Source organism: Pseudomonas sp. FIP_A4, assembly GCF_036701605.1.
GTDB lineage: Bacteria > Pseudomonadota > Gammaproteobacteria > Pseudomonadales > Pseudomonadaceae > Stutzerimonas > Stutzerimonas phenolilytica.
On the sequence record NZ_JAYDXP010000126.1, the window covers coordinates 340,087 to 395,704 of the forward strand.

The 55,618-nt window shown below is 66.2% G+C and carries 54 protein-coding genes (2 of these 54 running past the window's edge); 29 read left to right on the plus strand and 25 right to left on the minus strand.

Translation table 11 applies throughout. The features are described from left to right. Positions 1 to 125 carry the 5' end (the start) of a xanthine phosphoribosyltransferase gene (locus U8L64_RS14775; protein ID WP_008568395.1) on the minus strand. 448 nt of this gene lie to the left of the window's left edge, so the window shows 125 of its 573 coding nt (coding positions 1-125); it begins with the start codon at positions 123 to 125; its stop codon lies beyond the left edge, outside the window. Positions 126 to 319: 194 nt separating this feature from the next. On the opposite strand from U8L64_RS14775, the gene gap reads away from it, so the two are divergent. Both gap and U8L64_RS14785 read left to right on the plus strand, forming a co-directional pair. Beyond that, positions 320 to 1,330: a type I glyceraldehyde-3-phosphate dehydrogenase gene (gene gap / locus U8L64_RS14780; RefSeq protein WP_234303193.1), complete on the plus strand. Its 1,011-nt coding sequence runs from the start codon at positions 320 to 322 to the stop codon at positions 1,328 to 1,330. A 104-nt stretch (positions 1,331 to 1,434) separates the two neighbouring features. Beyond that, positions 1,435 to 2,601 carry an iron-containing alcohol dehydrogenase gene (locus U8L64_RS14785; protein ID WP_077682720.1) on the plus strand — a complete coding sequence of 389 codons (1,167 nt, stop codon included), beginning with the start codon at positions 1,435 to 1,437 and terminating at the stop codon, positions 2,599 to 2,601. A gap of 39 nt (positions 2,602 to 2,640) precedes the next feature. Here U8L64_RS14785 and trhA read toward each other — a convergent pair whose 3' ends face one another. Together trhA and rep are read right to left on the minus strand one after the other, a co-directional pair. Then, positions 2,641 to 3,258 (minus strand): PAQR family membrane homeostasis protein TrhA, encoded by a 618-nt coding sequence (trhA, locus tag U8L64_RS14790; RefSeq protein ID WP_333398142.1) that lies wholly within the window; start codon positions 3,256 to 3,258, stop codon positions 2,641 to 2,643. Between the two features lie 175 nt (positions 3,259 to 3,433). Continuing rightward, entirely contained in the window at positions 3,434 to 5,443 is a 2,010-nt protein-coding gene (gene rep / locus U8L64_RS14795) for a DNA helicase Rep (protein ID WP_054094426.1), read from the minus strand. A 205-nt stretch (positions 5,444 to 5,648) separates the two neighbouring features. Between rep and U8L64_RS14800 the strand changes: the two genes are divergently transcribed. Then, a complete protein-coding gene (locus U8L64_RS14800) occupies positions 5,649 to 7,301 on the plus strand; it encodes a putative bifunctional diguanylate cyclase/phosphodiesterase (RefSeq protein WP_333398143.1) in 1,653 nt (550 codons plus the stop codon). Between the two features lie 19 nt (positions 7,302 to 7,320). Here U8L64_RS14800 and U8L64_RS14805 read toward each other — a convergent pair whose 3' ends face one another. The 3 genes from U8L64_RS14805 to U8L64_RS14815 all read right to left on the minus strand — a co-directional run bounded on the left by U8L64_RS14805 (position 7,321) and on the right by U8L64_RS14815 (position 11,204). Next, a complete protein-coding gene (locus U8L64_RS14805; RefSeq protein WP_156716124.1) occupies positions 7,321 to 9,294 on the minus strand; it encodes a BCCT family transporter in 1,974 nt (657 codons plus the stop codon). Between the two features lie 117 nt (positions 9,295 to 9,411). Beyond that, a complete protein-coding gene (locus tag U8L64_RS14810) occupies positions 9,412 to 10,908 on the minus strand; it encodes a YifB family Mg chelatase-like AAA ATPase (RefSeq protein ID WP_043297881.1) in 1,497 nt (498 codons plus the stop codon). Positions 10,909 to 10,943: 35 nt separating this feature from the next. Beyond that, positions 10,944 to 11,204 (minus strand): accessory factor UbiK family protein, encoded by a 261-nt coding sequence (locus U8L64_RS14815; protein ID WP_008568387.1) that lies wholly within the window; start codon positions 11,202 to 11,204, stop codon positions 10,944 to 10,946. Positions 11,205 to 11,589: 385 nt separating this feature from the next. Between U8L64_RS14815 and glnK the strand changes: the two genes are divergently transcribed. The 4 genes from glnK (at position 11,590) to sutA (ending at position 14,249) form a co-directional block, all read left to right on the plus strand. Further along, a complete protein-coding gene (gene glnK, locus U8L64_RS14820; RefSeq protein WP_003096476.1) occupies positions 11,590 to 11,928 on the plus strand; it encodes a P-II family nitrogen regulator in 339 nt (112 codons plus the stop codon). Between the two features lie 41 nt (positions 11,929 to 11,969). Then, positions 11,970 to 13,286, plus strand: coding sequence for an ammonium transporter (locus tag U8L64_RS14825; protein ID WP_043297882.1), 1,317 nt, complete (start codon positions 11,970 to 11,972; stop codon positions 13,284 to 13,286). A 127-nt stretch (positions 13,287 to 13,413) separates the two neighbouring features. Then, complete coding sequence (locus U8L64_RS14830) at positions 13,414 to 13,839, plus strand: secondary thiamine-phosphate synthase enzyme YjbQ (protein WP_043297883.1); 426 nt, start codon at positions 13,414 to 13,416, stop codon at positions 13,837 to 13,839. Between the two features lie 74 nt (positions 13,840 to 13,913). Continuing rightward, complete coding sequence (sutA, locus tag U8L64_RS14835) at positions 13,914 to 14,249, plus strand: transcriptional regulator SutA (RefSeq protein ID WP_008568368.1); 336 nt, start codon at positions 13,914 to 13,916, stop codon at positions 14,247 to 14,249. A gap of 47 nt (positions 14,250 to 14,296) precedes the next feature. On the opposite strand, the gene U8L64_RS14840 is transcribed toward sutA, so the two are convergent. The 6 genes from U8L64_RS14840 to lptM form a co-directional block, all read right to left on the minus strand. Beyond that, positions 14,297 to 15,001 (minus strand): HAD family hydrolase, encoded by a 705-nt coding sequence (locus U8L64_RS14840; RefSeq protein ID WP_333398144.1) that lies wholly within the window; start codon positions 14,999 to 15,001, stop codon positions 14,297 to 14,299. Further along, positions 14,998 to 15,897: a tyrosine recombinase XerC gene (xerC, locus tag U8L64_RS14845; protein ID WP_333398145.1), complete on the minus strand. Its 900-nt coding sequence runs from the start codon at positions 15,895 to 15,897 to the stop codon at positions 14,998 to 15,000. The genes U8L64_RS14840 and xerC overlap by 4 nt, the downstream gene beginning before the upstream one ends. Before the next feature lie 63 nt (positions 15,898 to 15,960). Beyond that, complete coding sequence (locus U8L64_RS14850) at positions 15,961 to 16,656, minus strand: DUF484 family protein (RefSeq protein ID WP_054094430.1); 696 nt, start codon at positions 16,654 to 16,656, stop codon at positions 15,961 to 15,963. Next, positions 16,653 to 17,483 carry a diaminopimelate epimerase gene (dapF, locus tag U8L64_RS14855; RefSeq protein ID WP_043297887.1) on the minus strand — a complete coding sequence of 277 codons (831 nt, stop codon included), beginning with the start codon at positions 17,481 to 17,483 and terminating at the stop codon, positions 16,653 to 16,655. Before dapF ends, U8L64_RS14850 begins: the two co-directional genes overlap by 4 nt. A 10-nt stretch (positions 17,484 to 17,493) precedes the next feature. Further along, entirely contained in the window at positions 17,494 to 18,741 is a 1,248-nt protein-coding gene (gene lysA / locus U8L64_RS14860; protein WP_333398146.1) for a diaminopimelate decarboxylase, read from the minus strand. Positions 18,742 to 18,753: 12 nt separating this feature from the next. Then, a complete protein-coding gene (lptM, locus tag U8L64_RS14865; RefSeq protein WP_037020009.1) occupies positions 18,754 to 18,894 on the minus strand; it encodes an LPS translocon maturation chaperone LptM in 141 nt (46 codons plus the stop codon). A gap of 168 nt (positions 18,895 to 19,062) precedes the next feature. Here lptM and cyaY point away from each other — a divergent pair, with 168 nt between their 5' ends. Then, entirely contained in the window at positions 19,063 to 19,395 is a 333-nt protein-coding gene (gene cyaY / locus U8L64_RS14870; protein WP_043297889.1) for an iron donor protein CyaY, read from the plus strand. A 130-nt stretch (positions 19,396 to 19,525) separates the two neighbouring features. Then, on the plus strand, positions 19,526 to 19,933 hold the full coding sequence (rnk, locus tag U8L64_RS14875; RefSeq protein ID WP_008568359.1) for a nucleoside diphosphate kinase regulator: 408 nt from the start codon (positions 19,526 to 19,528) through the stop codon (positions 19,931 to 19,933). A 22-nt stretch (positions 19,934 to 19,955) separates the two neighbouring features. On the opposite strand, the gene U8L64_RS14880 is transcribed toward rnk, so the two are convergent. The 6 genes from U8L64_RS14880 to argH form a co-directional block, all read right to left on the minus strand. After that, complete coding sequence (locus U8L64_RS14880; protein ID WP_333398197.1) at positions 19,956 to 22,796, minus strand: class I adenylate cyclase; 2,841 nt, start codon at positions 22,794 to 22,796, stop codon at positions 19,956 to 19,958. A 129-nt stretch (positions 22,797 to 22,925) separates the two neighbouring features. Next, positions 22,926 to 23,171, minus strand: a complete 246-nt coding sequence (locus tag U8L64_RS14885; protein WP_043297890.1) for a TIGR02647 family protein — start codon at positions 23,169 to 23,171, stop codon at positions 22,926 to 22,928. A gap of 112 nt (positions 23,172 to 23,283) precedes the next feature. Continuing rightward, entirely contained in the window at positions 23,284 to 23,718 is a 435-nt protein-coding gene (locus U8L64_RS14890; protein WP_175415069.1) for a hypothetical protein, read from the minus strand. A 62-nt stretch (positions 23,719 to 23,780) separates the two neighbouring features. Then, a complete protein-coding gene (locus U8L64_RS14895; protein WP_043297891.1) occupies positions 23,781 to 24,308 on the minus strand; it encodes a hypothetical protein in 528 nt (175 codons plus the stop codon). An 83-nt stretch (positions 24,309 to 24,391) separates the two neighbouring features. Next, complete coding sequence (locus U8L64_RS14900) at positions 24,392 to 25,543, minus strand: NnrS family protein (RefSeq protein ID WP_333398147.1); 1,152 nt, start codon at positions 25,541 to 25,543, stop codon at positions 24,392 to 24,394. Positions 25,544 to 25,589: 46 nt separating this feature from the next. Next, the gene (argH, locus tag U8L64_RS14905) at positions 25,590 to 26,984 is read right to left on the minus strand and encodes an argininosuccinate lyase (protein ID WP_333398148.1); all 1,395 of its coding nucleotides are present in this window, start codon (positions 26,982 to 26,984) and stop codon (positions 25,590 to 25,592) included. A 195-nt stretch (positions 26,985 to 27,179) separates the two neighbouring features. Between argH and U8L64_RS14910 the strand changes: the two genes are divergently transcribed. From U8L64_RS14910 to U8L64_RS14950, 9 genes are all read left to right on the plus strand, one after another. Beyond that, entirely contained in the window at positions 27,180 to 28,229 is a 1,050-nt protein-coding gene (locus U8L64_RS14910; protein WP_054094434.1) for a sensor histidine kinase, read from the plus strand. A gap of 5 nt (positions 28,230 to 28,234) precedes the next feature. Continuing rightward, entirely contained in the window at positions 28,235 to 28,981 is a 747-nt protein-coding gene (locus U8L64_RS14915; protein ID WP_333398149.1) for a LytR/AlgR family response regulator transcription factor, read from the plus strand. A 157-nt stretch (positions 28,982 to 29,138) separates the two neighbouring features. Next, positions 29,139 to 30,077, plus strand: a complete 939-nt coding sequence (gene hemC, locus U8L64_RS14920) for a hydroxymethylbilane synthase (protein WP_333398150.1) — start codon at positions 29,139 to 29,141, stop codon at positions 30,075 to 30,077. Continuing rightward, positions 30,074 to 30,844, plus strand: a complete 771-nt coding sequence (locus tag U8L64_RS14925) for a uroporphyrinogen-III synthase (protein ID WP_043297898.1) — start codon at positions 30,074 to 30,076, stop codon at positions 30,842 to 30,844. The genes hemC and U8L64_RS14925 overlap by 4 nt, the downstream gene beginning before the upstream one ends. Positions 30,845 to 30,860: 16 nt before the next feature. Further along, positions 30,861 to 32,018 carry a uroporphyrinogen-III C-methyltransferase gene (locus U8L64_RS14930; RefSeq protein ID WP_333398151.1) on the plus strand — a complete coding sequence of 386 codons (1,158 nt, stop codon included), beginning with the start codon at positions 30,861 to 30,863 and terminating at the stop codon, positions 32,016 to 32,018. Further along, on the plus strand, positions 32,015 to 33,235 hold the full coding sequence (locus tag U8L64_RS14935) for a heme biosynthesis HemY N-terminal domain-containing protein (RefSeq protein WP_333398152.1): 1,221 nt from the start codon (positions 32,015 to 32,017) through the stop codon (positions 33,233 to 33,235). Before U8L64_RS14930 ends, U8L64_RS14935 begins: the two co-directional genes overlap by 4 nt. A gap of 118 nt (positions 33,236 to 33,353) precedes the next feature. Continuing rightward, positions 33,354 to 33,845 (plus strand): disulfide bond formation protein B, encoded by a 492-nt coding sequence (locus U8L64_RS14940; protein ID WP_077682707.1) that lies wholly within the window; start codon positions 33,354 to 33,356, stop codon positions 33,843 to 33,845. Between the two features lie 289 nt (positions 33,846 to 34,134). Further along, positions 34,135 to 34,599, plus strand: coding sequence for an Rsd/AlgQ family anti-sigma factor (locus U8L64_RS14945; protein WP_043297902.1), 465 nt, complete (start codon positions 34,135 to 34,137; stop codon positions 34,597 to 34,599). A gap of 110 nt (positions 34,600 to 34,709) precedes the next feature. Next, positions 34,710 to 35,414 carry an AlgP family protein gene (locus U8L64_RS14950; protein WP_333398153.1) on the plus strand — a complete coding sequence of 235 codons (705 nt, stop codon included), beginning with the start codon at positions 34,710 to 34,712 and terminating at the stop codon, positions 35,412 to 35,414. Here U8L64_RS14950 and U8L64_RS14955 read toward each other — a convergent pair. Next, complete coding sequence (locus U8L64_RS14955) at positions 35,390 to 35,869, minus strand: TIGR02444 family protein (protein WP_054094440.1); 480 nt, start codon at positions 35,867 to 35,869, stop codon at positions 35,390 to 35,392. The genes U8L64_RS14950 and U8L64_RS14955 overlap by 25 nt on opposite strands. Before the next feature lie 65 nt (positions 35,870 to 35,934). On the opposite strand from U8L64_RS14955, the gene U8L64_RS14960 reads away from it, so the two are divergent. The 5 genes from U8L64_RS14960 to U8L64_RS14980 are packed head-to-tail and all read left to right on the plus strand — an operon-like array spanning position 35,935 to position 40,340. After that, complete coding sequence (locus U8L64_RS14960; protein WP_333398154.1) at positions 35,935 to 37,845, plus strand: ATP-binding cassette domain-containing protein; 1,911 nt, start codon at positions 35,935 to 35,937, stop codon at positions 37,843 to 37,845. Next, positions 37,842 to 38,426, plus strand: coding sequence for a mechanosensitive ion channel family protein (locus tag U8L64_RS14965; RefSeq protein WP_333398155.1), 585 nt, complete (start codon positions 37,842 to 37,844; stop codon positions 38,424 to 38,426). The genes U8L64_RS14960 and U8L64_RS14965 overlap by 4 nt, the downstream gene beginning before the upstream one ends. A 6-nt stretch (positions 38,427 to 38,432) precedes the next feature. Further along, positions 38,433 to 39,194, plus strand: a complete 762-nt coding sequence (locus tag U8L64_RS14970; RefSeq protein ID WP_043297906.1) for a TerC family protein — start codon at positions 38,433 to 38,435, stop codon at positions 39,192 to 39,194. A 46-nt stretch (positions 39,195 to 39,240) separates the two neighbouring features. Continuing rightward, positions 39,241 to 39,873, plus strand: coding sequence for a LysE family transporter (locus U8L64_RS14975; protein ID WP_234303210.1), 633 nt, complete (start codon positions 39,241 to 39,243; stop codon positions 39,871 to 39,873). 11 nt (positions 39,874 to 39,884) lie between these two features. Next, positions 39,885 to 40,340 carry a YaiI/YqxD family protein gene (locus U8L64_RS14980; protein ID WP_333398198.1) on the plus strand — a complete coding sequence of 152 codons (456 nt, stop codon included), beginning with the start codon at positions 39,885 to 39,887 and terminating at the stop codon, positions 40,338 to 40,340. A gap of 24 nt (positions 40,341 to 40,364) precedes the next feature. Here the strand turns inward: U8L64_RS14980 and U8L64_RS14985 are convergent, their stop codons facing one another. Both U8L64_RS14985 and elbB read right to left on the minus strand, forming a co-directional pair. Next, a complete protein-coding gene (locus tag U8L64_RS14985; RefSeq protein ID WP_043297908.1) occupies positions 40,365 to 40,829 on the minus strand; it encodes a thioesterase family protein in 465 nt (154 codons plus the stop codon). Positions 40,830 to 40,970: 141 nt separating this feature from the next. Beyond that, entirely contained in the window at positions 40,971 to 41,636 is a 666-nt protein-coding gene (gene elbB, locus U8L64_RS14990; protein WP_043297909.1) for an isoprenoid biosynthesis glyoxalase ElbB, read from the minus strand. A gap of 293 nt (positions 41,637 to 41,929) precedes the next feature. Between elbB and hemB the strand changes: the two genes are divergently transcribed. Both hemB and ppk1 read left to right on the plus strand, forming a co-directional pair. Further along, positions 41,930 to 42,943, plus strand: a complete 1,014-nt coding sequence (gene hemB / locus U8L64_RS14995) for a porphobilinogen synthase (RefSeq protein ID WP_333398156.1) — start codon at positions 41,930 to 41,932, stop codon at positions 42,941 to 42,943. Between the two features lie 16 nt (positions 42,944 to 42,959). After that, positions 42,960 to 45,167: a polyphosphate kinase 1 gene (ppk1, locus tag U8L64_RS15000; RefSeq protein ID WP_234303212.1), complete on the plus strand. Its 2,208-nt coding sequence runs from the start codon at positions 42,960 to 42,962 to the stop codon at positions 45,165 to 45,167. Between the two features lie 48 nt (positions 45,168 to 45,215). Here the strand turns inward: ppk1 and ppx are convergent, their stop codons facing one another. Continuing rightward, on the minus strand, positions 45,216 to 46,721 hold the full coding sequence (gene ppx, locus U8L64_RS15005) for an exopolyphosphatase (protein WP_043297911.1): 1,506 nt from the start codon (positions 46,719 to 46,721) through the stop codon (positions 45,216 to 45,218). A 177-nt stretch (positions 46,722 to 46,898) separates the two neighbouring features. Between ppx and trxA the strand changes: the two genes are divergently transcribed. The 4 genes from trxA to U8L64_RS15025 all read left to right on the plus strand — a co-directional run bounded on the left by trxA (position 46,899) and on the right by U8L64_RS15025 (position 51,349). Further along, positions 46,899 to 47,225 (plus strand): thioredoxin TrxA, encoded by a 327-nt coding sequence (gene trxA, locus U8L64_RS15010; RefSeq protein WP_003283463.1) that lies wholly within the window; start codon positions 46,899 to 46,901, stop codon positions 47,223 to 47,225. Positions 47,226 to 47,453: 228 nt separating this feature from the next. Then, a complete protein-coding gene (rho, locus tag U8L64_RS15015; RefSeq protein WP_008568325.1) occupies positions 47,454 to 48,713 on the plus strand; it encodes a transcription termination factor Rho in 1,260 nt (419 codons plus the stop codon). A gap of 122 nt (positions 48,714 to 48,835) precedes the next feature. Beyond that, on the plus strand, positions 48,836 to 50,302 hold the full coding sequence (ubiD, locus tag U8L64_RS15020; protein ID WP_273526884.1) for a 4-hydroxy-3-polyprenylbenzoate decarboxylase: 1,467 nt from the start codon (positions 48,836 to 48,838) through the stop codon (positions 50,300 to 50,302). Between the two features lie 75 nt (positions 50,303 to 50,377). After that, positions 50,378 to 51,349 carry a CDP-6-deoxy-delta-3,4-glucoseen reductase gene (locus U8L64_RS15025; protein WP_043297914.1) on the plus strand — a complete coding sequence of 324 codons (972 nt, stop codon included), beginning with the start codon at positions 50,378 to 50,380 and terminating at the stop codon, positions 51,347 to 51,349. A gap of 57 nt (positions 51,350 to 51,406) precedes the next feature. Here the strand turns inward: U8L64_RS15025 and U8L64_RS15030 are convergent, their stop codons facing one another. The 3 genes from U8L64_RS15030 to U8L64_RS15040 form a co-directional block, all read right to left on the minus strand. After that, on the minus strand, positions 51,407 to 52,078 hold the full coding sequence (locus U8L64_RS15030) for an SPOR domain-containing protein (protein ID WP_043297915.1): 672 nt from the start codon (positions 52,076 to 52,078) through the stop codon (positions 51,407 to 51,409). Further along, on the minus strand, positions 52,079 to 53,818 hold the full coding sequence (gene argS, locus U8L64_RS15035; RefSeq protein WP_043297916.1) for an arginine--tRNA ligase: 1,740 nt from the start codon (positions 53,816 to 53,818) through the stop codon (positions 52,079 to 52,081). A 102-nt stretch (positions 53,819 to 53,920) separates the two neighbouring features. Beyond that, a protein-coding gene (locus U8L64_RS15040) for a primosomal protein N' (protein WP_234303217.1) crosses the window boundary here: on the minus strand, positions 53,921 to 55,618 show its 3' portion. It continues 525 nt past the right edge of the window; 1,698 of the gene's 2,223 nt are visible here — the last part of the coding sequence; its start codon lies beyond the right edge, outside the window — the gene reads right to left on this strand; its stop codon occupies positions 53,921 to 53,923.

Here is a 55,618-nt window from a genome sequence, read left to right on the forward strand (position 1 = left end):
AATTCCTGGCCGATCTGCTGCATCAGTCGCGGATCGATCTGGTGATTGAGAAAGGCGTCGACCTTGAGCACGCGCTCGGACAGAACGATGCCTTCGCTGCGGATTTTCTGTTTCAGTAGTTCCACGTACGTGCTACCTCGAAAGGGCCTCGGGCAGGCCTGGCCGGGTCCCGAGCGGGGCGGCGCAGCCTGGAAAGCCGCGCATTTTCGCGCAATCCTGGCGGGCAGTGCAAAAATCCGACATGCGCCTAAATGACTGAACACCTGTAAGGATAAGCCGCCTAAGCTGGAAGGCCATTTCAACCAGCGGGGAATCACGCATGTTGCGTATTGCTATCAACGGGTATGGACGAATCGGTCGTGCGGTCGTGCGGGCCTTGTTCGAGCGTGGCCTGCAGGAGCAGGTGCAGATCGTCGCCATCAACGATCTCAGCGAGCACGGCACGCTGGTGCACCTGACGCGCTTCGACTCGACGTTCGGTCGCTTTCCGCAGCCGGTGGAGCTGCAGGGCGAGGCGATGGTCGTCGGCGGTCAGAGCATCCGCCTGCTCGCCGAGCGCGAGGCGAGCCGGCTGCCGTGGGGCGAGCTGGGCGTCGACGTGGTGCTCGAATGCACCGGCAAGTTCAAGCAGCGCGTCCTGGTCGAGCAGCACCTGCAGGCCGGTGCGCGCCGGGTGTTCGCCTCGCATCCGCTGGATGGCGCCGACCTGACCGTGGTCTATGGCGTCAACCACCAGCTGCTGGGCGACCAGCAGGTGATCTCCAATGCTTCCTGTACCACCAACTGCCTGGCACCGCTGGCCAAGGTGCTGCACGAGGCGGTGGGCATTCGCCAAGGGCTGCTGAACACCGTGCACTCCTACACCAACGACCAGAACCTGCTGGACAAGGCCCACAAGGACCTCTACCGCGCGCGCGCCGCGGCGCTGTCGATGATCCCGTCGACCACCGGCGCGGCCAAGGCCATCGGCCTGGTGCTGCCGGAGCTGGCCGGGCGGCTGGATGGCCTGTCGGTGCGGGTGCCGACGCCGAACGTCTCGCTGGTGGACCTGACCTTCGTCGCCGACCGTGCGCCGCAGGGCGTCGAGGCGATCAACCGCATCCTGCGCGAGGGCGCGCAGCGGCTGCCGGCCGGCGTGATGGAGTGCACCGAGGAGGCGCTGGTGTCCTGCGACTTCAACGGCTATCCGGCGTCCTGTGTGGCCGACCTCAGCCATACCCGCGTGCAGGGCGAGCTGGTCAAGGTATTGGCCTGGTATGACAACGAATGGGGCTTCTCCAACCGCATGCTCGACGTGCTGCTGCACTGGAACCCGCAGCCGGCCGCCTGAGCGGATACCACACCCGCCGTCCGCTCGCGACGCCGCGGCGGGCGGCTGGGTGGTGCTGTCTATACTCGCTGAACCCCAGCGCCATTAACTGCCGGAGAGAGCCCATGAGTCATCGCATCGTCCTGCCGCGCCTGATGGAAATCGGCGCTGGCGCCAGCCAGCAGCTTGCCGTCGTGCTGCGCAGCCTGGGCTGCAGTCGCCCGCTGATCGTCACCGACCGCATGATGGTCGAGCTGGGCTATGTCGATCGCCTCGAAGAACAGCTGCGGGCCGCGGGAATCGCCAGTCAGTGCTTCGCCGACACGCTGCCGGAGCCCACCGCCGCGTCGATCCGCGCCGGCGTGCAGATGGTTCGCGACGGTGACTTCGATTCCATCGTCGCCCTCGGCGGCGGCAGCCCGATCGACTCGGCCAAGGCCATCGGCATCCTCGGCCGCTACGGCGGCGAGATGCGCGACTATCGTTTCCCGCGCGATGTGTGCGAGCCAGGTCTGCCGCTGATCGCCATCCCCACCACCGCCGGCACCGGCTCGGAAGCGACGCGTTTCACCATCATCACCGACGAGACCAGCGACGAGAAGATGCTCTGCGCCGGTCTCGGTTTCATGCCGGTCGCCGCGCTGATCGACTACGAGCTGACCCTTTCGCTGCCGCCACGGGTCACCGCCGATACTGGTCTGGACGCGCTGACCCACGCCATCGAGGCGTACGTCAGCCGCAAGGCCAGCGGATACAGCGATGCCCAGGCCCTGCAGGCCATGCGGCTGCTGGCGCCCAACCTGCGTACTGCCTTCCACGAAGCGGGCAACCGTGCCGCGCGCGAGGCGATGATGCTCGGCGCGACGCTGGCTGGCATCGCCTTCTCCAACGCCTCGGTGGCGCTGGTGCACGGCATGAGTCGGCCAATCGGTGCGTTTTTCCATGTGCCGCACGGGCTGTCGAACGCCATGCTGCTGCCGGCGGTCACCGCCTTCTCGATTCCTGCCGCGCCCGAGCGCTACGCCGATTGCGCCCGTGCGATGGGCGTTGCGGCACAGACCGACAGCGTCGAGGCCGCCAACCAGCGGCTGCTGGCTGAGTTGCAGGCGCTGAACCGTGAATTGCAGGTGCCGAGTCCCGGCCAGTACGGCATCGCCCGCGAGCGCTTCTTCGCATTGCGCGAGACGATGGCGCAGCAGGCGCTGGCGTCCGGTTCGCCGGGCAACAACCCGCGCGTGCCGACGCAGGCGGAAATCGTCGAGCTGTACGAGACGGTCTGGAACCAGGCGTGAACGCCGGCGCCGCGCGGCGATCGTGGCCGTCGGCGCCGTTCACAGCACGTAGAACAGCACCGCGATGAAGTGCAGCAGGCTGCCGCCCATCACGAACAGGTGCCAGATGCCGTGCCAGTGGCGGAAGCGCTCGTCGAAGACGAAGAACACGATGCCCACCGTGTAGCAGATGCCGCCGGCCAGCAGCCAGGCGAAGCCCGCGCCGCCGAGCGCGGCGAGCAGCGGCTTGACCGCCACCAGGACGATCCAGCCCATCACCGCGTAGATCACCAGCGAGAGAATCCGCGCTTCCGAGCGTGGCTTGATCTCCTGCAGCATGCCGAGCAGCGCCAGGCTCCAGACCACGCCGAACAGCGTCCAGCCCCAGGGACCGGCCAGCGTGACCAGGCAGAATGGCGTATAGCTGCCGGCAATCAGCAGGTAGATCGACAGGTGATCGAGCTTGCGCATGATCACCTTCGCCCGCCCGCGCAGGCTGTGGTAGAGGGTGGAGATGCTGTAGAGCAGCACCAGGCTGAGGCCGTAGATCGCCACGCTGACTATCTCGGCGAGCGATCCGCCGAGCGTGGCCAGCACTTGCAGCCAGATGGCGCCCAGACTGGCGAGTACGGCACCGACCAGGTGCGTCCAGGCGTTGAAGCGTTCGCCGTGGTACATCGGGGGGTCTCCGCGCAGATGCGACAGGCCCAGCATGCCGCGTCCGCATGACCGGATACAGTCAAATCGATGAACGATCAGCGAAATGGACGAGATGGCGGCGCCGCGTTGTGCCCGCGCGAGGGCTTCGTTGCTCCGTCGACGCGCGGCTGCGCCGACCTCGCGCCGCCTGTCGTCAGCGCTTGAGCATCGCCCGCATCGCTGCCAGTGCGTCGTTGCCACGCGCGGCCTTCACTTCCACCGGCGCGTCTTCCTGGCCTTCCCATTCCAGGTCTTCGGGCGGCAGTTCGTCGAGGAAGCGGCTGGGCATGCATTCGATGATTTCGCCGTACTGCTTGCGCTTGGCGGCGAAGGTCATCGCCAGGTTCTGCCGCGCGCGGGTGATGCCGACATAGGCCAGGCGGCGTTCTTCCTCGATGGTGTCGGCTTCGATGCTGGAGCGGTGCGGGAGGATTTCCTCCTCCATGCCCATGATGAACACGTAGGGAAACTCCAGACCCTTGCTCGCGTGCAGGGTCATCATCTGCACGCCCTCGGCGCCTTCTTCCTCTTCCTGCTGGCGTTCGAGCATGTCGCGCAGCACCAGCTTGGCGATGGCCTCCTCGATGGTCATCTCGCCTTCCTCGTCGCGCTCCAGAGTGTTCTTCAGCGCGTCGATGAGGAACCAGACGTTGCCCATGCGGAAGTCCGCGGCCTTGTCGCTGGAGGTCTGGCTGCGCACCCAGGTCTCGTAGTCGATGTCCATGACCATGCTGCGCAACGCGGCGATGGGGTCGTTCTGCGCGCACTGCTGGCGCAGGTTGTCCATGTAGCGCTTGAAGCGCGCCAGGCGGTCGGTGAAGCGGCTGTCCATCAGCTCGCCGAGGCCGATCTCGTCGCAGGCGGCGTACATGGAAATCTTGCGCGCGCTGGCGTAGTTGCCGAGCTTTTCCAAAGTGGTCGAACCGATCTCGCGGCGCGGCACGTTGATCACCCGCAGGAAGGCGTTGTCGTCGTCCGGGTTGACCAGCAGGCGGAAGTAGCTCATCAGGTCCTTCACTTCCTGGCGGCTGAAAAAGCTGGTGCCGCCGGACAGCCGATAGGGTATCTGGTGATGCTGCAGCTTCAGCTCGATCAGCTTGGCCTGGTAGTTGCCGCGGTAGAGGATGGCGAAATCGCTGTAGGGCCGCTGGGTTCGCAGATGCAGCGTGAGGATTTCCATCGCCACGCGCTCGGCCTCGGCTTCTTCGTTGCGGCAGCGGATCACGCGGATCGGGTCGCCATGGCCCATTTCCGACCACAGCTGCTTCTCGAAGGCGTGCGGGTTGTTGGAGATCAGCACGTTGGCGCATTTGAGGATGCGGCTGGTGGAGCGGTAGTTCTGCTCCAGCATCACCACCTTCAGCGAGGGAAAGTCTTCCTTCAGCTGCATCAGGTTTTCCGGCCGCGCGCCGCGCCAGGCATAGATCGACTGGTCGTCGTCGCCCACCACGGTGAAGTGCGCGCGTTGCTGCACCAGCAGTTTGACCAGCAGGTACTGGCTGGCGTTGGTGTCCTGGTATTCGTCCACCAACATGTAGCGCACCTTGTTGCGCCACTTCTCCAGCACCTCGGGGTGGTCCTGGAAGAGCTTCACCGGCTGCATGATCAGGTCGTCGAAATCCACCGCGTTGTACGCCTTGAGCGTGCGCTGGTAGTGGGTGTAGACGACGGCGGCGGTCTGCTCCTTGGGGTTGCGCGCGCTGGCCAGCGCTTCCTCGGGGGTGACCAGGTCGTTCTTCCAGCTGCCGATGTAGTGCTTGATCTCGTCTACGCCGTCATCGCCGGCGTATTCCTTCTGCATGATGTCGCTCAGCAGCGCCTTGATGTCGCCTTCGTCGAAGATCGAAAAGCCCGGCTTGTACCCCAGATGGACATATTCCTTGCGGATGATGTTCAGGCCCAGGTTGTGGAAGGTCGATACCGTCAGGCCCTTGCCTTCGCCGCCGCGCAGCAGGCTGCTGACGCGCTCCTTCATCTCGCGCGCGGCCTTGTTGGTGAAGGTTACAGCGACGATGTACTGCGCGCGGATGCCGCATTGCTGGATCAGGTAGGCGATCTTGCGGGTGATCACGCTGGTCTTGCCGGAGCCGGCGCCGGCGAGCACCAGCATCGGGCCGCCGACGTAGTTCACGGCTTCCTGCTGCCGGGGATTGAGTCGGGACATGGACGTTCGGGTTGTGGAAGGCGGGGCGCGAGTTTAGCAGGCCAGCGCCGGGAAGCGGCTCGCTCACGACCGATCGGCGGCCGATCGGCTGGCGGGCCTTGGTAAATGAGATTATTCCTTTATCTTGTCGAGCCGGCCCGCTCGCGCAGGCTGGTCCGACAGCGGACGTTTCCTGCGTCCATCTCACCACGCTCCGGGAGGCTGCTTGTCCGCGCCCATCGCACCCCTGTCACTGTTGCTGCTGGCCGAGCGCCCCGAGTGGGCGGCACAGCTGCGTGGCTGCCTGGAGCAGTTGGCGGATGCGCCGGCGCTGCTGGTTGCCCCGGACTGGGCGGCGGCGCGGGCCACGCTGGACGATGGCGCCCGCGGGCTGCTGCTGACGACGCCAGCCTGTCGGCCGCCCGCGCACGAATGCCCCTGGCCGGTGATCCTGCTGCTCGACGCCGAGCCGGCCGAAGCGCCGGAAGGCGTGCTCGACTGGCTGGTGCGCGACCAGTTCAGTGCTGACGTACTGCGCCGCTGCCTGCGCTATGCGCGCGAGCGCTGCCGGCTGCAGGGCTCGCTGCAGCGCCTGAGCGAGTACGACCCGTACACCGGTGTGGTCAATCGCCAGGGCTTCCAGGCCTTGCTGATGGCGGCGCTGGCCGAGCATCAGGGGCGCGGGCTGGTACTCGGCTATCTGGATCTGGACGACTTTCGCCACGTCAACGATTCGCTCGGCCATCAGGCGGGCGATCGGTTGATGTTGCAGATCGTCGCGCGCCTGCAGGCGCAGCTGGAGGAAGGCGATGCCCTGGGGCGGCTGGGTGGTGACGAGTTCGCCCTGCTGCTGGACGTGCGCGAACGGCCGCGGCGCACCGCCGAGATGGCCGATCGCCTGGTCGAAGCGCTCGCTGAGCCCTACTGGGTCGACGGTGAGAGCTTGATGCTCGGCTGCAGCCTGGGCCTGGCACCGGCGCGCCCGGGCATCGGCGCCGACCCGCTGATGTGGCATGCGCAGAGCGCCATGCGCCAAGCCAAGTCGCGCCAGGGCTGCACCTGGCAACTGTACGACGAGCACGCCAGCCGCGGCGCGCGCAGCCTCGCCGAGCTGGAGAGCGAGCTGCGCCAGGCCCTGCGTCGTGGCGAGCTGGAGCTGCACTACCAGCCGCGCCTGTGCCTGAGCAGCGGACGGATTCTCGGGCTGGAGGCGCTGGTGCGCTGGGCACACCCGGAGCGCGGCCTGCTAACGCCCGAAGCGTTCATTCCGCTGGCCGAGGAGAGCGGGCTGATCGTGCCGCTCGGCTACTGGGTCATCGCCCGCGCCCTGCATGACCTGCAGGCCCTGCGCGCGCAGGGGGGCGATGCGCTGCACATGGCGATCAACCTGTCGTTCCGCCAGTTCCAGGACAGCCAGCTGCTGGCCACGCTCAGCCGGCTGATCGAGGAGTGCGGCATCGATCCGCACTGGCTGGAATTCGAGCTGACCGAAACGGCGGTGATGCGCCGCAGCGAGCAGGTCCGGCGCACCATGGAAACCCTGCGCAAGCTCGGCGTGCGGTTTTCCCTGGACGATTTCGGCACCGGCTTCTCGTCGTTCGTGCACCTGTCCAGCCTGCCGATCGCGCTGTTGAAGATCGACAAGAGCTTTGTCGCCGGCATGGAGGGCAATCGCCGGCTGGTGCATGCGATGGTCAACCTCGCCCGCGACCTGCAGCTGGAAATCGTCGCCGAGGGGGTGGAAACCGCCGCGCAGCTGGAGCAGCTCAAGCGCTTCGGTGCGCACCAGATCCAGGGTTATCTGGTCAGCCGGCCGTTGCCGCTGGCCGAACTGGCGGTCTTCATGCGCGGCGAGCGCCGCGCCGGGCTGGCGCACTGAGCCAACCCGACGCCTTGCGTCAGCGCACCATGTGCAGGAAGTGCATGTGTTTCTCGTACTGGTCGAGGATGTCGCCGATCACGCCCTCGCGGCTCCAGCCCATCACGTCGTAGTCCTGGCCGCCTTCCTTGAGGTGCACCTCGGCGCGGAAGTACTTGCGCTCGCCGGGCTCGTCGTCCTCGCTGCGCGGCACGAAGCTGGGCATCACGTAGGCGCGTGGCCGCACCTCGTAGAGGAAGTCGGGCTCGCCCTCGTGGACGATTTCGATGCGGATGCGCTGGTCCTCGCCCTCGCTGACCGTGGCGCCGTAGCCCTGCTTGCGAATTTCCTCGGCAACCGCCTCGCAGGCGGGACGCACCACTTCGGCAATGAAGCGCACCACATGGCGGCGGCGCGGAAACATCGTCAGATTGCGCAGGCGGCGCTGCCAGTCGCTGTAGGCGCGCGGCGTGGCCGGCGAGGTGGTGATCGCCTGGTAGCGCAGACCTTGCTTGGTCGCATCGATGCGCAGCGCCTTGAGCAGGCCCCACATCGAGCAGAGCAGGGCGAGCGCAAAGGGCAGCGCGCTGGCGATGGTGGCGGTCTGCAGCGCGGTGAGGCCGTCGGCCAGCAGCAGCGCAATGGCCACACCGGCCATCAGCATGGCCCAGAAGATGCGCTGGCGCGCCGGGGTGTCGTCATTGCCGCCGGAGGCCAGCATGTCCACCACCATGGCGCCGGAGTCCGCCGAGGTGACGAAGAACACCACCACCATGACGATCGCCAGCAGCGACAGCAGCCCGGAGAAGGGGAAGCGCTCAAGGAAGGCGAACAGCGCCAGCGAGCTGTCGCGCTCGATGGCTTCGCCGAGGCTGCTGACGTTTTCCCAGAGGATCATGTGGATCGCCGTGTCGCCGAACACCGTCATCCACAGCAGGGTGAAGGCAGTCGGCACCAGCAGCACGCCGGCCACGAACTCGCGGATCGTCCGCCCGCGCGAGATGCGCGCGATGAACAGGCCGACGAAGGGCGACCAGGCCAGCCACCAGCCCCAGTAGAACAGCGTCCAGCCGCCGATCCAGTCGTTCGGCTCGTAGGCATACAGGTTGAAGGTCTTGTTGACGATGTCCGCCAGGTAGCTGCCGGTGTTCTGCACGAAGGTCTGCAGGATGAACACCGTCGGCCCGACGATCATCACCAGCACCATCAGCAGCACCGCCAGCGACAGGTTCAGCTCGGACAGCCGGCGCACGCCCTTGTCCAACCCGCTGACCACCGAGAGGGTGGCCAACGCGCTCGTCGCCAGAATCAGGCCGATCTGCACCGGCAGCGAGATCGGCAGACCGTAGAGGTGGTTCAGGCCGGTGTTGATCTGGGTGACGCCCAGGCCCAGCGAGGTGGCCACGCCAAGTACGGTGCTGATGATCGCGAAGGTATCTACCGCATGTCCGATGGGGCCGTGGATGCGCTCGCCGATCAGCGGATACAACGCCGAACGCAGCGCCAGCGGCAGACCGTGGCGGTAGGCGAAGTAGGCCAGGATCATCGCCACGATGGCGTAGATCGACCAGGCATGCAGGCCCCAGTGGAAGAAAGTGATCTTCATCGCCTCGCGCGCGGCGAGCACGCTGCCGCCTTCACCGACCGGTGGCGAGAGGAAGTGCATTACCGGTTCGGCGACGCCGAAGAACATCAGGCCGATGCCCATGCCGGCGGAAAACAGCATGGCGAACCAGGTGGTACGTGAGTAGTCGGGTTCGCTGTGGTCGGGGCCAAGCTTGATGTCGCCGTAGCGGCTGAGCGCCAGCAGCACCACCATCAGCAGGATCAGCGCAACGGCGAGGATGTACAGCCAGCTGAGGTGGGCGACGATCCACGCCTGGGTCGTGCTGAACAGCGACTGCGCGTGTTTCGGCAGGGCGACGCTGTAGATCACCAGCGCCAGGATGATGAATGCCGAGCTGTAGAAGACCGGCGGATTGATGGTTGTAGCGGAAGACCTTCTTGCCTCCATGCTGCGCTCCTTCGTGGGTCTGGGGAGTGGCCGCCTGTGGCGAAAGCGCACCAATCTAACATAGACAACGAAACGGCCCCGGTGTCTACGGCGCGCTTGCCGGCGCCGCGCAGCGTGTCAGGCCTGGGCGGCGGGGCGGTATTGCAGCGCTTCGGCGAGGTGCTGACGGGAGATTTCCGCCGTCGCGTCCAGGTCGGCCAGCGTGCGCGCTACCTTGAGCAGGCGGTGCGCGGCGCGCAGCGACAGGCCGAGGCGTTCGCAGGCGTGCTCCAGCCACTGCTGGTCGACGCCGTCCAGCCGACAGTGCTGGCGCAGGCCGGCGAGGTCGAGAAAGGCATTGGCGCAGCCCTGACGACGCAGCTGCAGCTGGCGTGCGGCCGCCACCTGAGCGGCCACTTCCGCGCTGCTCTGGCCATGCTGCGCGGGTGCATTCAGCGAGGTGGTTTCGCGCGCGACCGTCAGGTGCAGGTCGATGCGATCGAGCAGCGGGCCGGACAGTTTGCCGCGGTAGCGCTGGATCTGCTCCGGGGTGCAGCGGCAGCGTCCGCCGGGATCGCCGAGATAGCCGCAAGGGCAGGGGTTCATCGCCGCCACCAGCTGGAAGCGCGCTGGGAAGCGCACCTTGTCGCGTGCACGGGCAATGACGATCTGCCCCGATTCCAGCGGCTCGCGCAGCACCTCCAGCACCTTGCGATCGAACTCCGGCAGCTCGTCGAGAAACAGCACGCCCTGGTGCGCCAGGGTGATCTCGCCAGGCTGCGGCCGGCTGCCGCCACCGACCAGCGCCGGACCGGACGCGCTGTGGTGCGGCTGGCGAAACGGCCGCTGCGGCCAGTGCGCCAGAGGGCCGTGGCTGGCTACCGACTGGATCGCCGCGACTTCCAGCGCTTCCTGCTCGTCCAGCGGCGGCAGCAGGCCGGGCAGACGGCTGGCCAGCAGTGTCTTGCCAGTGCCGGGCGGGCCGGAGAACAACAGGTTGTGTGCACCCGCCGCGGCGACCAGCAGGCCGCGCTTGGCGGCGAGCTGGCCTTGCACGTCGGCCAGGTCCGGGTAAGGCAGCACCTGGCGCAGCAGGCCTTGAGCGACATAGGGCGTCAGCGGCGTGGTGCCGCTGAAATGCGCCGCGACTTCCAGCAGGTGGTCGGCGGCATACACGGTCAGGCCGGACGCCAGGCTGGCTTCCTCGGCATTGGCCCGCGGCACCAGCAGCGCGCGGCCGGCGGCGCGAGCGGCAAGCGCGGCGGGCAACACGCCCTGCACCGGACGCAGCGCCCCGGAAAGCGCCAGCTCGCCCAGGCATTCGAGCCCGTCCAGGCGCTCGGCCGGCAGTTGACCGCTGGCCGCGAGAATGCCCAAGGCAATGGCCAGGTCGAAACGACCGCCGTCCTTGGGCAGGTCGGCGGGTGCGAGGTTGAGGGTGATGCGTCGGGCAGGGAAGTCGAAACCGGAGGTGAGGATGGCGCTGCGCACGCGATCCTTGCTTTCCTTCACTGCGGTTTCCGGCAGCCCGACCAGCGCCAGCGAGGGCAGGCCATTGGCTAGATGCGCCTCGACGGTCACCGGCGGCGCTTCGACGCCGCTCTGTGCGCGGCTGTGGACGATGGCCAGGGACATTCGATCACTCCTTGATCGTGTCGCGGCCCGGTCGGTCAGGACACGGGCGGCGTGAGCTTTTCTTCCAGTTCGGCGACCTTGGCTTCCAGCGCCTCCAGGCGCGCGCGGGTGCGGGCGAGCACCACCATCTGGCTGTCGAATTCGTCGCGGCTGACCACGTCGAGCTTGTTCAGCGCGCCCTGCACCACGGCTTTGAGCTGGGCTTCGAACTCGGGGCGCGGCAGCGGGGTGTCGCCGTTGAACAGGCGCGAGGCCTGGGAACCGAGGGCGTCGAGGAAAGCTTTGGGTGGCAGCATGACAGGTACCTGCATTTGAACGGCCGGCAGTGTAGCACGCGCGTTTTTGTGCAGGCCGTGCCCGAGGCTGCACAGGATTTGCGCAGGCCCACCGGCCTCCGTGCGCCATTCTGGTGCATCGCTGTGCTGCCTTTTCCCCTGCGGGCGCATGCTCGCGGCGCCTGGCGCCTTGCCGGGCGGGCGTTTCGTCAACCTGGCATCGATTCTGCTTTGACCCTCTCGACGCATGCACCAGTGCGGCGCCCGGTTGGATCGCACAACGGACGGGCACGCAGTCGGACCTGCGCCTGGCAAGCAGTCCGGGCGTTACAAGAGCCGGACACCAGCTTAGACTTGCTGCGGGTTCGTACTTCTGGGGCAAGTCCACCTAAACGGGAGAAGTTTCATGAAACTAGTCACTGCCATCATCAAGCCGTTCAAGCTGGACGACGTGCGCGAGTCGCTGTCCGAAATCGGCGTCCAGGGCATCACCGTCACCGAGGTCAAGGGCTTCGGTCGTCAGAAGGGGCACACCGAGCTGTATCGCGGTGCTGAATACGTCGTCGACTTCCTGCCAAAGGTGAAGATCGACGTGGCCATCGCCGACGATCAGCTCGATCGCGTGATCGAGGCCATCACCAAGGCGGCCAACACCGGCAAGATCGGCGACGGCAAGATCTTCGTCGTCAATCTGGAACAGGCCATTCGCATCCGTACCGGCGAAACCGATACCGACGCGATCTAACGCACCCCCAAACGAACCCCTCACGCCCCAGGAGTAACACCATGACTCTGCGCAAATTCGCAGGGCTAGGAGCCCTATTGTCCCTGCTAAGCCCCGGCCTCGCGCTGGCACAGGACGCGACGCTGGATTCAGGCGATACGGCATGGATGCTCACCGCCACCGCGCTGGTGCTGTTCATGACGATCCCTGGCCTGGCACTGTTCTACGGCGGCATGGTCCGCTCGAAGAACATCCTCTCGGTGATGATGCAATGCTTCGCCATCACCGGCCTGATGAGCGTCCTGTGGATGGTCTACGGCTATAGCCTGGCCTTCGACACCACCGGCATGGAGGCGGGAGTGACCAACTTCAGCTCCTTCGTCGGCGGCCTGGAGCGCGCCTTCCTCAGCGGCCTGACGGTCGACAGCCTGGTCGGCGCCTTCCCCGAAAGCGTATTCATAACCTTCCAGATGACCTTCGCCATCATCACCCCGGCGCTGATCGTCGGTGCCTTCGCCGAGCGCATGAAGTTCTCAGCGATGCTGATCTTCATGACCGTCTGGTTCACCCTGGTCTATGCGCCGATCGCGCACATGGTCTGGGGCGGCGACGGCGGTCTGATGTGGGACTGGGGCGTGCTGGATTTCGCCGGCGGCACCGTGGTGCACATCAACGCCGGTATCGCCGGTCTGGTGGCCTGCGTGGTGCTGGGCAAGCGCAAGGGCTTCCCGGTCACGCCGATGGCCCCGCACAACCTCGGTCTGACGCTGATGGGGGCGGCCATGCTGTGGATCGGCTGGTTCGGCTTCAATGCCGGCTCGGCGGCCGCCGCCAACGGTACTGCCGGCATGGCCATGCTGGTGACGCAGATCGCCACCGCCGCAGCGGCCCTGAGCTGGATGTTCGCCGAGTGGATCACCCACGGTAAGCCCAGCGCACTGGGCATCGCCTCGGGCGTGGTTGCCGGTCTGGTCGCCATCACTCCGGCTGCGGGCACCGCCGGTCCGATGGGCGCACTGATCATCGGTCTGGCTTCGGGCGTGATCTGCTTCTTCTGCGCCACCAGCCTCAAGCGCAAGCTCGGCTACGACGACTCGCTGGATGCTTTCGGCGTGCACGGCGTCGGCGGCATCGTCGGCGCGTTGCTCACCGGCGTGTTCGCGGCGCCGGCGCTCGGTGGCTTCGGCGAGGTGGAGAACATCGCGCTGCAGCTGTGGATCCAGTTCAAGGGTGTGCTGTTCACCGTGGTCTACACCACCATCGTCACCTTCGTGATCCTCAAGGTGATCGACGCGGTGATGGGCCTGCGGGTGAACGACGAAGAGGAAACCGTGGGCCTGGACCTCAGCCTGCACAACGAACGCGGCTACAACCTCTAGCGACATCCCGCGCGACCAGCGCGCAACCATCACGCAGCGGTTGGCAAGGGCGCCTTTTGGCGCCCTTTGCTTTTTTCGCGACCGCGCTAGAATGCGCCCGATCCGCCTCCGAGCCCGGGTTTCCAGCATGTGGCAACAGACCCTGATCACGCTGCGCCCGCGTCCGCGCGGTTTTCATCTGATCACCGACGAGCTGCAGGCCGCGTTGCCGGAACTGCGGCGCTGCGAGGTCGGTCTGTTACACCTGTGGCTGCGGCATACCTCGGCGTCGCTGACCGTCAACGAGAACGCCGATGGCGCGGTCCGACGCGATTTCGAGCGTTTTTTCGATCGCCTGGCACCGCAGGGCGAGCCGGGCTACGAACACGATTACGAGGGGCCGGACGATCTGCCGGCGCACTTCAAGGCCAGCCTGCTGGGCTGTCAGTTGAGCGTTCCGGTCTCCGCCGGGCGCCTGGCGCTCGGCACTTGGCAGGGCATCTATCTCGGCGAGCACCGCGAGCAGGGAGGCGCCAGGCAAGTGCTGGCGACCCTGCATGGCATGCAGAGTTGAATTTTTTTTGGCGATGCCAGAGGTTGTGCATCGCTGGGCTATAACTACCGCTTTGGCGAGCCACGAGGTTGAACATGAGCGACGAAGAACTCGAACAAGACGATCTGGACGTGACTGACGAGGAAGACGGGGAGGAAGAGCTGAGCGCGGCCGACGACGGCGACGAGGCTCTGGACGACGAGGGCACCGACAGCGAGCGCGCCACGCCGACGCCGAAGAAGGCCAAGGCCAAGGCTGCCGAGCCGGATGAGCTGCCCAGCCTGGAAGCCAAGCAGAAGGAACGTGATGCGCTGGCCCGGGCGATGGAAGAGTTCCTCGCGCGTGGCGGCAAGGTGCAGGAAGTCGAGCCGAACGTGGTGGCCGATCCGCCCAAGAAGCCCGACAGCAAGTACGGCAGCCGGCCCATCTGAGTCCGCGCGCCAAGCGAAGAGCCCGCCATCGTGCGGGCTCTTTCGTTTCAGCAGCCCGAGCGCCAGTGCCGGAGCAGGCCGGGCAACTCCGTGAGGCTGTGGATTTCGGCCTCCGGTCGGTGTGCCTGTTGCCACGGCAGGTGCTGCGGGTTGTACCAGATGGCGCGGAAACCGGCCTGCTGGGCACCGAAGATGTCGTCCTCGTGGTGGTCGCCGATGTGCACGGCTTCTGCCGCGCTCACGCCGGCCAGTCGCAACGCCTCGCGGAACGGCCGCGGGTCGGGCTTGCCGATGCCCAGGTCCTCGGCACACAGGGCGAACTGGAAGTAGTCGGCCAGCCCCAGTCGTCGCACATCGGCATTGCCGTTGGTGAGCACGCCGAGGATGTAGTGATTGGCCAGCCATTCCAGCGTGGGCAGCACCTCCGGCGCCAGTTCGATCGCATGGCGGGCGTCGAGAAACACGCGGAAGCCAGCGTCGGTGAGCTGCTGCGCCTGCGCCTGCTCGTAGCCGGCATCCGTCAGCGCGTGGAACAGGATCCGCCGGCGCAGCTCGCTGATGCGGTGGCGCAGCGCGGGTTCGCGCTCGATCAGCATGCGTCGGATCGCGCCCAGCGCCTCGATGGGGAAGTCGCCGAGCAGCGGCGCGTTGGTCGCCAGCCAGTCGCGCAGCGCCCGCTCCGCGCCCTGGATGATCGGCTTGGCCTGCCAGAGGGTGTCGTCGAGGTCGAAGGTGATCAGGCGAAGGTTCACGATTCGTCGTCCTGCTTGCGTCTGGCTCGTGGATGCGTCTGGTCGTAGACCTTGGCCAAGTGCTGGAAGTCCAGGTGGGTATAGATCTGCGTGGTGCCGATATCGGCGTGGCCGAGCAGTTCCTGCACCGAGCGCAGGTCCTGCGACGACTCCAGCAGATGGCTGGCGAAGCTGTGGCGCAGCATGTGCGGATGCAGGCGCTGGCCCAGCTCGCGGGCGCCGGCAGCCTGCACCCGTTTGTGCACCGCGCGCTGGCCGAGACGGCGGCCCTGCTGGCCGATGAATACCGCGCCGTCGGCCGGATTGGCCAGCGCCCGCAGCGGCAGCCAGGCGCGCAGCGCCTCGCGCGCCTGGCGTCCTACCGGCAGCTCACGCTCCTTGTTGCCCTTGCCGACGACTCGTACCAGCCCGGCGGCCAGGTCGAGCCGGTCGAGATTCAGACCGACCAGCTCGGACAGGCGCAGCCCGGAGGAATAGAACAGCTCGAGCATGGCCTGGTCGCGACGGGCGATGAAGTCGTCCTCGACAGCACCGTCCAGCAGCTGCATCGCGCGATCGGTGTCCAGCAGCCGCGGCAGGCGCTTCTCGCCCTTGGGCGCGCTGACGCCGCTGGCTGGATCATGCGCGCAGAGGCCTTCCTGATTGAGGTAGCGATACAATCCGCGCAGCGACGACAGCAGACGCGCCAGGCTGCGGCTGGACAGTCCCTGGCGATGCAGTTCGGCAATCAGCTGGCGCACCTGCTGACCGCGCAGCGCCGCCCACTGCTGCACCGACTGGCGCTCGCAGAAGGCGAGCACTCTGGCCAGATCGCGGCGGTAGCCGTCCAGGGTATGCGGCGACATCTGTCGCTCGCTGTGCAGGTGCTGGAAATAGCGATCGAGATCGGTTTGCACGGGGCCTCCCAACGATGGCCGGCACTGCGCCGGCCGGACAGCCTGCCGGGGAACCGCGGAGGCTCAGCGCACCGAGCGTAGCGGCGTGGCGAAGCGCGGCAGCACTCGCGCCAGCACCTCGGCAATGTAACCAAGGAACAGCGTGCCGAGCGAACTCTTGTAATGCTGCGGATCGGGACTGCCGATCGCCAGCGCGCCGAGCTGCTGATCGAGCATGACCACCGCTGCCGAGCCGACACTGGCGCTGTGCTCCTCACCGAACAGGAAGGCCAGTTCGTGGGCGCGCAGCGCGCCGCAGATGGTCTTGCCGCCGGCGAGCAGGCCGCCGATGCTCTGCTGGGCTTCGGCCGGACTGACGCTGCGCCCCACCGGCAGCACGGCATCGCTGAACAGGATCAGGCTGACGTAGGGCACCTGGAATTCATGGCGCAGGCTGTCCTCGACGGCGCTGACCACCTCTTCCAGGCTGCTGGCGTCGAGCAGGTCGAGCACCAGCCGGCGAGTCTTGTCGAACAGCCGGTCGTTGTCGCGGGCGACATCCATCAGCTGCGACAGGCGATGGCGCATCTCGATGTTGCGCTCGCGCAGGAGCTTGACCTGGCGCTCGACCAGCGACACGGCCGCGCCGGGCTGGTGCGGCAGGCGCAGTTCGGTGAGCAACTCGTCGTGATCGACGAAGAATTCCGGATGGGCACGCAGGTAGGCGGCGACGACTTCGGCGTCGGGCAGCGGCGCGGCGGCCGGGGTCTGCTCGGTCATAGGCGAACCTGTCCTTCGAAAACGCGAACGGCGGGGCCGGTCATCATAACGGGCTGGCCGGGACCTGCCCATTCAATGGACAGACGGCCGCCGGGCAGGTCGATCTGCACCGGCGAATCCATCCAGCCCTGGCGGATCGCCGCGACCGCCGCGGCGCAGGCGCCGGTGCCGCAGGCCTGGGTCTCGCCGGCTCCGCGTTCCCACACGCGCAGGCGCGCATGGCCACGGTCGATCACCTGCAGGAAGCCGACGTTGACCCGCTGCGGGAAGCGCGGGTGGTGTTCGATCTGCGGTCCCAGTTCGTGCACGGGCGCATTGTCGACGCTGTCGACGCACAGCACGGCATGGGGATTGCCCATCGACACGGCGGCAAGCTCCACGCGGCGGCCGGCCACATCCAGCGGGTAACTCAGCGCCTCGGCGTCGGCCTGAAAAGGGATGTCCGCGGGCTTCAGGCGGGGCGGCCCCATGTCGACGCGAATCTGCCCGTCGGGGCGGATGTCCAGCTCGATGATGCCGCCCTTGGTTTCGACTTTGATCTTGCGTTTGACGGTCAAGCGCTTGTCGACCACGAAGCGGGCGAAGCAGCGCGCGCCATTACCGCACTGCTCCACTTCCGAGCCGTCGGCATTGAAGATGCGGTAGCGGAAGTCGACGTCCGGATTCTGCGGCGGTTCGACGATCAACAACTGATCGAAGCCGATGCCGGTGTGGCGGTCGCCCCACTGCCTGGCGTGCTTGGGCTGGATGTGCGCGTGCTGGCTGACCAGGTCGATGACCATGAAGTCGTTGCCCAGCCCGTGCATCTTGGTAAAGCGCAAAAGCATCGGGTTGGCCTCAACGGGGCAGCAGGCTTTCGCCGGCGTAGAGTTCCTGCACGCTTTCGCGACGGCGTACTTCGAAGGCCTCGTCGCCATCCACCAGCACCTCGGCGGCGCGGCCGCGGGTGTTGTAGTTGGAGCTCATGACGAAACCGTAGGCACCGGCCGAGCAGACGGCCAGCAGGTCGCCCTCGGCCAGCTCCAGGATGCGGTCCTTGGCAAGGAAGTCGCCGGTTTCGCAGATCGGTCCGACGATGTCGTAACGGCGGCCTTCGCCCCGGCGCGGCTGCACCGCAACGACGTTCATCCAGGCCTGGTAGAGCGCCGGGCGGATCAGGTCGTTCATCGCCGCGTCGACGATGGCGAAATCCTTGTGCGCGGTGTGCTTGAGGTATTCCACGCGGGTCAGCAGCACACCGGCGTTGGCGACGATCGAGCGACCCGGTTCGAACACCAGCGCCAGGCCGCGACCTTCGATGCGCTGGCGCACGGCCTGGATGTAGTCGCCGGCCAGCGGCGGCTGCTCATCGCGGTAGCGCACGCCGAGACCGCCGCCCAGGTCCAGGTGACGGATGTGGATGCCGCGCGCGGCCAGGCGGTCGATGAGCCCCAGCAGGCGGTCCAGCGCATCGAGGAACGGCGGCAGACTGGTCAGCTGCGAGCCGATATGGCAGTCGACGCCGACCACTTGCAGATTCGCCAGCTCGGCGGCGCGGGCGTAGACCGCTTCGGCATCGGCGATGGCAATGCCGAACTTGTTCTCTTTCAGCCCGGTGGAAATGTACGGGTGGGTGCCGGCGTCGACGTCCGGGTTAACCCGCAGTGACACCGGAGCCTTGACGCCCAGCTCGGCGGCGACCTGCTGCAGGCGCTCCAGCTCGTCGGTGGATTCGACGTTGAAGCAGTGCACGCCGACTTCCAGCGCGCGACGCATGTCGTCGCGGGTCTTGCCGACGCCGGAGAAGACGATACGGTCCGGCTGGCCGCCGGCGGCCAGCACGCGCTCCAGTTCACCGCACGAGACGATGTCGAAGCCTGCGCCGAGGCGCGCCAGCACGTTCAGTACGCCCAGGTTCGAATTGGCTTTGACGGCGAAGCAGACCAGATGCGGCATGCCATCCAGCGCATCGGCATAGGCCCGGTACTGGGCTTCGATGTGCGCGCGCGAATAGACGTAGGTCGGTGTGCCGAAGCGTTGTGCGAGGGCAGGCAGCGCCACGCCCTCCGCGAAGAGTTGACCGTCGCGGTACGAGAAGGCCTCCATGATCAGCCTCCTTTAGAGTTCGAAACGGTCTTTGGAACGTTCTTTGGCGGTGGCCTCGTCGTCCGGCAGATACAACGGGCCTTTCTGGCCGCAGCCGCCGAGAACGGAGGCGAGAACGGCGAGCGCGACAAGGGGAAGCAGCAGACGCTTCATGGGGGACAATCCTTGAAAAATCGAATGGCCGGAGTATACCCAGCACCCGGCGGATTGCCTATCGAGCAGCCGCGGCGGCGGCGCCGGCTCGCCTGGTTTGCGACGGGCCTGCTAAGCTCGCGTCCTCGATGCGACCGCCGGTCGCTCGCCACCTTGAGGACCCCCCGCATGAGCCTGAGCGAAGCCCGCTACCACGATCTCGTCGACGCCGCCCAGGAAGAGGTGGAGGATGCATTCGACGATAGCGCTCTGGATGTCGATCTGGAGAACTCCGGCGGCGTGTTGACCGTGCGTTTCGCCAACGGCAGCCAGCTGATTCTCAGCCGCCAGCCGGCGCTGCGCCAGCTGTGGGTCGCGGCACGCTCCGGTGGTTTTCACTTTGATTACGACGAGGAGGCCGCGCTGTGGGTCTGCGACAGCAGCGAGGAGCGCCTGGGTGAACTGCTGGCGCGCGTCACCCAGGAGCAGGGCGGCGAAGCGCTGGCTTTCGAGGACCTCTGAGCGGGCCCCACGCGGCTCTCTTTGCTAATTCGAGCGGCTGTGATACGGTCGCCGCAGGTCACAAAACCCCGCCTTCGGGCGGGGTTTTGCTTTTTTTGCGTTTGGATTTCACAGGAGCGAGCCAGAACCCATGACCAGTGCACCGTCGATCATCCTTACCCAACTCGATCTGCAGCGGCTCGAACGGCTGCTCGACAGCCTGGACGAGTACGGCCCGGCTGCCGAAGCGCTGGAGCAGGAGTTGTCGCGGGCGAAGGTCGTCTCGCGCAGCGAGATGCCCGCTGGCGTCGTGACCATGAATTCGCGCGTACATTGCCGTGAGGAGGGCAGCGGCAAGGATTACCACCTGACGCTGGTCTATCCGCAGGATGCCGGCAAGCCGGGCACCGTGTCGGTTTTGGCGCCGGTGGGCACCGCGCTGCTGGGCATGAGCGTTGGCCAGCACATCGACTGGCCGACCCCGGGTGGCAAGGTCATCAAGCTCACGCTGCTGGAAGTCGAATACCAGCCGGAAGCGGCGGGCGACACCGGCCTGTGATGCCGGCGGCCGCGCGGCGCGCTCAGAGCTGCGCCAGCGCGGCGTTCAGCGCGGCTTCGAGCCGCGCCTTGTAGCGCAGCAGCTGCACCGTCTGGCTGCGGCCGCTGCCATGCATGCCCGAGAGATCCAGGTCGGTGATGTAGCAGGGGTAGCGCTCGCCATCGCGGCGCTGCGACAGAATGTGTTCGGCGACCGCGATACACAGCCGGGCGCCGTATTCCAGCTCGGAAAACTCCCGGTGGTTGCAGTACAGCGTCACCTGCGAGCGCGTCTCGCCCGGTTCGACAATGGCCTGCACTTCGTAGCAGGCATCGCTCGTCCCGCCCTGCGGTAGCGCGCGCCGCTCCACGCTGGCCGACGGTTCGCGCGGGTCGCCGTGCAGGCGGTAGAGCTGAATGTCGAAGGCCGCCTCGCCGTCATCCCCGTGCAGCGGCACACGAGCGTTGCGCCGATACTCCACCGACCTCAGGAAGCGCAGCAGCGGCATCAGTAACTGCTGTTCGTCGCGGCACGGCAGGCGCTGGCACCACAGTGCGTTGCACTCGTCGAGAATGCTCAGCTCGGCCGTCTCGCCGCGTATGCGATAGAACAGCTGCAGGCAGTCGGCGCGCGCCAACGGCAGAATCAGGCGCAGGTCATCGTCCTTGAGCGCATGCCGATCGAGCCGCAGCGGACGATAGACGTGATGCGCCTCGCCCAGATGGGCGAGCAGCGCGGTGCGGTCGTTCAGGCTGGTGGCGCGGACGCTGTCGGGCCGGCGTTCGAGCAAATGGAACTGCTGGCGCACCTGCAGCAGGTAGCGACTGTGCACGCGGGCGAGCTGCAGGCGTGCCTCCAGCAGCAGCTCCTCGACTCGCCGTGCGATGGCCGCCCCGCGATTGCGCGAGAAGCAGCGCACCTGCAACTGCGGGACTCCGTCGCCATCGGCCGGCAGGCTCTGCAGATGGTCGCGCAGGCAGTCGGGCAGTGCATGCGGACCTTCGTAGCGGCTGACGATCAGCTCGTTCCAGCTGCTCAGCTGCACCTGATCGATGCTCAGCACCAGATTCTCCCGCGCCGCGGCATAGTCCAGCGGGTCGCTGTGCGCGCCATCGTCGGGCATTTGCAACAGGGAGCGCTGGTCGAGCGGATCGAGGCCGATGTTGACCAGCAGCAGCACCGTGCGCGGCTGCGCGGTGGCGAGCAGCGTCTGTGCATCGACCGGCGACAGGGGGAGCGGCAATGCCTGGCGCAGCTCGCTGAGCAGGTTGAACAGCTCCTGCTCGCTCAGGCCGCTGTCGCCGGCGAACAGCGAGACACGCGTCCCGGCATCGATCACGCCGTTGCGGTGGCACCAGGCGAGCAACGGGATCAGTTCGCGCGTGCGCTTGAGCGGGGCAAAGTTCGCCCACTCCTGGGCGTTCAGGCTGCCGGTGAACAGCGACCAGCACAGATCACCGGCGGCGTCCTCGCCATGCACCAGCGTCAGGCTGTCCTCGGCCATGTTCGGCGAGATACCGATATTGAGCACCTCGACCTTGCCGACCTTGCGCTCGATGGTGGCGAACAGGCGACGGCCGAGCACGCTCAGGTCGCGGCGGCTGACCGAGCTGGCGGCCTGCTGCTGGCGGGTGAAATCGCTGAGAAAGCGGTAGCCGAGCGCCAGCTCGTTGGCCAGCGCCTGGCGTTCCTGCATGACCTGGCGCACCTTCCACCGGCTGCGGTCGTCGAGCCGGGCGAGCAGGCGCTCGTCCCACTGCCAGTCGCGTACCAGCTGCTCGAGCAACACGCGTTGCCAGCTCTTGTTGCGGTTGCGCGGGGGGCGGCTGAGCGGGCGGTTGACCTTCAGGTACAGGCAGCGCCGGGCCAGCTCGAGGCGCTCGGGTGCGTCGCGGTCGCGCAGGTATTGCTCGATGGCGCGATAGGCGCAGATGTACGGGTCGAGCTCCTCGATCTTCAGTTGGCCGGCGTACACCGCTTGCTTGAACGCCAGCGCCAGGCAATGCACCTGCGGATGCTGGCTGGCGTAGACCTCCACCAGCAACAGCTTGAACAACGACTTGTAGGGCGCTTCGATGGCCTTGTACAGCTGCCAGAGCCCGGCGCCGACGAACTCGCCGGGCGGTATCTGCTGCAGATGGCCGAGATCGAGCACGTCCTCGGCGCGGACGAAACGCCGCTCCAGCAGGGTTTCCACATAGCTGTGGTAGCGGTGTTCCTCGTAGGCCGGCACCAGCCACCAGACCGGCGTGCGACCGCCGAGCCAGATCGCCGTGCGATAGAACTCATCGAGCAACAGGTAGTGCTGAGTGGTGCCGCAGTCGTCGGAGGTGAGCTGCGTCTCGCGCTGGCCCTGGGTGAAGCGCTGCGGGTCGACCAGGAAGAAATGCGCTTCGCTGCCCAGGCTGGCAGCCCAGGCCGTCAGCAGGTCGCATTTGCGGCGCAGTTCGTCGAGCTGGCGGGCATCGAGTGCCGGATCGTGGCAGACCCATACGTCGAGGTCGCTGTGTTCCTCCTGCGCCACGGTGCCGAGGCTGCCCATCAGGTACAGTCCCCAGATCGGCTGGTCCGGGCGGCCGCGCAATGGTTTGTAAGTGAACGAGCGGGTCAGGCGCTGTGCTTCGGCGAGCAATTCGGCATCCGGCTCGAAGCTCGACAGTCCCGCCGGCGTGCTCGCCGCGACATAGCCGGGCAGCAGCGGATGGTTGACGTGAAACAGCAGGGGCAGCAGCTTGAGCGCCTGCTGCTGGCGCGTCGACATCCCCTGCATCGCACGCTCCAGACGTGCCGCGCTCAGCGTCAGAAACCGCGCGCGCAGGGTAGCAAGCACCTTGCGGTCGATGCCTTCCTCGAGAATCGGCTGGATGGGTGGGGTGCGGGTCATTGCGGTGTGCAGGTGGGACGACTTCTGTTCATCGGCCGCTCGCTGCGTGGCTTGAGGCTGGCACATGGCCAGACCTCAAGCGGGCGTCAGCGCCGGCGCTGCCGCCCGGATCGCTGCTGGTGGCGCGGTTCAGGCGCTGGCGGTCTCGCAGAGTATGGTCAGCAGGGTTTGCGCCTGTTCGGCGGCGTCGCGCCCCAGGCTGGTGAGATAACCGCCGTCGACCTGAGTGATCAGGCCCTTGGCATGCAGCCGGGCGAACGCGGCGATGGTGGACGGGCTGGCCTCGTGATGGACCTTGAGGCCTTCCTGCAGATTTTCCAGATTGAACTGTCGAAGGACTTCCAGTTCGGCGACCAACTCAGGGGTGTACGACATGCTCGCTCCTCGAATGGTGGGCCATTCGGCCCTTGCTCGCTGAGTGTAGTTGCTGGTCGCGAGCCTGCCTTGATCCAGGTTCGGGTTCGGCGCGATTGCCGGCCGGTGCCCGCTACGCCTGCTCTGGCAGTTCCGGCAGGTTGCGCAACAGGGCTTCGTAGGCAGCGCCGTCGAAGGGACGATCCTCGGCGAGCATGCGGCGGATTTCATGGGCCAGGGCCAGCGCCATCATCTGCACGCTTTCCTCGCGTTCGTAGCCGACCAGCGTCAGCTTGTTCAGGGTTGCCTGGGCGGCGGCCGGCTCGCCGGCCTCCAGCTGGTTCTCGATGGCCTGAATCAGTGTGGCCTCGGCGAAGGCCTCGTCGTCTTGCTCGATCTCGTTGGACATTGCGCGGTTCTCTTCGGCTGGCGACGGGTTGGCGGTGTCCAGCTGGCACAGCGTGCAGCTGCCGTCGTCCGGTTGATTGGTCTCGATGTAGCGTACCCGCCGGTGAGCGGCCTGGCGATCTGCGCTGATGCGGTAGCGCGGGCGGTCGGACTCGGACATGCGGTTTCTCCTCGATTGTGCGGCTCTCCGCCGCCTGACGGGCCAGCCGCCGGCGACCGCCTTCAGTCCAGCAGACTTAGCGTCAGGCAGAGTACGCCGAACAGGCCCCAGACCAGCGAGAAAATGATCGGCGTGCGCAGCGAGAACAGCAACGTCCGCTTGTAGCGTTTGCCGCCCGCGGGGCTGGTGCCTTCGCCGAACAGCGCCGATTCGTTGTTCGGCAGGATGCCGACGCGTCCCTCCAGCTGCAGCAGCTCGGCCTGTTTCTGGTGCCAGCGCTCGATGACTTCGAAGTTCGAGCGGATACCAGGCATCGCATGCAGCGACGTCAGCAGCCCGAGCAGCGCCAGCACTGCCGGTACCACCAGGCGGAACAGGTTGCCCCAGTCGGGGTTGCTGTTGGCCATCGACGAGGCGAAGGCGATCATCAGAAACGATTGCGAGGCCAGATAGGCGCTGGTGCGCTCGGCCAGCAGCGAGGATTCGAAATGGATTTCGGCACGGTAGAAGAGCAGGCGTTCGCGCGGCGACTCGAAGAGTTCGCCGCCCTGGGTGTCTTGATTCAACAGCAGCGTGCGCAGGTTGGCCATGCGATGTCTCCGCGAATGGAGGAAGGCGGATTCGCCGTCGACTGCTTGTACGTCAAGCGCGCTGCGTGAGAGTTCCTCGACGATCAGTGATCCGGCCGTGCGCGCGGGCGGTCGCCAGGGGTATCGCGGCATTGCCAGAGCAGCACCGCCAGCGCCAGATAGGCCAGCGACCAGCACCCCGCGGCCAACAGCAACCAGGGCGTTGGTTGCAGGCCCAGCATGGCCGGAACGATGCGTGCCAGCGCGGCCAGGCTGAGCAGCAGCGCGAACGGGTGAATCCAGCGCCGCGCCTCGGGATCGCGGAAGCGTTGCACCAGCCGCGTACGTCCCATCACGCCGAAGGTCAGGCTGCCCAGCGCACCGACGCTCAGCGCATGCAGCGTGGCGGTTGCCGGTAGCGTCGGGATCAGCGCGCTCAGACCGAGCAGCAGCAGGCCGAGGACGAGCCAGGCGTAGCCGAGCAGCAGCACCAGCAGGTCCGGTCGTGCGCGGCAGTGCCAGGGCTGCCAGCGCAGCAGGCGAATCCCGCTGAGCACGCTGGCGGCGACCAGCATGGCGGCCGCCAGGCGCTGCAGTAGCAGCCAGGGCAGCGGCGCCAGCAGCAGGGCGAGCGCCAGCAGGATCAGCACCGCACCTTCCAGTTGCGGCTGCACGCGGGCGTCCAGCCGGCGCCCTTCATTCTGCGCGTGGCCGGCCAGCGCCGGGGCGAGGACGCGCCCGCCCATGAAGAACAGCAGGGCGGCGAGCAGCAGCAGCGCCTCGTGCTGCAGCAGACGCAGCACGCCGTAATCGAGACCGGTGGCGGTGACCGCGCTGAGCAGTGCCAGCCCGCCGACCACCGGCGCGACGGACTGGTTGCGCCACTTCTTCGCCGCGCCGACGAAGCGCGGCAGCACTTTCCACGCCAGCCCGGCGGCGAACAGCAGCGTCGCCCCCATCTCCAGCCAGGAACCGGGCCAGAACAGCGCGCCGCCGCGCGCCAGCAACCAGCAACCGAGCAGTGACAGGATCAGCCGCAACGGCTGCGGGCCGAGCAGGTAACCGGCGATCACCGCCAGGGCAAAGCCGAACAGCATTTCCCGCGCATGGCCGACGGGCGTGGCCAGCCCCGGCAGCGCCGGCAGCAGGCCCAGCAGGCCGAGTACCGAGACCGGCAGCAGCACGGCCGCATACAGCGCGGCGGCGGGGAAGAACCAGGCGTTAGCGAAAGGAAGACGCGGTTTGCGCGGGGGCATGGGCGCCTCCTGAGCGGAGCGGGCCGGCGCCCGCTCCGAGGGTGGATCAGCGGCTGGCGAGCAGGTCGCGGCCACGCTGCACGGCGGCACGCACCTGCTGCGGCGCCGTACCGCCGATATGGTCACGGGCGTTGACCGAGCCTTCCAGGGTCAGCACGGCGAACACGTCGTCAGTGATCTGATCGCTGAACTGGCGCAGCTCGTCGAGGCTCATCTCGGCCAGGTCCTTGCCGGTCTGTACACCGTACTTCACCGCGTGGCCGACGATCTCGTGGCAGTCGCGGAAGGGCAGGCCCTTGCGCACCAGGTAGTCGGCCAGGTCCGTGGCGGTGGAGAAGCCGCGCAGCGCCGCTTCGCGCATGATTTCGCGCTTGGGTTTGATCGCCGGAACCATGTCGGCGAAGGCGCGCAGACTGTCGCGCAGGGTGTCGGCCGCGTCGAACAAGGGCTCCTTGTCCTCCTGGTTGTCCTTGTTGTAGGCCAGCGGCTGGCCCTTCATCAGCACCAGCAGGCCGGCCAGCGCGCCGAACACGCGGCCGGTCTTGCCGCGCACCAGCTCGGGCACGTCGGGGTTCTTCTTCTGCGGCATGATCGAGGAGCCGGTGCAGAAGCGGTCGGGCAGGTCGATGAACTGGAACTGCGCGCTGGTCCAGAGCACCAGCTCTTCGGAGAAGCGCGACAGGTGCATCATCGCCACCGAGGCGGCGGCACAGAATTCGATGGCGAAGTCGCGATCGGAGACGCCGTCCAGCGAGTTGCCGGAGATCGCTTCGAAGCCCAGCAGCTCGCAGGTGATTTCCCGCTGGATCGGGTAGGTGGTGCCGGCCAGCGCGGCCGAACCCAGCGGCATGCGGTTGGTGCGCTTGCGGCAGTCGACCAGACGTTCGTAGTCGCGGCTGAGCATCTCGAACCAGGCCAGCAGATGGTGGCCGAAGGTCACCGGCTGCGCGGTCTGCAGGTGGGTGAAGCCGGGCATGATGGTATCGGCTTCGGCCTCGGCGAGACCCAGCAGGCCCTGCTGCAGGCGGGTGATTTCGCCGAGGATCAGGTCGATTTCGTCGCGCAGCCACAGGCGGATGTCGGTCGCGACCTGGTCGTTGCGCGAGCGGCCGGTGTGCAGCTTCTTGCCGGTGATGCCGATGCGGTCGGTCAGGCGCGCCTCGATGTTCATGTGCACGTCTTCCAGGTCGACGCGCCAGTCGAAGGTGCCGGCCTCGATCTCGCCCTGGATGTCCTTCAGGTTGGTGATGATCTGCTCGCGCTCATCGGCGCTCAGCACGCCGGCTTTTTCCAGCATGGTGGCGTGGGCGATGGAGCCCATGATGTCGTGGCGGTAGAGGCGCTTGTCGAACTCGACGGAGGCGGTGAATCGGGCGACGAAGGCGTCGACGGGCTCGCTGAAACGGCCGCCCCAGGACTGGTTGGTCTTGTCGGTGCTCATGTATGCGCTCGCTGAAATCCGAAGGCTGAGGAAAGGCCGCGATGATAGCAGGGATGGCGCGGCGATCGGGCACGGCCGGAAGGGTGAGCTGGCTGGCAAATCCACGCTTTTCCGGCGCTCGCGGTCGGTGGCTGGCTTGCCGATGTCGGAGGGCGCACGGAAACTGCCGGGCGGGCAAACCGACAGGCTGATCAAGTGAAATCCACTGGCGTAACCGACGATTTCTTCATTCCAGAACTGTGCCGCGCGGAGGCGCTGCTCGGTCTGGTGCTGCTGGCCGAGTTGCTGGTGCTGGTGCTGGTGCTGGCCGAACCGATGCAGCCGGGCTTTGACTGGATGCGCCTGGCGCTGACTTCGTTGTTCGTGCAATGGATCGTGCTGCTCTCGGCCGGCACGCTGTGCCTGCTGCGCCCGCTGCTGGCGCAGCTGCGGGCGGCGCTGGCGGGGCTGGTGTGCTGCGTGCTGGTGGTCGGCCTGGCGCTGGCCTGCACCGCGGTGGCCGATATTTATCAGCTCGCCGGACCGCTGCAGCGCGAGGGCGAGGTCAATCTGTACCTGCGCCACGCGCTGATCAGCCTGATCATGTCCGGGCTGCTGCTACGCTACTTCTACCTGCAGAGCCAGTGGCGACGCCAAGAGCAGGCCGAGCTGCGCGCGCGAATCGAATCGCTGCAGGCGCGGATCCGCCCGCACTTCCTGTTCAACAGCCTGAACAGCATCGCCAGCCTGGTCGCGCTCGATCCGCTCAAGGCCGAACAGGCGGTGCTCGATCTGTCCGACCTGTTCCGCGCCAGCCTGGCGCGCCCCGGCACGCTGGTGGCCTGGCAGGACGAACTGGAACTGGCGCGCCGCTATCTGTCGATCGAGCAGTACCGCCTTGGCGACCGCCTGCAGCTGCAATGGCAGATCGACGAGGTGCCGGCGGACCTGCCGATACCGCAGCTCACGCTGCAGCCGCTGCTGGAAAATGCGCTGGTGTACGGCATCCAGCCGCGCATCGAGGGCGGCCTGGTCAGCGTGACGGCGAAATATGCCGACGGCGTGTTCAGCCTGGAGGTCAGCAACCCGTTCGACGAAGCGGCGCAAACGCAGGTTTCGCGCGGTACTCGCCAGGGTTTGCTGAATATCGACGCACGATTAGCGGCACTTTTCGGGCCGCAGGCGAGTCTCAGCGTGGAGCGCCGTGATGGCCGCCACTACACCTGTCTACGCTATCCATGTGCGAGACAAAAGCAGGAAGCCTGACCTCTATGAATGTGCTGATTGTCGATGACGAACCTCTGGCCCGCGAGCGCCTAAGCCGACTGGTAGGTGACCTCGACGGTTATCGTGTCCTCGAGCCGACCGCGAGCAACGGCGAGCAAGCCCTGTCGCTGATCGAAGAACTGCGCCCGGATATCGTGTTGCTCGATATCCGCATGCCCGGCCTCGACGGCCTGCAGGTCGCCGCCCGGCTGTGCGAGATGGACGCGCCACCGGCGGTGATCTTCTGTACTGCCCATGACGAATTCGCCCTCGAGGCCTTCCAGGTCAGCGCGGTTGGCTATCTGGTCAAGCCCGTGCGGCCCGAGCATCTGGTCGAAGCGCTGAAGAAGGCCGAGCGTCCCAACCGCGTGCAGCTCGCCGCGCTGACGCGCCCCGCGGCGATTTCCGGTGGCGGGCCGCGCAGCCATATCAGTGCGCGCACGCGCAAGGGCATTGAGCTGATCCCGCTGGACGAGGTGATTTATTTCATTGCCGACCACAAATACGTGACGCTGCGTCACGCCGGCGGTGAGGTGCTGCTGGACGAACCGCTGAAATCGCTCGAGGACGAGTTCGGTGAGCGCTTCGTGCGTATCCACCGCAATGCGCTGGTGTTCCGCGACCGCATCGAGCGCCTGCAGCGCACGCCGTTGGGGCATTTCCAGCTGTACCTCAAGGGGCTCGAGGGCGAGGCGCTGACGGTGAGCCGACGGCATGTGGCCGGTGTGCGCAAGCTGATGCAGAGCCTCTAAGCGCATTCTCGGTGCACGGTGGCGGCCCGTCGCCGGCTGGCCGTCGCGCCGCGCCGGGTCGCCGGTGCGTGCGGCGGCGTTCCTTGATTCCTGCCAACCCAGCGACGCCGCCGGCCCTGTTATCATCGCCGGCAATTCACTGGTTCTGGATTAGCCCATGTCTCGCGAAATTCGCATCGCCACCCGCAAGAGTGCCCTGGCCCTGTGGCAGGCCGAATACGTCAAGGCCCGCCTGGAGGCGTCGCACCCCGAACTCACGGTCAGCCTGGTGCCGATGGTCAGCCGCGGTGACAAGCTGCTCGACGCGCCGCTGGCGAAGATCGGCGGCAAGGGGTTGTTCGTCAAGGAGCTGGAAACCGCGCTGCTGGAGAACGAGGCGGACATCGCCGTGCACTCGATGAAGGACGTGCCGATGGAGTTTCCCGCAGGGCTCGGCCTGTACTGCATCTGCGAGCGCGAAGACCCGCGCGACGCCTTCGTCTCCAACAGCTATGACAGCCTAAATGCGCTGCCGGCCGGCAGCGTGGTCGGTACTTCATCGCTGCGCCGCCAGGCCCAGCTGCTGGCGCGCCGTCCGGACCTGAAAATCCAGTTCCTGCGCGGCAACGTCAACACCCGCCTGGCCAAGTTGGATGCCGGCGAGTACGACGCCATCATCCTCGCCGCCGCCGGGTTGATTCGCCTCGGCTTCGGCGAGCGCATCCGCTCCAGCATCGGCGTCGACGAGAGCTTGCCGGCCGGCGGACAGGGGGCGGTCGGCATCGAATGCCGCAGCGCCGACAGCGAAGTGCACCAGCTGCTCGCCTGTCTGAATGATCCCGCGACCGCCACGCGCGTCACCGCCGAGCGTGCGCTGAACAAGCGGCTGAATGGTGGCTGCCAGGTGCCGATCGCCTGCTACGCGGTACTCGAGGGCGAGCAACTGTGGCTGCGCGGTCTGGTCGGGCAGCCCGACGGTAGCCTGCTGCTGCGCGCCGAGGGTCGTGCGCCGGCCGCCGACGCTGAAGCGCTGGGCGTGCGCGTCGCCGAAGACCTGCTGGCGCAGGGCGCCGAACGGATTCTCCAGGCGGTCTACGGCGAGGCCGGTCACGCGTGAGCGGCTGGCGCCTGCTGCTGACCCGGCCGGCCGAGGAATGCGCCGCGCTGGCGGCGACGCTGGCCGAGGCCGGAATCGACAGCGCCAGCCTGCCGCTGCTGGCGATCGAGCCGCTGCCGGAAACCGCTGAGCAGCGCGCAACCATTCTCGAACTGGATCGTTACTGCGCCGTGGTCGTGGTCAGCAAGCCGGCCGCGCGCCTGGCGCTGGAACTGCTCGACCGCTACTGGCCGCAGCCGCCGTTCGGCCAGCGCTGGTTCAGCGTCGGCGCGGCGACCGGGGCGATCCTCGCGGACTACGGCCTGGACGTCAGCTGGCCGCAGACCGGCGACGACAGCGAAGCCCTGCTGGCGCTGCCGCAACTGGCTGAGGCGCTGGCGGTACCGGCGCCGAAGGTGCTTATCGTGCGCGGCGAGGGCGGTCGCGAGTTTTTCGCCGAGACCCTGCGCGCGCGCGGCGTGCAGGTCGACACGCTGGAGCTTTACCGCCGCTGCTTGCCTGAATATCCGCCGCATGCGCTGATGGATCTGGTAGAGGCGCAGCGGCTCAATGGCCTGGTGATCAGCAGCGGCCAGGGGCTGCAGTCGCTGCACGCGCTGGCCGGCGCCGCCTGGCGCGATCTGCTTGAATTACCCTTGTTCGTACCCAGCCCCAGGGTCGCTGAGATGGCTCGGCAGCTGGGCGCCCGACGAATCGTGGATTGCCGTGGCGCTGCCGCCGCGGCCTTGCTGGCGGCCGTACGCAGCACACCGCGGCCTGCCTTCTGAAGCAAAGGATGGAAATGTGAGCGAAACAGACAAGAACGAGCCGCTGCAATCCCCGGCCAGCACGCCGGATCCCATCGCTAACGACGCCCGCAAGAATGCCCCGGCCAAACCTGTCCGCCAGGGCGGCGGCAAGGCGCTGCCTCTGCTGGCCCTGCTGTGCGGCGTCGCCGGTATCGCCGTGGCTGGCTACAGCGTCTGGCAGGTGCAGCAGTTCGCCGCTCGCGATGCACAGCAGGCGCAGGCGCTGCAGACCGCCGACGCGCAGGCGCAGCGTCTGGCCGAGGCCGATCGGCAGCTGGCCAGCCGTCTGGCACCCTTGGAACAACTGCCATCGCCGGCCGCGCTGGACGAGCAGCGGCGTCTGCTCGCCGCCCTGCAGAGCGACCAGCAGCGTCTCTCCGGCCGCGTCGAGCAGGTGCTCGGCGCCAGCCGCGAGGAGTGGCGGCTGGCTGAGGCCGAACATCTGCTGCGCATGGCAATGCTGCGCCTGTCGGCCATGCAGGACGTGAAGAGCGCCGAGATGCTGGTGCACGAGGCCGACCTGATCCTGCAGAAACAGGATGACCCGGCCGCGTACGCCACCCGGCAGAAACTGCTCGAAGGACTCGAAGGCCTGCGCAGCCTGCCGGATCTGGACCGCACCGGGCTGTTCCTGCAGCTTGGAGCCCTGCGCGGGCAGACCAGCCGGCTCAGCGCGCTGGCGCCGGAATTCATCAACGGTGAGGCGCTGCCGGGCGATGCGGTGCAAAGCCGCTGGCAACGCTGGCTCGACGAGCTGATGCGCTACGTGCGCATCGACTTCGACGCCGGCACCAACGTCAAGCCGCTGCTCGCCGGCCAGAGCCTGGCGCAAGTGCAGCTGGCGCTGTCGCTGGCCATCGAGCAGGCGCAGTGGGCGGTGCTCAACGGCAATACCGAGGTTTACCAGCAGTCGCTGGAGCAGGCGCGCAGCATGCTGCAGGACCACTTCAGCGAGGACAACGGCGACGCCCGCGGGCTGCGCCAGCGCATCGAGGCGCTCGCTGGACGGCAGGTTGCGGTGACGCTGCCTGACCTGGCTCCGGCCCTCAAGGCGTTGCAGGTCTACGTGCAGAAGCGTGAAACCCAGGACGGCAGCGAGCCGGCACCGGCGCAGCCGGCGGCCGAGGCGGAGCAGGAGGCACAGCGCACATGAAACGTCTGGCCCTCGTTCTCATTCTGATCCTGGCGATCGTCGGTTTTCTCGGCTGGGCCATCAGCCAGAGCGCCGGTTACGTGCTGATCACCTACGATCGCTTCCGCTACGAATCCAGTTTCTGGGTTTTCCTGGGACTGATTGCCGCCTTCTGGCTGCTTGCGGTGCTGCTGCACCGCCTGCTGGGGGTGCTGCAGCTTTCCGGCGCGCTGGTCAACCCGTGGTCGCGGCGGCATCGCGCGCGGCGCGTCGAGAACGCTTCGCGGCGTGGCATGCGTGAGTTGGCCGAAGGGCAATGGCAGCATGCCCTCGGGCACCTGCGTACCGCCGCCGAGCACGACCGTCAGCCGCTGGTGCATTACCTGGGCGCGGCCCGCGCGGCCAACGAACTGGGCGAACATGAGCAGAGCGACGAATTGCTGCGTCAGGCACGGGAACGTGAACCGCAGGCCGCGCTGGCCATCGGCCTGGCGCAGGCACAGCTGCAGATCGCGCGCGGCCAGTACGCCGAAGCACGGGCGACGCTGAGCGCGTTGCACGACGAGCATCCGCGCCATCCCTATCTGCTGGTGCAGTTGCAGCAGCTCTATGTGCAGTTGGAGGACTGGCCCGCGCTGTGCCGGCTGCTGCCGGATCTGCGCAAGCAGCGCGTGCTACCGGCGGCGCGTCTGGACGAACTGGAGCGGCTGGCCTGGACCGCCGCTGTCGAGCAGGCCGCACAGACCGAGGCTGGCACGGCGGAAGAGGCGCGCCAGGCGCTCGAACAGCGCTGGCAGTCGGTACCCGCTGCGTTGCGTCACGAACCGCTGCTGGTGCGCGCCTACGCCGACGGCCTTAGCCGGCTCGGCGCCGAGGCGAAGGCCGAGGAGGTGCTGTACGCCGCGCTCAAACGCCAGTTCGATGATCGCCTGATCGAGCGCTATGGTTGCGTCCAGGGACGCGATTCGGCGCGTCAGCTGGCCCATGCCGAAGGCTGGCTCAAGGCGCACCCGGATAACGCCGCGCTATTGCTGGCGCTTGCCCGGCTGAGTTTGCGTAACGAGCTGTGGGGCAAGGCGCGCGATTATTTCGAGGCGAGTCTGCGCATCGAGCATCGCCCGCAAACCTGCGCTGAGCTGGCGCGCCTGCTGGCCCAACTGGGTGATGCGCAGCGCAGCAACCAGCTGTTCCACGAGGGGCTCGGGCTGCTGGATCGCAACCTGCCGGCACCGCTCTGACAGTGAGCGACGCCCGCCGTCGCGCGGGTGTCGCCGTTCGCAAGCCAGGCGGCGGCCGCTTGTAAGCGGTCGCCGCTTTCCTCTACCGTAGCGGGCTTTTCCTGCTTGCGGAGCTCCCATGAACCTGGCCAGCCCACGTTCGCTTTTCCTTCTCGCCTTCCTTGCCTGCGTCGCGATGATGGGGGCTGCGCTGTATCTGGAGCATGTGGTCGGCCTGGCGCCTTGCCCGCTGTGCATCGTGCAGCGTATCTGTGTGATCGGCTTCGGCGTGGTCTGTCTGATCGCCGCGCTGCATGATCCGGCACTGACCGGCCGGCGCCTGTATGCCGCGTTCGCGTTGCTGTTCGCGGTGGCCGGAGGCGCCACGGCGATCCGCCAGATCTGGCTGCAGAGCGTGCCGGCCGAAGAGCTGCCGAGCTGTCTGCCGAGTCTGGAATACATGATGGAGGCGCTGCCCTTCCAGGAAATCGCCCGTCTGGTGCTGCACGGCACCGCCGAGTGCGCAGAGGTCAGCTGGACCCTGCTGGGCATGAGCATTCCCGAGTGGACGCTGCTGGCGTTCATCGCCATGGCAGCGTTCTGCGGCTGGCAGATGCTGCGTCGCGGCTGATCGTCGCGCTTCATCAGCGAACCTGCTTCCCGTTCGACGGTCAGTGAGAAAGCGCAGATGATGGCTCGGGCACTGTAATTCCGGCGCTCACCGGCAGCCAGAATGCAGGGGACAGGCGGGCGGAAAAAACGCCGGCATTGCTTGAAGCCTGCTGCGCGGCAGCATAGTCTGCTCGTGCGGTGACGGAAATTCGCCGTTTGCACCGCCACTCACCCAAGGCCGATACCGAAAGACAAAAAAACGTCTCGGAAAGGCGAAAAAGTATTTCGATTAGGGAAGTGAGGTCATCATGCTCGAGAGCTGTCGGAACGCCCAGGAACGCTGGGGTGGTGTGCATCTGCTGATCGACCGTTGGCTGCAGGAGCGTCATGCGCTGGTCGACGCATTCGACGGGCTGCATGTGGAAAGCGATTCCGCGACACGCCAGGCCCTGCAGAGATTCTGCCAACTGCTGGTTGACTACGTGTCCGCCGGCCACTTCGAGATATACGAACAGCTGCTTGCCGAGGCCAAGGCCTTCGGCGACGCGCGCGGCATCGAATTGGCCAAGCAGATCTACCCGCGCATCGAAGTCATCACCCAGGTGTCGCTCGCCTTCAACGATCGCTGCGAAAAGGGTGACTGCCTCGGCAGCCCTGGATTGGGTGACGAGCTCCGACAGCTGGGCCAGCTGTTGCATGAGCGCTTCGAGCTGGAAGACTGCCTGATCGAAGTGCTGCACACCGCGCACAAGCAGGTTGCCGTCACGGCCTGAGCCTCTGGATCACGTTCCGTTCACCGCGCCGGCGGGCCTGACAGGCCCTCTGGCGGGCGGCTTGGCGCGCGTCTAGTATGGCTGCATCGAACCCGCCAGGAGGCACCTTCATGCCCGCAAAGAAGAAGTCGGTTAACACCCCGCTGCATCTGCTTGAGCAATTGGCGAACACCCTCGTCGACCACTTGGACAAGGCCTGCCAGCTGGCACTGCAGGATGCCGAAAGTACGCTGGGCAAGCTGGAGAAGCAGCGCGGCAAGACCCAGGAACGGTTGGCGAAGGCCCGTACGCGACTGGATGAAGCCGGTCGCGCTGGTCGCGCCAAAGCCCAGGGTAAGGCGCGCGCGCGCATCGACGAGCTGGAGGAGCTGATGGCGTTGCTGCAAGCGCGCCAGAGCGAGATGCTCGGTTACATTGCCGAACTCAAGCGCGACATCGCTCAGAGCCTGCATCTGGCGCAGGGCGTGCGTCAGGTGGGTGACTCCGCCGCGCAGGCGTTGCAGACGCGCAGTTCATCTGCGGAGACGGCATCGAAGAGCGCCAGTGCGCCCAAGCCGGCAGCTCGCAGCAGTCGTGCCTCGGCTACCACCCCCAAGCCGGCCACCGCCGGGGCGCGTACGGCGAAGGCGCCGGCGAGCAAGCCTGCCGCCAAGGTCGAGCCGCAAGCGGCTACGCCGGCGGCCAAACCCGCGCGCAGCAGACCGGCCGCGAGCAAGCCGGTTGCCACGCCGAAGCCGGCTGCCCAGAAGCCGGTGGCGCGCAAGCCGGCCAAGTCCAGCGGCGCCACCACTCAGGCGCCGCGCAGCGCCAGCTGAGTCCGCCGCGCCGCGTCGCGCAGCACCGCCAGGGCTGCGCGACTGCTTTCGCTGTCCACGGGCAGCAGCGCTTCCAGCCAATGCGCCTGCTCAGCGCCCGTCGGCCAGGTGTCACAGCAATGTTCTAGGCGTTCCAGCAGGACGCGTTCTCCTTGCAATTCCAGCGATTTGAGCTGTTCGCGTAGCCGATTCAGCGCCGCATCCTGCTGCGCGGCCGCGCGCCATTGCTGACGCAGCTGGCGCAGAGAGTGGAGATGTTGCTGCAAGGGTGTGGCGATTGCCATGAGTTGTCCCAAGCGCACTGGATCGGATGCGCTGCCGCGCACCTCCAGCCAGGCGCCACACAACAGCAGGCAGACGTCGGCACCTTGCGCTTGCAGTTCCAGACAGGCGGACTCCACGCCGGGTCGGGCATAGCAGGCGAGAGCGAAAGACCAGAGATCGGCGGTAGGCATGGGCTCGGTTTTTTTTGTCGGCGCCCGACCGCATTTCGGGCGAGCTGATAAACTCCGCCGCCATTATGATCCGACTTCAGAACCTCACTCTACAGCGCGGCCCCCAGCGTCTGCTGGAAGGCGCCGAGCTGACCCTGCATCCTGGCCAGAAGGCCGGTCTGGTGGGCGCCAACGGTGCCGGCAAATCCACCCTGTTCGCGTTGCTGCGCGGCGAGCTGGTGCCGGACGGCGGCGACTGCCAGCTGCCGCCGGACTGGCGCATCGCCCATATGCGTCAGGAAATCGAGACGCTCGATCGGCTGGCGGTGGATTATGTGCTCGATGGCGACGTCGAGTTGCGGCGCATCCAGCGTGATCTGGCCGTGGCCGAGCAGGCGCACGACGGCAACGCGCTGGCGCGCCTGCACACCGAGCTGGACAACGCCGACGGCTACAGCGCCGATGCGCGCGCGCGCAAGCTGCTCGCCGGACTGGGCTTTTCCCACGCGCAGATGGCCCTGCCGGTCGGCAGCTTCTCCGGTGGCTGGCGCATGCGCCTGAACCTGGCGCAGGCGCTGATGTGTCCGTCCGAGCTGCTGCTGCTGGACGAACCGACCAACCACCTCGATCTCGATGCGATCCTCTGGCTGGAGGACTGGCTGAAGAACTATCCGGGCACGCTGCTGCTGATTTCCCACGACCGCGATTTCCTCGATGCGGTGGTCGATCACGTCATTCATCTCGAACAGCGTACGCTGACGCTCTATCGCGGCGGCTACTCGGCCTTCGAGCGCACCCGTGCCGAGCGCCTGGCGCAACAGCAGCAGGCGTACGAGAAACAGCAGGCGCAGCGCGCGCACATGGAGAGCTTCATCCGTCGCTTCAAGGCAAAGGCGACCAAGGCACGTCAGGCGCAGAGCCGGATCAAGGCGCTGGAGCGCCTCGAGGAGTTGGCGCCGGCCCATGTCGATTCGCCGTTCGATTTCAGCTTTCGCGAGGCCGACAAGGTGTCAAGCCCGCTGCTCGATCTGGCTGAAGGCCGGCTCGGCTACGGCGACAAGACCGTGCTGGACAAGGTCAAGCTGCAGCTGGTGCCCGGTGCACGGATCGGCCTGCTGGGACCGAACGGTGCGGGCAAGTCGACGCTGATCAAGACCCTGGCCAACGAGCTCAGCCCGATCGCCGGCCGCCTGCAGCGCGGCGAGAATCTGGTGATCGGCTATTTCGCCCAGCATCAGCTGGATGCGCTCGACCCCAAGGCCAGCCCGCTGTTGCATCTGCAGCGCATCGCACCCGGCGAGCGCGAGCAGACCCTGCGCGACTTCCTCGGTGGATTCGATTTTCGTGGCGAGCGCTGTGATGAGCCGGTGCTGAATTTTTCCGGCGGCGAGAAGGCACGACTGGCGCTGGCACTGATCGCCTGGGGCAAGCCGAACCTGCTGCTGCTCGACGAACCGACCAACCATCTCGATCTGGAAATGCGCCTGGCGCTGACCCTGGCTCTGCAGGAGTTCGAAGGCGCGGTGCTGGTGGTTTCCCACGACCGCCATCTGCTCAAGAGCACCACCGACGAGTTTCTGCTGGTGGCCGACGGTCAGGTGCAGTCCTTCGACGGCGATCTGGAGGATTACGCACGCTGGCTGGTGGATTACCGCGCGCGCCAGCAGCCCACGACGGTCAACGACGGCGCGCCGGATAAGACCGACCGCCGCGCCCAGCGCCAGGCCGCCGCTGCGCTGCGCCAGCAGCTGGCACCGCACAAGCGGCACGCCGACAAGCTGGAGAAGGACCTTGGCGGCGTGCACGAGAAGCTGGCCGAGCTGGAAGATCGACTCGGCGACCCGGCGCTCTACGAGGCGGCGCGCAAGGACGAGCTGCGCGAGCTGCTGGCGCGTCAGGCTGAGCTGAAGGTGCGCGAAGGCGAACTGGAGGAGGCCTGGCTGGAAGCGCTGGAAACCCTCGAGCGCCTGCAGGCGCAGCTGGAGGCCAGCGCATGAACGAGCGCCTGTTGACCCTCTTCGGCCCGTGGCGCGAACCGCTGCTGCTTGGCCTGCAGGTGCTGTTGATCCTGCTGGTGGCCTACGTGCTGCAGCGCCTGGTGGCGCGCGGTCTGACCCGCCTGGGCAGTCGCTATCCGCTACCGCCGGAGTTGCTGCTGCCGGTGCGTGGCGGCATCCGCTGGTTCATCATGGGTGGTGCGCTGATCATGGTTCTGGAGCGCCTCGGCGTATCCGCTACCGTACTGTGGACGGCGATTTCCGGCTTCGTCGCGGTGGCGGCCGTGGCCTTCTTCGCGATCTGGAGCGTGCTGTCCAACCTGCTCTGCGCGGTGCTGATTCTTACCGTCGGGCCGTTTCGGCTTGGTGATGTGGTGGAGATCGTCGAGGCGTTCGACAAGCCCATCGTCAAAGGCCGCGTGAGCGATATCAATCTGCTCTACACCACCCTCGAGGAGAGCGCCGAGAGTGGAACCGGTGCCATCGTTCAGGTGCCCAACAGCTTGTTTTTCCAGAAAGCCGTGCGCCGCTGGCGCGGCAGCGAACTGCAGTTCACCCCACAACCCCCCAACGAGAAGTAAACCCTTATGGAATGGCTGAGCAACCCGGAAATCTGGGTCGCATTTCTAACCCTGACCGCCTTGGAAATCGTCCTCGGCATCGACAACATCATCTTCATCTCGATCCTCGTCAGCCGGCTGCCCAAGGCGCAGCAACCGAAGGCGCGCTTCTTCGGTCTGGCGCTGGCGATGGGTACGCGGATCTTGCTGCTATTGTCGATTGCGTGGGTCATGCGCCTGACCGACGACCTGTTCACCGTCTGGGAGCAGGGCGTCTCCGGACGCGACCTGATCCTGTTCTTCGGCGGTCTGTTCCTGTTGTTCAAGAGCACCATGGAAATCTGGCACAGCGTCGAAGGTGAGGAAGAAGAACAGCACGGTGCCGGCGGCGCGGTGAAGGCCGGCTTCCTTGGCATCATCCTGCAGATTGCGGTGATCGATATCGTCTTCTCGCTGGACTCGGTGATCACTGCGGTGGGCCTGGTGCAGAACGTGCCGGTGATGGTCGCGGCCATCGTCATCGCGGTGCTGGTCATGATGATGTCGGCAGGCACCATCAGCGATTTCATCGAGAAGCACCCGACCCTGAAGATCCTGGCGCTGTCGTTCCTCATCGTGGTCGGCACCCTGCTGATTGCCGAAGCCTTCGGTGTGCATGTACCCAAGGGCTATGTCTACTTTGCGATGGCCTTCTCGCTGGGCGTCGAAGCGCTGAACATCCGTATGCGCAAGGCGATGGGGCGCAAGCTCAAGGAGCCGGTGAAACTGGGTAAGGACGTGCCGGACTGATCGCCGGCCTCGCAGCGCCCGACCTTCGTTCACCAGGAGATGGAACATGACGCTTGAAACCTGGCTTGCCTTCTTCGTCGCCTGCTGGGTGATCAGCCTGTCGCCTGGTGCGGGGGCGATCGCCTCGATGTCCTGCGGGCTGCAGTACGGCTTCTGGCGCGGCTACTGGAATGCCATCGGCCTGCAGCTGGCGCTGGTCCTGCAGATCGCCATCGTCGCCGCCGGTGTCGGCGCGGTGCTGGCGACCTCGGAACTGGCGTTCGGCCTGATCAAGTGGTTTGGCGTCGGCTACCTGCTGTGGCTGGCATTCAAGCAATGGCAGGCGCAACCCGAAGCGCTGGACGATTCCGCTGCGCCGCGGCCGATCGGGCGGCCGCTAAGCCTGGTGCTGCGCGGCTTCCTGGTGAATGCCAGTAATCCCAAGGCAATCGTGTTCATTCTCGCAGTGCTGCCGCAGTTCCTCGATCCGCAGCGACCGCTGGTGCTGCAGTACACGGAAATGGCCGCGACGATGGTGGCGGTCGATCTCATTGTCATGGCCGGTTATACCGGCCTGGCTGCCCGGGTGCTGCGCCTGCTGCGTACGCCGCACCAACAGCGGCTGGTCAATCGCAGCTTTGCCGTCATGTTTGCCGGTGCGGCCGCGTTGCTGGCGACCGTCAGGCGCGCCGCCACGTGAGCACGCAGCGAATGCGCGTCTGGATCGACGCCGACGCCTGCCCGCGTGCCGCCAAGGATCAGGTGGTCAAGTTCGCCCTGAAGCGCGGCTTCGAGGTGTGGCTGGTAGCCGGGCAGAGCCAGGTGAAACCGGCGTTCGCCTGTGTCCGGCTGGTCGTGGTGCCGAGCGGTCCGGATGCGGCTGACGACTATCTGGTCGAGCATGCCGTTCCGGGCGATCTGGTGATCTGCAGCGACGTGCCGCTGGCCGATCGTCTGGTGAAGAAGGGCGTGGTCGCGCTCGATCCGCGCGGGCGCGAGTTCGATGAGCGCAACATGGGCGAGCGCCTGGCGGTGCGCAACCTGTTCACCGATCTGCGCGAGCAGGGCCAGGTCGGCGGCGGTCAGGCCGCCTATGGCGAGCGCGAGCGCCAGGCGTTCGCCAATGCCCTGGATCGGCTGCTGACGCAGCTGATGCGGCACCAGTAGGGCGGGCGGCATCTGCCCTGCGCCTCAGCCGCACAGATAGGTTCCGGTTCCTACCGCGACCAGCACGCCTTCCTCGTTGTGTAGTTCCGAGCGTACGACCGCCACCTTGTTGCCTGCGCGCAACGGCACCGCGCTGGCGCTGAAGCGTTTGCCGCGTCCGGGGCGCAGGTAATCGATGCGCAGGTCGATGGTGCCGAGCCGCGCCAGGCGCGTCGCACGTTCATGCTCGGTGAGATGCCGGTGCCGGTCGAACACGCCGAGCATCGCCGTGGCGCCGCCGGCAACATCCAGCAGCGAGGCAATGACGCCGCCATGCAGGATGCCGTGGACGAAGTTGCCGACCAGCTCGGGCTTCATCGACAGGTGCATGACCACGCGTGAGGTCGAGATTTCGTCCAGTTCGATGCCGAGGGCTTGATTGAAGGGGATTCGCTCGAACATCTCGCGAACCGCCTGAGCCTGTTCGGCAAGCAGCGTGTCTTCGTGCATGATCGGTTTCCTGCGTGGACGAGTGACAACGCTGCCTCACGGGCGCCAAGCTGAACAGAGCGACGGCGCGAGTGCCCGCGGGTTTGGCGAGTTTCACGCAAAAAAATCCCGGGTTGCCCCGGGACTTTCTGGCGATGGCTGTCAGTCCTCGCTGGCCAGTTCAAGCACGCGGTCGACCAGTTTGTAGATGCCGGCGGCGGCCTCGCTGATCGATTGGGCGAGCATGTAGGCCGGCGTGGTGACCAGATTGTGGCGCGGGTCTTCGACGATGTCGCCGACTTCGCATGCCTGGTGCTCGGCGCCCATCGTGACCACCGCGCGGGCGGCGTCGGCGTCATCACTGCCCAGGGTGCAGACCACGCCGGCACCGAAGATCTGTGCCGCCATAGTCGGAGCGATGCACATCAGGCCGACCGGCTTGCCGGCTTGGGCGAACGCCTGGGCCAGCGCCAGCACCTCCGGCAGTACCTTCGCGGCCGCGCCTTCGGTAGCAAAGGTCGACAGGTTCTTCGCCGCGCCGAAGCCGCCGGGCAAGATCAGGGCGTCGAAATCCTCGGCGCGGGCCTCGCGCAGGTCCTTGATCTGGCCACGCGCCAGGCGCGCCGATTCGGTGAGCACGTTGCGCGACTCGGGCATCTCTTCGCCGGTGAGGTGGTTGATCACATGCAGCTGCGGCACGTTCGGTGCGAAGCACTGCACCTTCGCGCCGCGCTGGTCGAGGCGCAGCAGGGTGATCACGCTTTCGTAGATTTCCGAGCCGTCGTAGACGCCACAGCCGGAAAGGATCACGGCGACTTTCTTGTTCATAGCGATACTCCTGGTCTAGACACGGCCGAGCGGGCCTGCGCATGCGCTGATGCTAAAACGCGAACGGATCGCAGGTAAGCCCTTCTGTCAGCTTTGATGCCGGCGCCGTCCTGGTGTTCAGTACGCTCTACGTTGCGCCTGCGCGGCGATTCGCGGCGGTGCAAAGCACTGGCAGTCGGCGCCGTGGCTGGCGACAATGGTCCGGATATCTTTTGGCCTGCCTGTCATCAAGCTGTCATCGGGTTGGCCTATAACCGTCATATTCGCCCGTTCTGCGGGCCAGGAGTTCGTCCGTGAGTCTCGTTCCGGCCAATCGCTTGTTTCCTGCCACTCGCCTGCGGCGCAATCGTCGCGACGATTTTTCCCGTCGCCTGGTACGCGAGAACGTGCTGACCGTGGACGACCTGATCCTGCCGGTGTTCGTCCTCGATGGCGAGAACCGTCGCGAGGCGGTGCCATCGATGCCCGGCGTCGAGCGGCTGTCCATCGACCTGCTGCTCGAGGAGGCCGAGGAGCTGGTGGCGCTGGGCATTCCGGCACTGGCGCTGTTCCCGGTGACGCCGCTGGAGAAGAAATCCCTGGATGCCGCCGAAGCCTGGAATCCGGACGGTATTGCCCAGCGTGCCACGCGCGCGCTGCGTGCGCGCTTCCCGGAGCTGGGCATCATCACCGACGTCGCCCTCGATCCGTTCACCACTCACGGCCAGGACGGCATCCTCGACGACAACGGCTACGTACAGAACGACGTCACCGTCGATGCGCTGGTCAAGCAGGCGCTCTCCCATGCCGAGGCCGGTGCTCAGGTGGTCGCGCCGTCTGACATGATGGATGGCCGCATCCAGGCGATCCGCGAGGCGCTGGAAGTGGCCGAGCACCACAACGTGCGCATCATGGCCTATTCGGCCAAGTACGCCAGTGCCTACTACGGCCCGTTCCGCGATGCGGTGGGCTCGGCGGCAAACCTCGGCAAGGGCAGCAAGAACACCTACCAGATGGACCCGGCCAACGGCGACGAGGCGTTGCACGAAGTGGGCGCGGATCTGGCCGAAGGCGCCGACATGGTGATGGTCAAACCGGGGCAGCCGTATCTGGACATCGTCTGGCGGGTCAAGGAGGCGTTCAAGGCGCCGACCTTCGTCTATCAGGTCAGTGGCGAATACGCCATGCACATGGCGGCGATCCAGAACGGCTGGCTGAGCGAGGCGGTCATTCTTGAGTCTTTGGTCGGCTTCAAGCGTGCCGGGGCCGATGGCATTCTCACCTACTTCGCCAAACAGGCCGCACAACAATTGAAACGGGGCCAGTAGGCCCGCGAGGCATTGCATGACCAATCAAGGACTCAGCGAAACGGAATTGCACACCGCCATCGAAGAGGTTCAGCCGCTGGCCGAGGCGGTGGCTGAGGTCCCCGTGGTCGAAGCACCGCTGCCATTGCCGGTGCCGGTCACGGTGCCGGTGCCGAACCTCGACGACAGCAGTCTGTATATCCATCGCGAGCTGTCGCAGCTGCAGTTCAACATCCGCGTGCTGGAACAGGCGCTGGACGAGTCCAATCCGCTGCTGGAGCGGCTGAAGTTCCTGCTGATTTTCTCCAGCAATCTGGATGAATTCTTCGAGATCCGCGTCGCCGGCCTGAAGAAGCAGGTGGCCTTTGCCCGCGAGCAGGCCGGTGCCGACGGCTTGCAGCCCCATCAGGCGTTGGCGCGCATCTCCGAGCTGGTGCACGTTCAGGTGGATCGGCAGTACGCGATTCTCAACGAGGTGCTGCTGCCGGCGCTGGCCGAGCACGGCATCCGCTTCATTCGCCGCCGTCACTGGACCACCAAGATCAAGACCTGGGTGCGTCGCTACTTCCGCGACGAGATCGCGCCGATCGTCACGCCGATCGGCCTCGATCCGACTCACCCGTTCCCGCTGCTGGTGAACAAGAGCCTGAACTTCATCGTCGAGCTCGAAGGCATCGATGCGTTCGGCCGCGATTCGGGCCTGGCGATCATCCCGGCGCCGCGTCTGCTGCCGCGGGTGATCCGCGTGCCGGAAGACGTCGGCGGTACGGGCGACAACTTCGTATTCCTCTCCTCGATGATTCACGCGCATGCTGACGACCTGTTCCACGGCATGCGCGTCAAGGGCTGCTACCAGTTCCGCCTGACCCGCAACGCCGATCTGTCCGTGGATACCGAGGACGTCGAGGATCTCGCCCGCGCGCTGCGCGGCGAGCTGATGTCTCGCCGCTACGGCGATGCGGTGCGGTTGGAGGTGGCCGACACCTGTCCGCAGCACCTGGCCGATTTCCTGCTCAAGCAGTTCAGCCTCGGCGAGAGCGAGTTGTACCGGGTCAATGGCCCGGTGAACCTGACCCGGCTGTTCAGCATCACCGGTCTGGATAGCCATCCGGAGCTGCAATATTTGCCGTTCACCCCGACGATCCCCAAGTTGCTGCAGAACAGCGGCAACATCTTCAACGTGGTGCGTAAGCAGGACATTCTGCTGATGCACCCGTTCGAGTCGTTCACGCCGGTGATCGATCTGTTGCGCGAAGCGGCCAAGGATCCGTCGGTGCTGGCCGTGAAACAGACGCTGTATCGCTCGGGCGCCAACTCCGAGATCGTCGACGCACTGGTCGAAGCGGCGCGCAACGGCAAGGAGGTCACCGCGGTGATCGAGCTGCGCGCGCGGTTCGATGAGGAGTCCAACCTGCAGCTCGCCAGCCGGCTGCAGCAGGCTGGCGCGGTGGTGATCTACGGCGTGGTGGGCTACAAGACCCACGCCAAGATGATGCTGATCCTGCGCCGCGAGAACGGCGAGCTGTGCCGCTACGCGCACCTTGGAACCGGCAACTACCACGCCGGCAACGCCCGTCTGTATACCGATTACAGCCTGCTGACCTCGGACGATGCGCTTTGCGAGGACGTCTCCAAACTGTTCAGTCAGCTGATCGGCATGGGCAAGACCATGCGCATGAAGAAACTGCTGCACGCACCGTTCACCCTGAAGAAGGCGCTGCTCGATCTCATCGCGCAGGAAACCCAGCACGCCAGCGAAGGCAAGCCGGCGCACATCATCCTCAAGGTCAACTCACTGACCGATCCGCGGATGATCAAGGCGCTGTACAAGGCCAGCCAGACCGGTGTGCGCATCGACCTGGTGGTGCGCGGCATGTGCTGCCTGCGGCCGGGTATCGCCGGGGTTTCGCACAACATTCAGGTGCGCTCGATCATCGGCCGATTCCTCGAGCACAGCCGGGTGTTCTATTTCCATAACGACGGCGACGAGAAGCTCTATCTCTCGAGTGCTGACTGGATGGAGCGCAACCTGGATCGGCGGGTGGAAACCTGCTTCCCGGTCGAAGGCAAGAAGCTGGTTACGCGTGTGAAGAAGGAGCTCGAAGCCTTCCTCACCGACAACACCCAGAGCTGGATTCTGCAGCCCGATGGCAGCTACGTGCGCAACAGCCCGAGCGGCAACCAGAATCCGCGCAATGCGCAGTACGCGTTGCTCGAGCGGCTGAGCAACCCTAACTCGCGCTAGTACGAGGGATGTGCGGCGCCAGCCGGGTTGCGCTGGCGCCGTGATCGCTCAGCGGACGCTGAGGGTGAAGCCGATGCGCTTGAGCCATTCGGCTTCGAGGGCGAAATCGGCCTCCGTGAGCGGGTTGTCCTGCAGCCAGCCATCGGCGAATACCACGTCCAGGCTGTCGCCATCGACACTCAAGCGGTAGGCCGGCGCCTGCTGCGCGCCGCGGATATGGTGGAAGAGGATGGCGAAGCGCAGCAGCACGCACAGGCGCGTCAGCTTGACGCCTTCCTCGGACAATTCCTCGAACTTCTGCTTGGGAATGTTGCGGCGGTGGCCGCGCACCAGCAGCGCAAGCATCTGCTGATCCTGGCGCGAGAAGCCGGGCAGGTCGGAGTGCTCGATCAGATAGGCGCCGTGCTTGTGGTAGTGATAGTGCGCGATATCCAGTCCGACCTCATGGATGCGCGCCGCCCAGCCCAGCAATTCGCGCAGCCACTCGTCGTCCAGCCCCCAGCTCTCGGCCACCTGATCGAAGGCCTCCAGTGCCTTGGCTTCCACGCGCGCGGCGTGTTCGGTGTCGACGTGATAGCGCTCCATGAGGAAGCTCAGAGTCCGATCGCGCACGTCCTCGCGATGGTGGCGGCCGAGCAGATCGTAGAGCACGCCCTCGCGCAGAGCGCCTTCGGAGTGGGTCATGCTGTCCAGTTCGAGCGCATCGAAGATCGCCTCGAGGATCGCCAGTCCGGCCGGGAATACACCACGTCGATCCGGCTTGATGCCGTCCATGTCGATGCGCTCGACATCGCCGAGCTTGAACAGCCGGCGCTTCAGCCAGCCGATGCCCTCGGCCGTGACCTCGCCATTGCTGTAGCCGCCGCCCTTGATCGCCTGGCCGACCGCGCGAATCGTGCCCGATGCGCCGATCGATTCCTGCCAGCCCAGCCGGCGCAGCGCATGTTCGATCCCCATCAGCTCCACGCGCGCGGCGGTATAGGCTTGCGCATAGCGCGCCGGGGTGATCTTGCCGTCGCGGAAGAAACGCTGGGTATAGCTGACGCAGCCCATCTGCAGGCTTTCGCGCAGCTGCGATTCGAAATGCTCGCCGATGATGAATTCCGTGCTGCCGCCGCCGATATCGGCGACCAGACGCCGGCCGGCGCGACCGGGGAAGGTATGCGAGACGCCGAGGTAGATCAGGCGCGCTTCCTCCCGACCGGAGACGACCTCGACCTGGTGGTTGACGATTTCCTCCGCGCGGCGAATGAACTCGGCGCGATTGCGTGCCTCGCGCAGCGCGTTCGTACCGACCACACGCACGGCGCCTTGCGGCAGGTGGTTGACCAGTTGCGCAAAGCGCCGCAGGCAGTCGAGGCCGCGCTGCATGGCGGCTTCGTCGAGCAGGCGGGTGGTCTCATCGATGCCCGCAGCCAGCTGCACCTTCTCGCCGAGACGTTCGAGGATGCGCATCTCGCCATTGTTGGTACGTGCCAGCACCATGTGGAAACTGTTCGAGCCCAGATCGAGGGCGGCGATCAGGGGATAGGATTCGGGAGCGGTCTTGCGCATGGGCTGGTCTCGATGCAGAACCTCGACATCGTGACACGATCGACATTCATCCGCCAACGTGAGGCGCTGACGCAGGCGCAGACACCGGGCGTGCCCGCCGGCCGCCTGCGGCTTTCGGTCAGCCGGAAGGCGGGCTATCATGTCGGCCACTTTCCGTTCAGACCCTGGAGACTATCCATGAGCGAATACATCAACAATGTCAGCGACAGCAGCTTCGAGCAGGACGTTCTCCAGGCGGACGGCCCCGTGCTGGTCGACTATTGGGCCGAGTGGTGCGGGCCGTGCAAGATGATTGCCCCGGTACTCGACGAGATCGCCAAGGATTACGAAGGCCGCCTCAAGGTCTGCAAGCTGAACATCGATGAAAACCAGGAGACTCCGCCCAAGTACGGCGTGCGTGGTATCCCGACGCTGATGCTGTTCAAGAACGGCAACGTCGAGGCCACCAAGGTCGGCGCCCTGTCGAAATCGCAGCTGGCGGCGTTCCTCGATAGCAATATCTGAGCCTTCTCGCTACACGCAAAGCCCTCGCATCCGCGGGGGCTTTTTGCATTCCAGGGTGGACGCTACGTTGATGCGGTGCTAAATTCGGCCACGCGATCATTCCTTCGGTCGCCCTCTGCATGCCGTCGCCGACGCACATCAGCCTCTCAAAGCACCACGAACCTGTTCGTCTCCTGCTGCGCGGCTTCTCAAGCTAATCGCTGTCTACATCCTTCCTGATCTCTTTCTATGAATCTGACCGAACTCAAGCAAAAGCCCATCACCGAACTGCTGGAAATGGCCGAACAGATGGGCATCGAAAACATGGCCCGTTCGCGCAAGCAGGACGTGATTTTCTCCCTGCTCAAGAAGCACGCCAAAGGCGGCGAGGAGATCTCCGGTGACGGCGTGCTGGAGATTCTCCAGGACGGTTTCGGTTTCCTGCGCTCTGCGGATTCGTCGTACTTGGCCGGCCCGGACGACATCTACGTCTCGCCGAGCCAGATCCGCCGCTTCAACCTGCGTACCGGCGACACCATCGTCGGCAAGATCCGTCCGCCGAAGGAGGGCGAGCGCTACTTCGCCCTGCTCAAGGTCGACTCGATCAACTACGACCGACCGGAAAACGCGAAGAACAAGATCCTCTTCGAGAACCTTACTCCGCTGTTCCCCAACGAACGGCTGAAGATGGAGGCTGGCAACGGCTCCACCGAGGACCTCACTGGTCGCGTCATCGATCTGACTGCACCAATTGGCAAAGGCCAGCGCGGCCTGATCGTCGCCCCGCCGAAAGCGGGCAAGACCATCATGCTGCAGAACATCGCCAGCAACATCACCCGCAACAACCCCGACTGCCATCTGATCGTCCTGCTGATCGACGAGCGCCCGGAAGAAGTGACCGAGATGCAGCGCACCGTGCGCGGCGAAGTGGTCGCCTCCACCTTCGACGAGCCGCCGACCCGTCACGTGCAGGTTGCCGAAATGGTCATCGAGAAGGCCAAGCGCTTGGTCGAGCACAAGAAGGACGTAGTCATCCTGCTCGACTCCATCACCCGTCTGGCGCGTGCCTACAACACCGTGATCCCGAGCTCCGGCAAGGTGCTGACTGGTGGTGTCGACGCCCACGCGCTGGAAAAGCCCAAGCGCTTCTTCGGCGCGGCGCGCAACATCGAGGAGGGCGGCAGCCTGACTATCCTCGCCACCGCGCTGGTGGAAACCGGCTCGAAGATGGACGAAGTGATTTACGAGGAATTCAAAGGCACCGGGAACCTGGAGCTGCAGCTGGATCGCCGTATCGCCGAGAAGCGCGTGTTCCCGGCGATTAACATCAACAAGTCTGGTACTCGTCGCGAAGAGCTGCTGACCAGCGAGGACGAGCTGCAGCGCATGTGGATCCTGCGCAAGCTGCTGCATCCGATGGACGAGATTGCTGCCATCGAGTTCCTGCTCGACAAGCTCAAGGACACTAAGACCAACGACGAATTCTTCATGTCCATGAAGCGCAAGTAAGCATCACGTCGTTGCCAACAAGGCCGGGGAAACCCGGCCTTCGTCTATCTGCAGGTTTTGGAAAACCCGACGCGAGCGCTAAACTTTGCGCCCCGACCTGCCGGCCCATGCGAGGCTCAAGCATGCAGTATCGCGATCTGCGCGACTTTATCAGCGGCCTGGAACAACGCGGTGAACTCAAGCGCGTCACGACGGCCGTGTCTCCCGTTCTGGAAATGACCGAGATCTGCGACCGTACCCTGCGCAAGCAGGGCCCGGCGCTGCTGTTCGAGAACCCGACGGGTTTCGACATGCCGGTACTCGGCAACCTGTTCGGCACCCCGCAGCGCGTTGCGCTGGGCATGGGCGCCGAGGCGGTGGGTGAGCTGCGCGAGATCGGCAAGCTGCTGGCCTACCTCAAGGAGCCGGAGCCGCCAAAAGGGCTCAAGGACGCCTGGAGCAAGCTGCCGATCTTCAAGAAGGTCATCAGCATGGCGCCCAAGGTGCTCAAAGATGCGCCCTGCCAGGAAGTGGTGCTCGAAGGCGACGACGTCGACCTGGCGAAGATTCCGGTGCAGCACTGCTGGCCGGGCGATGCCGCGCCGCTGATCACCTGGGGGCTGACCATCACCAAAGGCCCGAACAAGGAGCGGCAGAACCTCGGCATCTACCGCCAGCAGGTCATCGGCCGCAACAAGGTGATCATGCGTTGGCTCAGCCATCGTGGCGGCGCGCTGGATTACCGCGAATGGTGCGAGAAGTACCCCGGCCGTCCGTATCCGGTGGCGGTGGCGCTGGGCGCGGACCCGGCGACCATCCTCGGCGCGGTGACCCCGGTGCCCGACACCCTCTCCGAATATGCATTCGCCGGCCTGCTGCGCGGCTCGCGCACCGAGCTGGTCAAAGCCATCGGCTCGGACCTGCAGGTGCCGGCCTATGCCGAGATCGTGCTCGAAGGGCACATCTATCCGGGTGAAATGGCCGACGAAGGGCCGTACGGCGACCACACCGGCTATTACAACGAGGTGGATCGCTTCCCGGTGTTCACCGTTGAGCGCATCACCCATCGCCGCGATCCGATCTACCACAGCACCTACACCGGCCGTCCGCCGGATGAGCCGGCCGTCCTCGGCGTGGCGCTGAATGAAGTGTTCGTGCCGATTTTGCAGAAGCAGTTCCCGGAGATCGTCGACTTCTACCTGCCGCCCGAGGGTTGCTCCTACCGCATGGCGGTGGTGACCATGAAGAAGCAGTATCCCGGCCACGCCAAGCGGGTGATGCTCGGCGTGTGGAGCTTCCTGCGCCAGTTCATGTACACCAAGTTCGTGATTGTCACCGACGACGACATCAATGCGCGCGACTGGAACGACGTGATCTGGGCGATCACCACGCGCATGGACCCCAAGCGCGACACGGTGCTGATCGACAATACACCCATCGACTACCTGGACTTCGCCTCGCCGGTTTCCGGTCTGGGCTCGAAGATGGGCCTGGATGCCACTCATAAATGGCCGGGCGAAACCAGCCGCGAATGGGGGCGCGCCATTGTGCAGGACGAGGCGGTGAAACGACGGGTCGACGAACTCTGGTCGCAGCTGGGCATCGATTGAGATAACACAGAGGCGGGCTCGAGCCCGCCCGCGGCCTTGGCGGGGCGACCCGCTCATTGAAGAAACGACGTGCACATGAAAGTGACCTTGCAGCCATCCGGGGCCGTTCTCGACGTAGTCCCCGGCGAACGCATTCTCGACGCCGCGCGGCGCCTGGGCTACGAGTGCCCGCAGAGCTGTCGCAACGGCAACTGCCATATCTGCGCTTCGCTGCTGGTTGAGGGGCGCGTGCGTCAAAGCGGCGAAGAACGTGACCACGGCGAGTTGCTTGCCTGTCTGGCCGAGCCATTGGAAGACTGCGTGCTGCACTGGGACGGCGTGCTGGCCCCCGGCGAGCTGCCGGTGCGCGAGCTGAGCTGCCAGCTGAGCGGCTACGAGGAAGTGGGTGGCGATGTGGTGCGTCTGCTGCTGCGCCTGCCGGCCGGCAAGCAACCGCGTTACTACGCCGGGCAGTACCTGCTGCTGCAGCGCGCCGATGGCGAGTGGTCGGCGTTTTCCCTGGCCTCGGCTCCGGGGCGCGGGCGTGAGCTAGAGCTGCATGTACTGGCGCGCGAGGATTCGGCGATCGAGCTGCTGGCACATGTGCGCCGCCAGGGTTTCGCCCGCGTGCAACTGCCGTTCGGCGATACGCATCTGGCCGAGTTACCGGACGGCCCGCTGGTGCTGGTCGCCGCCGGTACCGGCATGGCGCAGATGCACAGCCTGATCGAATACTGCCGCGCCGCCGGCTTCGCACATCCGGTGCATCTGTACTGGGGCGTGCGGCGACCGGAAGACTTCTATCGTCTGCCGCACTGGGAAGAGTGGCAGGGCATGGCCAACCTGCACCTGCATCGAGTGGTCAGCGATGTCTGTGGCTGGGAGGGGCGCTGCGGGCTGCTGCACGAGGCGATTCGTGAGGATTTCAGCGACCTCGGCGAGCTGCACGTCTACGCCAGCGGCTCTCCTTCGATGGTCTATGGCACGCTGGACGCGCTGGTGGCGGCCGGTATGGATCCGCATCAGATGCGCGCCGATGTATTCGCCTACGCACCACGCGAGACCTGAACGGCGGCGCAGTAAAGCAAGCAGAAAAACGCCGGGTCGAGCCCGGCGTTTTTCGTTTCAGCGAACCTGGCGCTGTTGTAGCAGCAGGTTCCTGTAGCCGCTGGCGGCCAGAGTCTTCTGCGCCGCACCCAGTTGTTCACGGCTGCTGTACGGCCCGACTAGGACGCGATACCAGGGTTCGTCGCGCACCTTGACGTTCTCCACGCGCACATCCTGGCCGAGCAGGATGATTTGGGCGCGCACCTTCTCCGCCTCGGCCTGCTGGCGGAACGAGCCGGCCTGGAGGAAATACTGCGTCACCGGCGCCTTGGCCACGGTCGGTGGCGGCGGCGGAACCTGACCGCTGAGGGCGGCCAGGGCGCGCGCTTCGTCGAGCTTGGCCGCTTCGGCCGGTGTCACCGGTTTGCTCGGCGGCGGCTCCGGCTGCTTGGTTTCCGGCGGCAGGATCACTTCCGATTCCGGCAGCAGCGTGTAGAAGTCGTACTTGGGCTTGCTCGGCTGCTCGCTTGCCGCCGTGCTGCGCTTGGGCTGCTCCTTGATCGCGGCTTTGGGGGCTTCCTTGTTGCGCTTCACCTCGTCGCCGCCCGGCTCCAGGCTGGCCAGGAAGACGATGAAACCGCCGATCACCAGTCCACAGGCGAGCCAGATCCAGCCGGGGACGGCTTTCTTCGTCGGCGCCTGGTAGCGACTGGCGCCGCGCTTGGGGGCGGCCTTCTTGCGCGCAGCCACTTACATCCGCTCCAGCGGTTCCAGGCCGAGCAGCTCCAGGCCCTGCTTGAGGGTTTTTCCGGTCAGGGCCGCCAGACGCAGGCGGCTGTCTTTCTGCGCCGGCTCGTCGGCGCCGAGGATCGGGCAATGTTCGTAGAAGCTGGAGAACAGCCCGGCCAGGTCATAGAGGTAGCTGCACAGCTGGTGCGGTTCGCCTTTGGCGGCAACATTGTTCAGCACTTCGCCGAACTGCGCGAGGCGGGCGGCCAGCGCCAGCTCCTGCTCGGCTTCCAGTCGGATGCGGCCGGTGATTTCGTCGATGCCTTTGCCCAGCTTGCGGAACACGCTGGCCACGCGGGTGTAGGCATACAGCAGGTAAGGCGCGGTGTTGCCTTCGAAGCTGAGCATCAACTCGAAGTTGAAGCGGTAGTCGCTGGTGCGGTGCTTGGACAGATCGGCGTATTTCACCGCGCTGATACCCACGGCACGGGCGATCTGGCGCAGCTCGCTTTCATCGAGCTCCGGATTCTTCTCCTTCACCAGGCTATAGGCGCGTTGCTCGGCTTCATCCAGCAGATCGATCAGCTTCACGGTGCCGCCGTCGCGAGTCTTGAACGGCCGGCCATCGGCACCGTTCATGGTGCCGAAGCCCATGTGCTCCAGCTGCATGCCGTCATGCACGAAGCCAGCGCGCCGCGCCACTTCGAAGGCCATCTGAAAATGCAGCGCCTGGCGCTGGTCGACGAAATACAGCACGCGATCGGCGTGTAGCACCTGGCTGCGATAACGCATGGCGGCGAGGTCGGTGGTGGCGTAGAGGTAGCCACCACCGGCCTTCTGCACGATCACCGGCAGCGGGTTGCCCTCGGCATTCTTGAACTCGTCGAGGAACACGCACTGGGCGCCGTCGTCCTCGGTCAGCAGGCCTTTCGCGCGCAGGGCCTCGACGATGCCCGGCAGCTCGGCGTTATAGGCGCTCTCACCCTTGACGTCGGCCGGACTCAGGCTGACGCCGAGGCGGTCATAGACGGCTTGGCAGTGGCTCAGTGAGACGTCGTTGAAGCGCTGCCACAGACGCAGGCACTCGGCATCGCCGGCTTGCAGGCGAACCACCAGCTCGCGGGCGCGGTCGGCGAACTCGGCGGATTCGTCGAAGCGCTTCTTCGCCGCGCGGTAGAACTGCTCGAGATCGGCCAGCTCGCTTTCGGCGGCCGCCGGCTGCTCCTCCAGATAGGCCAGCAGCATGCCGAACTGGGTGCCCCAGTCACCGACGTGGTTCTGCCGGATCACGTCGTCGCCGAGGAAGGTCAGCACGCGCGCGACGGCGTCACCGATGATGGTCGAGCGCAGGTGGCCGACGTGCATTTCCTTGGCCAGGTTCGGCGACGACAGATCGATCACCACGCGCTGCGCTGCGCCGACTTTGCGCACCGCCAGCTGCGGATCGGCCAGGGCCGCCTCAAGGCGTTCGGCAAGGGCAGCGGTGTTCTGGAAGAAGTTGAGAAAGCCCGGGCCGGCGATCTCCACCTTGCTGACCTGAGCATCCTGCGGCAGCGCGGCGATCAGCTTCTCGGCCAGTTCACGCGGCTTCAGGCCGGCGGGCTTGGCCAGCATCATCGCGATGTTGCTGGCGAAGTCGCCGTGGCTCTTGTCCTTGGTGTTTTCCACCTGGATCGTCGGGCTCAGGCCAGCAGGCAGCACGCCGTCGGCGGTCAGGCGGTCGAGGGCTTGCTGGATCAGGTGGCGAATGCTGTCTTTCATGATCGGCTCGGTCGGGCGGGCTTGCGCGAAAACCCGGCATTATAGAAGCAGCGACAAGCTTCAGGCCACCGGTGGCAAGCCACCGCCGGCGTCCCCCTGCCGCTAGAAAAGATCGATCGGATCGACATCCAGCGACCAGCGCACCGCCCGTCCGCCCGGCAGCTGCTCGAGCTGCACCAGCCAGGCGCTCATCAGGCGGTGCAGTGGCGCGCGGCTGTTACCTTGCAGCAGCAGCTGTGCGCGATAGCGTCCGGCGCGGCGTTCCATCGGTGCGGGCACCGGGCCGAGCAGCTCGATGCCGCTGAGCTGCAGTTCGTCCAGTAGTCGTTCGGCCAGACTGCAGGCCTGTTCGAGAAATTCTTCCGCCTGACCCGGCCGGTGCGCTTCGGCCCGCAGCAGTGCGAGATGGCTGAACGGTGGCAGACCGGCGGCGCGCCGCTCGGAAAGCGCCTGCTCGGCGAAAGCGAAATAGCCTTGTTCGGTGAGCTGCACGAGCAGCGGATGATCGGCCAGATGGGTCTGAATGATCACGCGCCCGGGTTCCTCGGCGCGTCCGGCGCGTCCGGCGACCTGGACGATCAGCTGCGCCATGCGTTCGCTGGCGCGAAAATCGGCGGAGAACAACCCGCCATCGGCGTCCAGGATCGCCACCAGCGTCACCCGCGGGAAATGGTGGCCCTTGGCGAGCATCTGTGTGCCGACCAGCAGACACGGCTCTCCGCGGTTGATGGTGCCGAACAGCTGCTCCATCGCGCCCTTGCGCGCGGTGCTGTCGCGATCGATGCGCAGCACCGGGTAATCGGGAAAGAGAATGCCGAGCCGCTCCTCGGCGCGTTCGGTACCGGCGCCCACCGGGCGCAGATCGACCTTGGCGCACTGTGGGCAATTGCTCGGCGGGCGTTCGACATGTCCGCAATGGTGGCAGCGCAGTTCGTGGTGGCGCTGGTGCAGGGTCATGCGCGCATCGCAGCGCGGGCACTGGCTGAGCCAGCCGCAGTCGTGGCACAGCAGTGTGGGGGCGAAGCCGCGGCGGTTGAGGAACACCAGCACTTGCTGGCCGGCCGCCAGGGTCTGCGCGATCGCCTGCTGCAGCGGGCCGGAGATGCCTGAATCGAGTGGGCGGCTCTTGACGTCCAGGCGCAGGAAACGTGGTGGCTGGGCGCCACCGGCGCGACGGGTCAGCTTGAGCAGGGCGTAGCGGCCAGCGTGGGCGTTGTGCAGGCTCTCCAGCGACGGCGTGGCCGAGCCGAGCACGATCGGCAGATTCTCCTGGCGGGCGCGCAGCAGGGCGAGGTCGCGGGCGTGGTAGCGCAGCCCCTCCTGCTGTTTATAGGAGGCGTCGTGTTCCTCATCGATGATGATAAGGCCGGGGTTCTTCAGCGGCGTGAACAGCGCAGAGCGCGTACCGATGACGATATCCGCTTCGCCGTCGCGTGCTGCGAGCCAGGCATCCAGGCGCTCGCGGTCGTTCACGCTGGAGTGCAGCAGGGCGATGCGGGCGTTGAAGCGCTGCTCGAAGCGCGCCAGCGTCTGCGGCCCGAGATTGATTTCCGGAATCAGCACCAGTGCCTGTTTGCCGGCGGCGAGCACCTGATGGATCAGCTGCAGATAGACCTCGGTCTTGCCGCTGCCGGTAACGCCGGCGAGTAGAAACGCTTGGAAGCCGCCCAGTCCGGCACGGATGGCCTCGAAGGCCGCGCGCTGTTCGCTGTTGAGTGCCAGCTCCGATTGCAGCAGCCAACTGCCGCTGTGGCTGCGCGACTGGCTGCGGCGCCGGCTGTCGATGCGCAGCAGGCGTTT

Coding starts and splice junctions, on each gene's coding strand:
- U8L64_RS14915 (WP_333398149.1), top strand. CDS start 28,235: ATGAATGTGCTGATTGTCGATGACGAACCTCTGGCCCGCGAGCGCCTA.
- hemC (WP_333398150.1), top strand. CDS start 29,139: ATGTCTCGCGAAATTCGCATCGCCACCCGCAAGAGTGCCCTGGCCCTG.
- elbB (WP_043297909.1), bottom strand. CDS start 41,636: ATGAACAAGAAAGTCGCCGTGATCCTTTCCGGCTGTGGCGTCTACGAC.
- U8L64_RS14895 (WP_043297891.1), bottom strand. CDS start 24,308: ATGGCCAACCTGCGCACGCTGCTGTTGAATCAAGACACCCAGGGCGGC.
- rnk (WP_008568359.1), top strand. CDS start 19,526: ATGACCAGTGCACCGTCGATCATCCTTACCCAACTCGATCTGCAGCGG.
- trhA (WP_333398142.1), bottom strand. CDS start 3,258: ATGTACCACGGCGAACGCTTCAACGCCTGGACGCACCTGGTCGGTGCC.
- rho (WP_008568325.1), top strand. CDS start 47,454: ATGAATCTGACCGAACTCAAGCAAAAGCCCATCACCGAACTGCTGGAA.
- glnK (WP_003096476.1), top strand. CDS start 11,590: ATGAAACTAGTCACTGCCATCATCAAGCCGTTCAAGCTGGACGACGTG.
- U8L64_RS14980 (WP_333398198.1), top strand. CDS start 39,885: ATGCGCGTCTGGATCGACGCCGACGCCTGCCCGCGTGCCGCCAAGGAT.
- U8L64_RS14935 (WP_333398152.1), top strand. CDS start 32,015: ATGAAACGTCTGGCCCTCGTTCTCATTCTGATCCTGGCGATCGTCGGT.
- ubiD (WP_273526884.1), top strand. CDS start 48,836: ATGCAGTATCGCGATCTGCGCGACTTTATCAGCGGCCTGGAACAACGC.
- U8L64_RS14805 (WP_156716124.1), bottom strand. CDS start 9,294: ATGGAGGCAAGAAGGTCTTCCGCTACAACCATCAATCCGCCGGTCTTC.
- dapF (WP_043297887.1), bottom strand. CDS start 17,483: ATGCTTTTGCGCTTTACCAAGATGCACGGGCTGGGCAACGACTTCATG.
- U8L64_RS14880 (WP_333398197.1), bottom strand. CDS start 22,796: ATGACCCGCACCCCACCCATCCAGCCGATTCTCGAGGAAGGCATCGAC.
- U8L64_RS14950 (WP_333398153.1), top strand. CDS start 34,710: ATGCCCGCAAAGAAGAAGTCGGTTAACACCCCGCTGCATCTGCTTGAG.
- U8L64_RS14815 (WP_008568387.1), bottom strand. CDS start 11,204: ATGCTGCCACCCAAAGCTTTCCTCGACGCCCTCGGTTCCCAGGCCTCG.
- trxA (WP_003283463.1), top strand. CDS start 46,899: ATGAGCGAATACATCAACAATGTCAGCGACAGCAGCTTCGAGCAGGAC.
- U8L64_RS14975 (WP_234303210.1), top strand. CDS start 39,241: ATGACGCTTGAAACCTGGCTTGCCTTCTTCGTCGCCTGCTGGGTGATC.
- U8L64_RS14885 (WP_043297890.1), bottom strand. CDS start 23,171: ATGTCGTACACCCCTGAGTTGGTCGCCGAACTGGAAGTCCTTCGACAG.
- U8L64_RS14830 (WP_043297883.1), top strand. CDS start 13,414: ATGTGGCAACAGACCCTGATCACGCTGCGCCCGCGTCCGCGCGGTTTT.
- U8L64_RS14960 (WP_333398154.1), top strand. CDS start 35,935: ATGATCCGACTTCAGAACCTCACTCTACAGCGCGGCCCCCAGCGTCTG.
- U8L64_RS14825 (WP_043297882.1), top strand. CDS start 11,970: ATGACTCTGCGCAAATTCGCAGGGCTAGGAGCCCTATTGTCCCTGCTA.
- U8L64_RS15025 (WP_043297914.1), top strand. CDS start 50,378: ATGAAAGTGACCTTGCAGCCATCCGGGGCCGTTCTCGACGTAGTCCCC.
- rep (WP_054094426.1), bottom strand. CDS start 5,443: ATGTCCCGACTCAATCCCCGGCAGCAGGAAGCCGTGAACTACGTCGGC.
- U8L64_RS14965 (WP_333398155.1), top strand. CDS start 37,842: ATGAACGAGCGCCTGTTGACCCTCTTCGGCCCGTGGCGCGAACCGCTG.
- U8L64_RS14940 (WP_077682707.1), top strand. CDS start 33,354: ATGAACCTGGCCAGCCCACGTTCGCTTTTCCTTCTCGCCTTCCTTGCC.
- argS (WP_043297916.1), bottom strand. CDS start 53,818: ATGAAAGACAGCATTCGCCACCTGATCCAGCAAGCCCTCGACCGCCTG.
- U8L64_RS14900 (WP_333398147.1), bottom strand. CDS start 25,543: ATGCCCCCGCGCAAACCGCGTCTTCCTTTCGCTAACGCCTGGTTCTTC.
- U8L64_RS14810 (WP_043297881.1), bottom strand. CDS start 10,908: ATGTCCCTGGCCATCGTCCACAGCCGCGCACAGAGCGGCGTCGAAGCG.
- U8L64_RS14890 (WP_175415069.1), bottom strand. CDS start 23,718: ATGTCCGAGTCCGACCGCCCGCGCTACCGCATCAGCGCAGATCGCCAG.
- U8L64_RS14970 (WP_043297906.1), top strand. CDS start 38,433: ATGGAATGGCTGAGCAACCCGGAAATCTGGGTCGCATTTCTAACCCTG.
- ppx (WP_043297911.1), bottom strand. CDS start 46,721: ATGCGCAAGACCGCTCCCGAATCCTATCCCCTGATCGCCGCCCTCGAT.
- U8L64_RS14850 (WP_054094430.1), bottom strand. CDS start 16,656: ATGACCGAGCAGACCCCGGCCGCCGCGCCGCTGCCCGACGCCGAAGTC.
- lptM (WP_037020009.1), bottom strand. CDS start 18,894: ATGAAGCGTCTGCTGCTTCCCCTTGTCGCGCTCGCCGTTCTCGCCTCC.
- U8L64_RS14955 (WP_054094440.1), bottom strand. CDS start 35,869: ATGCCTACCGCCGATCTCTGGTCTTTCGCTCTCGCCTGCTATGCCCGA.
- U8L64_RS14985 (WP_043297908.1), bottom strand. CDS start 40,829: ATGCACGAAGACACGCTGCTTGCCGAACAGGCTCAGGCGGTTCGCGAG.
- ppk1 (WP_234303212.1), top strand. CDS start 42,960: ATGACCAATCAAGGACTCAGCGAAACGGAATTGCACACCGCCATCGAA.
- U8L64_RS14785 (WP_077682720.1), top strand. CDS start 1,435: ATGAGTCATCGCATCGTCCTGCCGCGCCTGATGGAAATCGGCGCTGGC.
- cyaY (WP_043297889.1), top strand. CDS start 19,063: ATGAGCCTGAGCGAAGCCCGCTACCACGATCTCGTCGACGCCGCCCAG.
- U8L64_RS14945 (WP_043297902.1), top strand. CDS start 34,135: ATGCTCGAGAGCTGTCGGAACGCCCAGGAACGCTGGGGTGGTGTGCAT.
- sutA (WP_008568368.1), top strand. CDS start 13,914: ATGAGCGACGAAGAACTCGAACAAGACGATCTGGACGTGACTGACGAG.
- gap (WP_234303193.1), top strand. CDS start 320: ATGTTGCGTATTGCTATCAACGGGTATGGACGAATCGGTCGTGCGGTC.
- argH (WP_333398148.1), bottom strand. CDS start 26,984: ATGAGCACCGACAAGACCAACCAGTCCTGGGGCGGCCGTTTCAGCGAG.
- lysA (WP_333398146.1), bottom strand. CDS start 18,741: ATGGAGGCCTTCTCGTACCGCGACGGTCAACTCTTCGCGGAGGGCGTG.